Source organism: Pseudomonas sp. 5.2 (assembly GCF_059025405.1).
Window position 1 is genome coordinate 57459 of record NZ_JBYBHH010000009.1, and the last position, 57671, is coordinate 115129.

Genomic DNA, 57671 nt, shown 5'->3' on the forward strand with positions numbered 1-57671 from the left:
TGAACCCGCTCCCACAGGCTCACATGATCCCTTTTCGTCCGAGCAGAACCATGAGACTGTCCCGCTTCTTCATCGACGCCCCCCTGAGCCTTGGCGAGCATGACCTGCCCGAAGCCCAGGCCCATTACATCGGCCGCGTGCTGCGCATGGCCCCCGGTGATGCCGTGCAACTGTTCGACGGCAGCGGCCAGGAATACCGTGGCCAGTTGCTCGAAGTCGGCAAGAAAACCGTGCGCGTGACACTGGACCAGGCCCTGGCTGGCCAAGCCGAATCGACGCTGCACATCCACCTCGGCCAGGGCCTGTCCCGTGGCGAGCGCATGGATTGGGCCATTCAAAAGGCCACCGAACTGGGCGCCAATGAAATCACCCCGATCGTCAGCGAGCGCTGTGAAGTGCGCCTCAAGGACGAACGCGCCGACAAGCGCCTGGCCCACTGGCGCCAGGTGGCTATCAGTGCCTGTGAACAGTGCGGCCGGTCGAGCCTGCCCGTGATCCATCCGCCGGTGACACTGGCCGAATGGATCAAAACCACCGAAGCCGACCTGAAACTGGTCCTGCACCCGGTGGCCGAACCACTGACCAGCCACGACACACCGTCACGCCTGGCCTTCCTGATCGGCCCCGAAGGCGGCCTTAACGACGCGGAAGTCGACCAGGCCAAGGCCGCCGGCTTCCACGCCGCGCGCCTCGGCCCACGCGTGCTGCGGACCGAAACCGCGCCAGTGGTGGCGCTGTCGGTGGCACAGCAGTTGTGGGGCGATTTTTAACCCTGCGCCTAAAGTACGTAGAACGACACGGCGATGAAGTGCAGCAGGCTGCCGGCGATCACGAACAGGTGCCAGATGCCGTGCCAGTGGCGAAAGCGGCTGTCGAAGGCAAAGAAAATGATGCCCACCGTGTAGAACACCCCGCCGGCCGCCAACCAGGCGAAACCGGCGGTACCGAGGCTGCGCAGCAGCGGGTTGACCGCCACCAGGACAATCCAGCCCATCACCGCATAGATGATGATCGACAGCACCCGCGCCTCGGAGCGGGGCTTGATCTCCTGCAGCATGCCGATCACCGCCAGCCCCCAGACCACCCCGAACAAACTCCAGCCCCAAGGCCCGCGCAAGCTGACCAGGCAGAACGGGGTGTAGCTGCCGGCAATCAGCAGGTAGATCGACAGGTGATCGAGCTTGCGCATGATCACCTTCGCCCGCCCACGCGTGCTGTGGTAGAGGGTGGAAATGCTGTAGAGCAGCAACAGCGTGCCGCCGTAGATGGAGAAACTGACGATCTTCCAGGGGTCGCCCTGCAGGCCCGCGACGACGATCAGCCAGATGGCACCGATGCAGGCCAGGATGGCGCCGACCAAGTGGGTCCAGGCGTTGAAGCGTTCACCGTAATACATGCAAACACAGACCTCCTGTGAGGGGCTGGGTTCCAAAAACCTGCGCGATCCTCTGGTAATTCAACCCTTTGTAGGAGCAGCCTTGTGCTGCGAAGAGGCCAGTGATTACACAGTAGATCTGCGCAGCGTTTTGCGGCCTCTTCGCAGCGCAAGGCTGCTCCTACAGGGACCGCGCTATCCGCAGCCTATCCTGCGAGAGGTTGCAGATCCGCGTCACGCACCAGCCGTTCCAAGGCCACCAGGTCCGGCACCCGCGCCACCTGCTCGCCCACCTGCACCGCCGCCAGCTCCAGGCTGCCCAGCGCCACATCCACATAATTGAGCTGGCTGTCGAGCTTGCACGAGCGTGGGATGTCCTGCAGCAGCACCGCCAGGTAACGCAGCCCGGTATCGCCCAGGGCATTGAGCACCACGATGCGCGCGCGCTCGCCACACGGGGTTTCGCCGCCGCATGCGGCCTCGAACCCGATCAGTGGCAAACGCTGCTTGCGCCAGTCGATCCAGCCCAGGTGCCAGGCGGGCTCGCCACGCTGGCACACCAGGTTGCGCTGGCCGAACAGTTCGGCCACGGCGACATTGGGCAAGACCAAGGTACGGTCGCCCAAGGGCAACAACAGGCCGGTAAGGCTGCTACGCTGGCCCGAGATCAGCTCAAGCATGGGTTTGGCTCCAGTGGGCGATGCTCTGCAGCAACACAGACTCCTGGTAAGGCTTGCCCAGGTATTCATTGACACCAATGGCCATGGCCCGGTCGCGGTGCTTCTGCCCGGTGCGCGAGGTGATCATGATGATTGGCAAATCCTTCAGGCGCTCGTCGCGTCGAATGCGCGTGGCCACCTCGAAACCGTCCATGCGGGGCATCTCGATGTCCAGCAGCAACACATCCGGCCGATGCTCTTCCAACTGCGCCATGGCATCGACCCCGTCCTTGGCAGTGAGCACGCTCATGCCATGACGCTCCAGCAGCCGGCTGGTGACCTTGCGCACGGTGACCGAATCGTCCACTACCATCACCAGCAGTGACCGGCGCGGCGCCGGGCCGAACAATTGCCGCTGGGCATCGCCGCCGCCCGGCAAGCGCGCCAGGCGCCGTTGCTGGCCACGCAATTGGCCCAGCAGGTCGAGAATCAACACGACCCGGCCGTCGCCCAACAAGGTCGCGCCCGACAACCCAGCGACCGCAGCGAATTGCGGGCCGAGGCTCTTCACCACGATCTCCCGGCTGGGTGACAGGCTGTCAGCCTGGATGGCGAACGACTGCTCCTGGGAATGCACCAGCAGCACCGGCAGCGGCACGCTTTGCCCAAGCAGGCTGGGCCGTGGCTGGCCTTGCAGCAATTCACCCAGGTAACGCAGGTCGTAGGTGTGGCCTGCGTAGACGTAACGCGGGGCATCCAGTTGGTAGCACGCCGCCAGCTCCGCAGGCGGCACGCGGACAATGCCTTCGATGGTATTGAGCGGGATCGCGTATTGGTCCTCGCCCAGGTGCACCATCAGCGCGCGGTTGATCGACACCGTGAACGGCAGGCGGATCAGAAAGCGTGCGCCCTTGCCCTGGGCCGACTCGATGGTCATCGAGCCCCCCAGTTGCTTGACCTCTTCGTGCACCACGTCCATGCCCAGGCCACGCCCGGAAATCTGGGTGATCTTCTCGGCGGTGGAGAAACCGGGGCGCAGAATGAACTGCAAGACCTCGTGATCGCTCAAGTGGGCCTGCGGGTCCAGCAGGCCACGCTTGATCGCCTTGCGCCGCACGGCCTCCAAGGGTACGCCGGCGCCATCGTCGGTCATCTCGATGACGATGTCGGCGCCTTCGTGCAACAGGTTCAGGTGAATCGTGCCGTGCTCCGGTTTGCCGGCAGCCAGGCGTGCTTCGCGGCTTTCCAGGCCATGGTCGACGGCGTTGCGCAGCATGTGCTCCAAGGGCGCCACCATGCGCTCGAGCACGCTGCGGTCCAACTCACCTTCGGCATTGCCGACCACCAGTTCAACCTGCTTGCCCAGCTCGCTGGCCACCTGCCGCACCACGCGCTGCAAGCGCGGCACCAAGCGTTCGAAGGGCACCATCAGGGTCGCGGTCAGGCCTTCCTGCAACTGGCTGTTCACCCGCGCCTGCTGCTGCAACAGGCCGTAGGCTTCCTGGGCACGCTGGGCCAGGGTTTCCTTCAGGTCGAGCAGGTCGGAGGCCGACTCGAACAGGGCCCGCGACAGCTGCTGCAGCTGCGAGTGGCGGTCCATTTCAAGGGGGTCGAAATCGTCGTAGGCGTCGCTCTCGAACGGCTGCCGGCTGGAAATCCGCCCCTGGGTCTCGACATCCAGGCGCAGCAGCTGGTCACGCATGCGCTCCAGGGTGGTTTCCATTTCGTTGAGGGTGAACTGGGCGTCGTTGACCTGCTGCTCGATGCGGCCACGGATCACCGAATGCTCACCGGCCAGGTTGCCCAGGTCGTCGAGCAGTTCGGCATCGACCTTGACCATGTCGCCGGCTGCCCGCTCCGGCGCGGCAGCAGGCACTTCGAGGGCCGAAGCCTCGACAGCACCTTGGCCCGCCGCGCTGTCGGTCAGGGCCGCACTGCTGAAGTTGCGGATGTAGTCGATCAGCGCCGTGGCGGCATGCAGCGGCTGCCCCAGGCGCACCGCATCGAGCATGTGCGCCAGGCGGTCATGGCAATTCTGCAGCAAAGCGAACAACGGCGGGCTCGGCGGCAGGCGGCCGGCAGCGAGCAGTTCGTAAAGAAATTCCAGCTCGTGGGCCAGGTCGCCGATGGCGGCGATCTCGACCATGCGGGCACCGCCTTTAAGGGTATGCAGGTCACGCAGCAGGTTATCCACCTCGACACTGCTGCGCGGGTCGGCCTGCCAGCGCGCCAGGGCCGCAGCGGCGCTTTCGACGATGTCCGAGCTTTCTTCCAGGAAGACTTCCAGCAGCTCCTTGTCGCCTGGGCTCTCAGGCTCTTCAGTCAACGGCTCGCTCGCTGGCGGCAGTGCCAGGTTGCGCGACAGCCCCAGGCCAAGGTCCATGTCGGGGTGCAACGGGGTGACCGTATCGATGCCCACAAGGCCCGTGGCCTCAGGTGCCAAGGCCTGCGCCAAGAGGCTGCGCAAGCTGTCGATCAGCGCCGGCCTGGGCGAAATCTCCTGCCCGGCGGCCACCTCGTCGAGCATGTCCAGCAGCGCTTCATGGCCTGCCTGTGCCTGGGCGAAAAAGCGTGCGTCGGCGGCCAGGCTGCCCTCTTCCACGGCACCATAGACGTCGAGCAGGGCCTCGCAGACATCGTCCATCTGCCACAGGTCAGCCAGGTGCGCCGCGTGGCCCAGGCTGGTCAGCTCATCGAGCAGGGTGTCCAGCGCCTGGCGCTGCCCCGGCTGCTCTTGCCAGCGCGACAGCAACGACTCGGCGTCGAGCAAAATGTCCATGGCCTGGGCCAGGAAGCTGGCGGTCAATTGCGGGTCGCGCTTGTTGCGGCGCGCATGCTGCGGGTCTTCATGCAGGGTGGCCAGGCGCACATCCACCGCCTGGCCCACTTGTTCGATCAATTCGGCGGCACCCGGGATGGCCGCCAGCGGCGTGCTGTCCAGCTGTGCCAGGCCCAAGTGGAACAATGAACGCCCGGCCTCCAGCCATTCGATTTCAGCCACTTGCAGGGGCAACTGGTGGCCCTTGTACTCACGCGCCAGGCGGTCGAAGGCGGTGGCCAGCTCGGCGACGGGCATCACGCCCGCCATGGCGGCGCTGCCCTTGAGCGTGTGCAAGGCGCGTTGCAGGCTGTCGCTGACCGGGGTGTCGTGGCCGTCGGCGCCCTGCAAGAATGCCTCGAGGCTGGCCAGGTGGCCGTGCGCCTCGCTGCGGAAGATGTCCAGCAAGTGCGGATCGAGGCCATCCACCTCAGCAGCAGGTGGCGCATCGTTTTCGGCCAGGGCATGCAGATGCCCGGCCAGTTGCTCGATTTCGGTCAGCTGCGGTAACTGCCCGGCGGCAAAGTCGGCCAACAGGTCAGGCAGGTGGACGAACACTTGCTGCAAGGCGACCACCCCTTCCGGGGTGAGCACGCTTCGGCCTTCGAGCATTCGATTGAGCAGGTGCTCCGCGCCCCAGGCCAGCTCGGCCACCGCCTCGGCATGCACCATGCGCCCGCTGCCCTTGAGCGTATGCAGCGCACGGCGCACTTCCAGCAGTGCCTCACGCTGCTGGTTGTCGGCGCGCCAGCGCAGCCAGTGGCGCTCGATTTCCGGCAGCAGTTCACCGGCCTCGTCGAGGAACACATCGCGCAGCTCGTCGTCGATGCCATCGCCGTAGTCTTGTTGGCCGAAGCCGGTTTCGCTGACCGCGCAGGCCACGCCCAGTGCCGCCAGGCTGGCGCGCGCCATTTCGATGAAGGGCTGAGCATCGGCAAGCGGGTCGGCCACCCGCCATTGCAGGTAGCATTCGGCTGCGCTCAGGGCATCGGCCAGGTGCGCCAGCTCATCGGCTGGCGGCTCGACGTCCAGGTGCTGCAACCAGCGTTGCACGTAGCTGGCGCAGCCGGCAAACACGTCGGCAGGGCCCGGCAGCATCAGCATCGCCAGCGCCCCGCGCACTTGCTGCAGCAGCCCCGGCAGCGGCTGCAGGCGCTGCCGGGGCCAGTCGGACTCCAGGCAATCACCAATCAAGTCCTTGGCCTGCTGCAGTACGGCCAGCGACTCGCTCAGCACCAACTGTCGGATCTCGGTGAGGTCCGAGCCCGGCATCCCGCCCTGCCCGCTTTCTTCCAGCGGGCCGACCATGCCATTGAGGGTCGCCTCTACATACAACAGGGCGCCCGCCACATCCATCAAGACCGCGTCATCCACCGAGCCCTCGCCGGGGGCCAAGGCCTGCAGCGCCAGCACCTGGTCGATAATCACCCGCCGCGGCTGCTGGAAGCCCAGCACCGCCAGGGTGTCGGCGACATGGCGCAACGGTGCGAGCAGGGCTTCGGACTGTTCGCTGTGCTGGCGGTCGCCGCGCACGAACTGGTCCAGGCGTTCCTTGATGCGCATCAGGTCGTCGCACAGCGCGCTCACCACCGAGCGCAGGGCATCGCGGCCGGGCCCGGCCTGCATCTGTTCCCGCCAGTTGCCCAGCGACAGGTCAAGGTTGGCCAGGTCATCGGAGCCGGCAAAGCGCTGGGCAGTGCCACTGATGAGGCTGGCCTGGGCCAGGGGCTCCACGCCGCGGCAGGCGCGCAGCTGGTTGAGCAACGGCAGCATCACCAAGGGCAGGTCGTGGCGCGCGCCGCGCAGCCGTTCCAGGTACGACGGCAGTTGCTCCAGGCCACGGAACAGCGCCCCCAGGCAGTCGCCGCGTGGGCTGACCTGGCCGTCGGCCAAGGCCCGGGCGAACAGCTCCAGCTCTTCAGCCAGGCGCGTCGCACCGCGCAACTCGAGCATGCGCAGGCAACCGTGCACCTGGTGCAGGTTGTCGACCACGAACGCCAGCATGGACAGATCGCCCGGCTCGCCAGCAAAACGCTCCAGGGCCTGTCGCGCCTGGCCCAGGCAGTCGAGGATGGCGGCCTTGGTCCAGGCCAGCGCTACCGTTTCGTGGCGCTCGGGGCTTACAGCGGCAGAAGCCATTGGCATTCCTCAGCGCGGCTCGGCAGGTGCCGGCAGGGTGAAACCAGAAACAGACCGGCGCATCTCGCTGGCCATGCGTGCCAGGTGGCGGATGCTGTCGGCAGTGGCGCCGGACCCGGCAGACGTCTGCGCGGTGATCTGCTGGATAACGGCCATGGTGTGGGAGATCTGCCCGGCAGAAGACGTCTGCAACTGGGCCGCGTCGGAAATACTGTGGATCAGCTCAGCCAGGTTTTGCGACACCCCTTCGATCTCCGCCAGCGCCACCCCGGCATCCTGGGCCAGGCGCGCGCCGCGTACCACTTCGGCGGTGGTCTGCTCCATGGAGATCACCGCCTCGTTGGTATCGGCCTGAATGGTGCGCACCAGCGCCTCGATCTGCCGCGTGGCCGACGACGAACGCTCGGCCAGGCGCTGCACTTCGTCGGCAACCACCGCGAAACCACGCCCGGCTTCACCGGCCAGCGAGGCCTGGATCGCGGCGTTGAGGGCCAGGATGTTGGTCTGGTCGGCAATGTCGTCGATCAAGCTCACGATGTCGCCGATCTCCTGTGACGACTCACCCAGGCGCTTGATCCGCTTGGCGGTGTCCTGAATCTGTTCGCGAATGTTGTCCATGCCGTTGATGGTGTTGTGCACCACCTCGTTGCCCTTGTTGGCGATCGCCACTGAGCGCTCGGCCACCTTGGCCGACTCATAGGCATGCGCCGACACCCGGTCGATCGATTCGACCATGTCGCCCACCGCCTCGGACGCCTCGCTGATTTGCGCGGCCTGGTGCTCGGACGCTTTGGCCAGCTGACGCGCGGTGTTCTGCGTGTCCTGCACGGCAGCGGCCACTTGCACGGCGCTGTGGTTGATGGTGGCGACCAGGTCACGCAGTTGGTCGACGGAGTAGTTGATCGAGTCGGCGATGGCGCCGGTAAAGTCTTCGGTAACCGACACGGTGACGGTCAGGTCGCCATCGGCCAGCTCTTCGATCTCGTCGAGCAGGCGCATGATCGCCTGCTGGTTGCGTTCGTTCTTCTCTGCGGTCTCGCGCAGTTGCCGGTTGGTGGTGCGCACCATGACCAGGCCAATGAGGATGATCGAGGCCAGCGCCAGCAGGCCCAGGACGTAGCCGCCGACCGTGTCCAGGGTACGCCCGCCGGCCAGGTTCTCGAAGCCGTTGGCCAGGTGCGAGGCCTCGTCGAGCAGGGTTTGCGACAGGCTGAAGATGTTGCCTGCGGCTTCACGCACGCGGAACAGTTCGGGCGATGTTTCGAGGATTTCGTCCACCGAGCCGGCCACGAACTGGAACAGCTCGGCGATTTCAGCCAACCGCGCCCGGGCATCGGCGTCCTCGACGCGGGTCACCTGCAGCGCGGGGTTGCCGTTGAGCATGCCCTCCAGCACCTGGCCAAAACGGCCGGCATCGCGGCCGAAGGCATCGGCGGCCTGGGCCGCGGTGTCGTCACCGGCCAGCACCGTGTTGACCGAACCGAGGATGCGCTCAGCCAGCAGCAACTGGCGCTGGGCGACGACCACCTGGTTGGCCGGGGCACCGCTCTGCAGCAGGATTTCGACCACCTTTTCGTATTCGACCTGCAACTGCGGCACGGTCTCGGCAAGCGTTGCCGCCACCTGGTGCAGCGACAACACCGTCTGCTCGCTGGCCAGGATGGTATCGGTGTTCTTGCGCAGGTTCTCCCAGTCCTGGCGGACGGCTTCCATCTCATCGCGCACCGTGGCCGGTGCCGCTGGCAGGCCGGTGGACGTGTCACCTTCGCGCAGGTAGCTCCAGCGCCGCTCGAAATCGTTGCGCGCATCCGACAGCAGCTTGAACGCCAAGGCCTTGCCCGTCGCCGCCTCGGTGGCGTTCTTGGCAATCCGCTGGGACAGCACGCGAAGCTCACCGGCATGGCCGATGTACTGTTTGTCGTAGTTGGACTGGGTGCTCAGGTAGGCGAAATTGGCGAACAACAGGATGATCGACAAGATCAGCACCAAAAACAGCACGGTGATCTGCGCGATGCTGCGCGTTCGCGGAGCCATGGGCGTTGCAGTAGCGCTGGTGGCAGGCTTGTTCACGTTCGCAGGTCCTATAACGCCACATCAAGAAAGCCCGGCGCCTGGGCCAGGGCGAAGGGGCTGAAAATTGCCCAATTGCGTTCACGCGGGAAGTGCCCCTGCACAAAGCGGGCGGCCGCGCGGATCAATGGCTGCGGGGGCGAAAGCTCCAGGCTGCTCAGGGCAAAGTGCTGCAGCCCCAGTACTTCGTCCACCAGCAGGCCGACGAACAGGTCCTCATGGTCCAGCACCAGCACCCGCCGCTGCTTGCCGGGGGCGGCCGGGCCAAGCCCGAAGAAGCTGCTCAGGTCCATTACCGGCAGCAACCGCCCGCGCAAGTTGGCAACCCCGCAGACCCAGGGCTGAACCCCAGGAACACGGCTGCTGCGCGGTTCGCGCAGCACTTCGGCCACCTCGCCCATGGGCGCGACGAACCACTGCCCGGCAATCCGAAAGCCGATCCCGCTCCACTGTTGCAGGCGGGTGTCCTGCGGTGGCTGGTCCGCCACCAGCAGGCGGCAGCGCCGGTCGATGTCCAACAGCAACTCGAAGGCGGTCAGCGACGCGCCATGAGGGCGGGTGGTCAAGTCCCCAGCACTTCTTTGAGCTTGGCGATCAGTGCGTCTTCTTCGACCGGTTTGGTCAGGAAGTCGCGGGCGCCCTGGCGCGTCGCCCAGATACGGTCGGTTTCCTGGTCCTTGGTGGTTACCACGATCACCGGAATGGCGCTGGTTTCCTCGTCCTTGCTCAGCTGGCGAGTGGCCTGGAAGCCGTTCATGCCGGGCATGACGATGTCCATCAGCACCGCGTCGGGCTTTTCCTGACGGGCCAGGGCCACGCCATCGCCACCGTTGTTGGCCTTGAGCACCTCGTAGCCGTGCTTTTCCAGCCATTCGGTCAATCTGTACATCTCTGTCGGCGAGTCGTCGACAATCAGAACTCGGGCCATGCTGTTTCCCCATCAGGAAAGTAAGACCGCGCCATGGCGGACGCGGTCAGGGTGCGTGTTGTTGGTGTTCGGCAAAACCAGGCACATGGGCCCGGATCGCTTCGAGCAGTTCTTCTTTGCTGAACGGCTTGGTGAGGAACTGGTCGGAGCCCACCACCCGCCCGCGGGCCTTGTCGAACAGGCCGTCGCGCGACGACAGGAGGATCACCGGTATGTCCTTGAAAGCGCTGTTGTGCTTGATCACGGCGCAGGTCTGGTAACCGTCCAGGCGCGGCATCAACACATCGACGAAGATGATGCGTGGCTGGTGATCGACGATCTTGGCCAGGGCATCGAAACCATCGCTGGCGGTAATCACCTCGCAACCCGCTTCGCCGAGCAACATCTGCGCGGTACGGCGGATCGTGCGTGAGTCGTCGATCACCATGACCTTCAGGGGTTGTTCAATCACTTGGGCTACCGTCGCTGCTCAGGCCAGAATTGCTGGGGCCGCGTTGCGACCCTTTCGCGACACAAGGCCGCTCCTACAGGTTTGCGCAGCATTGTGCCTCGCATTTTTAGCACACTCCGGGTAGCCATTCCATCTGCTGCGCCCCTTGACCATCGGCGCTCCCGGCGCCACCCTGAGCCACTTTTCTTTCGATCCATCGCGGCTGCGCGCCGCCAAGAGGAACCACCCCATGAGCGTTCGCCTCGGCATTGTCATGGACCCCATCGCGTCCATCTCCTACAAGAAGGACAGCTCGCTGGCCATGCTGCTGGCCGCCCAGGCACGCGGCTGGAGCCTGTTCTACATGGAACAGCGCGACCTGTACCAGGGCGAAGGCAAGGCCCGTGCACGCATGCGCCCGCTAAACGTGTTCGCCGACCCGGCGCGCTGGTTCGAGCTGGGCGACGAGCAGGACAGCCCCCTGGCCGAGCTGGACGTGATCCTGATGCGCAAGGACCCGCCGTTCGACATGGAATTCGTCTACAGCACCTACCTGCTGGAGCAGGCCGAGGCCGAAGGCGTGCTGGTGGTCAACCGCCCGCAGAGCCTGCGCGACTGCAACGAAAAACTGTTCGCCACGTTGTTCCCGCAGTGCACGCCACCGACCCTGGTCAGCCGCCGCCCGGACATCATTCGCGAATTCGCGGCCAAGCATGGCGACGTGATCCTCAAGCCGCTGGACGGCATGGGCGGCACTTCGATCTTCCGCCACCGGGTCGGCGACCCCAACCTGTCGGTGATCCTCGAAACCCTGACCGCCCTGGGCGCGCAGCAGATCATGGCGCAGGCCTACTTGCCAGCGATCAAGGACGGCGACAAGCGCATCCTGATGATCGACGGCGAGCCGGTCGACTACTGCCTGGCGCGCATCCCGGCCAGTGGCGAAACCCGCGGCAACCTGGCCGCCGGTGGCCGTGGCGAAGCGCGCCCGCTGACCGAACGTGACCGCTGGATCGCCGCCCAGGTCGGCCCGACCCTGCGCGCGAAAGGGCTGCTGTTCGTTGGCCTGGACGTGATTGGCGAGCACCTCACCGAAATCAACGTCACCAGCCCGACCTGTATTCGCGAGATCGACAACGCCTTCAACACCGACATCGGCGGGCGATTGATGGACGCCATTGATCGCCAGCTGAAGGCGCGCTGACCGGCAACGCGCGGCACAATCGCGGAGTGGGGTATGATACGGGTCCTTTTTACTTGGCCTGCTGCCCCGCCCCGCGGTTGCTGGATACCTGATGACGCTGCCCGCTGACATCCCCTCCGACCTGCTGCCACCGCGCGTTCGCCCGGTGGACCGGCTCGGCTTTACCCTGTTCCTGGCTGCCCTGGTGCACCTGGCGCTGATCCTTGGCGTCGGTTTTACCGTGGTCAAGCCGGCTGAAATCCGCCATACCATGGACATCACCCTCGCCACTTTCAAAAGCGAGAAAGCGCCCGAGAAGGCCGATTTCCAGGCTCAGGACAACCAGCAAGGCAGCGGCACACTGGAGAAGAAGGCGGTGCCCAAGACCACCGAACTCGCCCCCTTCCAGGACAGCAAGATCAACAAGGTCACGCCCCCGCCTGCGGCCAAGCCCGAGGTCGCACCGCCGCCCACGCCTGAGAAGTCGGCCGTGGTGACCAAGGCCGCCAAGCCTCACAAAGTCGAGCCCAAGCCCAAGGAAAGCAAGGCGCAACCAAAGCCTGCAACGCCCACGCCTGATTTTGACAGCTCGCAGCTGTCCAGCCAGATCGCCAGCCTTGAGGCAGAGCTGTCCAATGAACAGCAGCTGTATGCCAAACGCCCGCGCATCCACCGCCTCAACGCCGCCTCGACCATGCGCGACAAGGGCGCCTGGTACAAGGAAGAATGGCGCAAGAAGGTCGAGCGGGTGGGCAACCTCAATTACCCTGACGAAGCGCGGCGCCAGCAGATCTACGGCAACTTGCGCATGATGGTCTCGATCAACCGCGATGGTTCGCTGTACGAAGTGCTGGTGCTGGAATCGTCCGGGCAACCGGTGCTGGACCAGGCGGCGCAACGTATTGTGAGGCTGGCGGCGCCGTTTGCGCCGTTTACCGGGGACTTGGCGGAATTCGACCGGCTGGAGATCATCCGGACCTGGCGCTTTGCCCGTGGGGACCGGTTGTCCAGTAACTGATTTGCTGGCTGTACTGGCCCTTTCGCGGGCAAGCCCGCTCCCACCCGAACTGTGTAGCCTCCAAGTCTAGCGTCGCACCTGTGGGAGCGGGCTTGCCCGCGAAAGGGCCGGTACAGGCGACACATAAACCACCTTGTCAGCCTCGCCACCTGGCGCCACACTATCCCCCATGAAAACCCTCGCCCCGAGCTACCTCAAGCATCAGTTCCTGATCGCCATGCCGCACATGGCCGATCCGAACTTTGCCCAGACCCTCACGTACATCGTCGAGCACAACGCCAATGGCGCCATGGGCCTGGTGGTCAACCGACCGCAGGAGCTCAGCCTGGCCGACATCCTCGAACAGTTGCGCCCGGACGATGAACCCCCGGCCAGTACGCTGCACGTGCCGATCTACCAGGGCGGCCCGGTGCAAACCGACCGCGGCTTCGTGCTGCACTCCAGCGAGTGCACCTACCAGGCCACCGTCGAACTGCAGGGCCTGTCGCTGTCCACCTCGCAGGACGTGTTGTTTGCCATTGCCGAGGGCGTGGGGCCGCAAAACAGCCTGATTACCCTGGGCTACGCGGGCTGGGAAGCCGGCCAGCTGGAAGCCGAACTGGCCGACAATGCCTGGCTCAACTGCCCGTTCGACCCCGAGATCATCTTCGGCCTCGCCAGCGACCAGCGCCTGAACGCCGCCGCCGCCAGCCTGGGCATCAACCTCAGCCTGCTGACCAGCCAGGCGGGCCACGCCTGATGGCCGAGCTACGCCTGCTGCTGGGCTTTGACTACGGCACCAAACAGATCGGGGTGGCGGTTGGCCAGGTCATCACTGGCCAGGCCCGCGAGCTGTGCACCCTGAAAGCGCAGAACGGCGTGCCGGACTGGGCCCAGGTGGAAAAACTGGTCGCTGAATGGAAACCCGACGCCATCGTCGTCGGCCTGCCGCTGAACATGGACGGCACCCCCAGCGAGATGAGCGCGCGCGCCGAGAAATTCGCCCGGCGCCTGAACGGCCGCTTCAACCTGCCCGTGCACACCCACGACGAACGCCTGACCACCTTCGAGGCTAAAGGCGAACGCCTGACCCGCGGTGGCCAGCGCGGCAGCTACCGCGACAACCCGGTCGACGCCATTGCCGCCGCCCTGCTGCTGCAAGGCTGGCTGGAGGCCAATACCTGATCATCTTTGCCGCCGGGCAGAGCCGGCGGCCCCCGAGGAGCACGCAATGAGCCTACCCAATCCCGCCGATCTGATCCGGCAGATGGCTGTCGACCTTCGCGCCCACCTGGCCCGCCGTGCTATCACCGAGCCGCGCTTCATCGGCATCCGCACGGGCGGCGTCTGGGTCGCCCAGGCCCTGCAGGAAGAAATGGGCGATACCAGCCCCATGGGCACCCTGGACGTGTCGTTCTACCGCGATGACTTCAGCCAGAACGGCCTGCACCCGCAAGTACGCCCGTCCGAGCTGCCGTTCGAAATCGAAGGCCAGCACCTGGTCCTGATCGACGACGTCCTGATGAGCGGTCGCACTATCCGTGCCGCGCTCAACGAGCTGTTCGATTACGGCCGCCCGGCCAGCGTCACCCTGGTCTGCCTGCTCGACCTGGATGCCGGCGAGCTGCCAATTCGCCCCAATGTGCTGGGTGCCACCCTGTCGCTGGCAGCCCATGAACGGGTAAAATTGACCGGACCCGCACCGCTCGCCCTCGAGCGCCAGGACCTCGCCTCCGCTTCCGCCCTTTAAGAGTCCCCCGCGATGACGCCAATCGACGCCAAGCGCCCGCTGCAGCTCAATGATCAGGGCCAGCTGCGCCACTTTCTCTCGCTCGACGGTTTGCCCCGTGAACTGCTGACCGAGATCCTCGACACCGCCGACTCCTTCCTGGAAGTCGGTGCCCGGGCCGTGAAAAAAGTCCCGTTGCTGCGCGGCAAGACCGTCTGCAACGTGTTCTTCGAGAACTCGACCCGTACCCGCACCACTTTCGAACTGGCCGCGCAGCGCCTGTCTGCCGACGTGATCAGCCTCAACGTGTCGACTTCCTCGACCAGCAAGGGCGAAACCCTGTTCGACACCCTGCGCAACCTGGAAGCCATGGCTGCCGACATGTTCGTCGTGCGCCACTCCGATTCGGGCGCCGCGCACTTCATCGCTGAACACGTGTGCCCGGATGTGGCCGTGATCAACGGTGGCGATGGCCGCCATGCGCACCCGACCCAAGGCATGCTCGACATGCTGACCATCCGTCGGCACAAGGGCAGCTTCGAGAACCTGTCTGTCGCCATCGTCGGCGATATCCTGCATTCGCGCGTGGCGCGTTCCGACATGCTCGCGCTCAAGGCGCTGGGCTGCCCGGACATCCGCGTGATCGGCCCGAAAACCCTGATCCCGATCGGCATCGAGCAATACGGCGTAAAGGTCTACACCGACCTCGCCGAAGGCCTGAAAGACGTCGACGTGGTAATCATGCTGCGCCTGCAGCGTGAGCGCATGGCCGGTGGCCTGCTGCCGAGCGAGGGCGAGTTCTACCGCCTGTTCGGCCTGACCACCGCACGCCTGGCCGGTGCCAAGCCCGATGCCATCGTCATGCACCCTGGCCCGATCAACCGCGGTGTAGAGATCGAATCGGCAGTGGCCGACGGCAAGCACTCGGTGATCCTCAACCAGGTGACGTACGGCATCGCCGTGCGCATGGCCGTGCTGTCCATGGCCATGAGCGGGCAAAACGCGCAACGCCAACTCGACCAGGAGAACGCCCTGTGAGCATCAGTATTCTTGGCGCCCGGGTTATCGACCCCAACAGCGGCCTGGACCAGATCACCGACCTGCACCTGGACGGCGGCCGCATTGCCGCCATCGGCGCAGCACCGGCCGGCTTCAGCGCCAGCCGCACGATCCAGGCCGATGGCCTGATTGCAGCGCCTGGCTTGGTCGACCTCGACGTCGCCCTGCGCGAGCCGGGCTACAGCCGCAAAGGCAACATCGCCAGCGAAACCCGCGCCGCCGTGGCCGGCGGTGTGACCAGCCTGTGCTGCCCGCCGCAGACCAAGCCGGTGCTGGACACCTCGGCCGTGGCCGAGCTGATCCTCGACCGGGCCCGCGAAGCCGGCAACAGCAAGGTCTACCCGATCGGCGCCCTGACCAAGGGCCTGGAAGGCGAGCAACTGGCCGAGCTGGTGGCCCTGCGCGACACCGGTTGCGTGGCCTTCGGCAATGGCCTGCAGCAAATCCCCAACAACCGTACCCTGGCCCGTGCCCTGGAGTACGCCGCCACCTTCGACCTGACCGTGGTGTTCCACTCCCAGGACCGCGACCTGTCCCAGGGTGGCCTGGCCCATGAAGGCGCCATGGCCAGCTTCCTCGGCCTGCCGGGCATCCCGGAAACTGCCGAAACCGTGGCCTTGGCGCGCAACCTGCTGCTGGTCGAACAGAGCGGCGTGCGGGCGCACTTCACCCAGATCACCAGCGCCCGCGGCGCGCGCTTGATCGCCCAGGCCCAGGAACTGGGCCTGCCAGTGACCGCCGACGTGGCGCTGTACCAGCTGATTCTCACCGATGAGTCGCTGCGCGAGTTTTCCAGCCTGTACCACGTGCAGCCACCGCTGCGCACCGCCGCCGACCGCGACGGCCTGCGCGCGGCCGTCAAGTCGGGGGTGATCCAGGCGATCTCCAGCCATCACCAGCCGCACGAGCGCGATGCCAAGCTGGCGCCGTTCGGTGCCACGGAGCCTGGTATCAGCAGTGTCGAAGTGCTGCTGCCACTGGCCATGACCCTGGTCGAAGACGGCCTGCTCGACCTGCCGACCTTGCTGGCACGCTTGACCAGCGGCCCGGCTACCGCCATGCGCCTGCCGGCGGGTGAGTTGAAGGTGGGTGGCGCGGCGGACCTGGTGCTGTTCGACCCGAAAGCCTCGACCGTTGCCGGCGAGCAGTGGCTGTCCCGTGGCGAGAACTGCCCGTTCATCGGCCACTGCCTGCCTGGCGCTGTGCGTTATACCTTGGTCGATGGGCACGTCTGCCACGAGGCCTGAGTAACCCCAGGGGCCGCTCTGCGGCCCATTCGCGGGGCAAGCCCGCTCCCACAGGACCTTCGCAATCATCAAAGCAAGCGGAGAACCTGTGGGAGCGGGCTTGCCCCGCGAATGAGCCAGCACAAATGTGCCCGCCAAGCTCAACCATTCATCCCCCCAGGTTGAAATCCTTCCCCCCACCCCCATATGAGTCTGCATCAGGCACTTTCGCCCCGCTGCGTGGAGACTCTCCCCTTGACCACCATCGTTTCTGTCCGCCGTAACGGCAAAGTCGTCATGGGCGGCGACGGCCAGGTTTCCCTCGGCAACACCGTGATGAAAGGCAACGCCAAAAAGGTCCGTCGCCTGTACCACGGCCAGGTCATTGCAGGCTTCGCCGGTGCCACCGCCGATGCCTTCACCCTGTTCGAACGCTTTGAAGGCCAACTGGAGAAACACCAGGGCCACCTTGTCCGTGCCGCCGTCGAGCTGGCCAAGGAATGGCGTACCGACCGCTCCCTGAGCCGCCTGGAGGCCATGCTGGCCGTGGCCAACAAGGATGCATCCTTGATCATTACCGGTAACGGCGATGTGGTCGAACCCGAAGACGGCCTGATCGCCATGGGTTCCGGTGGCGCCTACGCCCAGGCCGCCGCCCGCGCCCTGCTGAACAAGACCGACCTCTCGGCCCGCGAAATTGCCGAGACCGCGCTGAACATCGCCGGTGACATCTGCGTATTCACCAACCACAACCTGACCATCGAGGAGCAGGACCTGGCCGACTGATCAGTTGTTTTGGCGTCCCGCCCAGGGCGGGACTTTCCCACACTGATTGCTCTGCTTGAGGACCATTTTCATCATGTCCATGACCCCCCGCGAAATCGTTCACGAACTCAACCGCCACATCATCGGCCAGGACGACGCCAAGCGCGCCGTGGCCATCGCCCTGCGCAACCGCTGGCGGCGCATGCAGCTGCCGACCGAGCTGCGCGCCGAGGTGACCCCGAAAAACATCCTGATGATCGGCCCGACCGGTGTCGGCAAGACCGAAATCGCTCGTCGCCTGGCCAAGCTGGCCAACGCGCCGTTCATCAAGGTCGAAGCGACCAAGTTCACCGAAGTCGGCTACGTCGGCCGTGATGTCGAATCGATCATCCGCGACCTGGCCGATGCCGCGCTGAAGATGCTCCGCGAGCAGGAAATCATCCGTGTGCGCCACCGCGCCGAAGACGCCGCCGAAGACCGCATCCTCGATGCCCTGCTGCCGCAGGCGCGGGTCACCAGCTTCAGCGAAGAAGCCGCGCAGACCAGCAGCGATTCCAACACCCGCCAGCTGTTCCGCAAGCGCCTGCGCGAAGGCCAGCTGGACGACAAGGAAATCGAGATCGAAGTGGCTGACGCCGTAGGTGTCGAAATCGCCGCGCCGCCTGGCATGGAAGAGATGACCAACCAGCTGCAGAGCCTGTTCGCCAACATGGGCAAGGGCAAGCGCAAGGCGCGCAAGCTCAAGGTCAAAGAAGCGCTGAAGATGGTCCGCGAAGAAGAAGCGGGCCGCCTGGTCAACGAAGAAGAACTCAAGGCCAAGGCCCTGGAAGCTGTTGAACAGCACGGTATCGTCTTCATCGACGAAATCGACAAAGTGGCCAAGCGTGGCAATGTCGGCGGCGCCGATGTGTCCCGCGAAGGTGTCCAGCGCGACCTGCTGCCGTTGATCGAAGGCTGCACCGTCAACACCAAGCTGGGCATGGTCAAAACCGACCACATCCTGTTCATTGCCTCGGGTGCGTTCCACCTGAGCAAGCCAAGCGACCTGGTGCCTGAGCTGCAGGGCCGCCTGCCGATCCGTGTCGAACTCAAGGCACTGACCCCAGAAGACTTCGAGCGCATCCTGCAGGAGCCGCACGCTTCGCTGACCGAGCAGTACCAGGCACTGCTGAAAACCGAAGGGCTGAACATCGAGTTCCTCACCGACGGTATCAAGCGCTTGGCCGAGATCGCCTACCAGGTCAACGAGAAAACCGAGAACATCGGTGCCCGCCGCCTGCACACCCTGCTCGAGCGCCTGCTCGAAGAGGTGTCGTTCAGTGCCGGTGACCTGGCCAGCACCCACGATGAAACGCCGATCCAGATCGATGCGGGTTATGTGAACAGCCACCTGGGTGAGCTGGCGCAGAACGAAGACCTGTCGCGCTATATCCTGTAAGACCGTATGGGGCCGCTTTGCGGCCCATTCGCGGCACAAGGCCGCTCCTACACTGAATGCAGCGGTGTACCTGTAGGAGCGGCCTTGTGCCGCGAATGGGCTGCAACGCAGCCCCAATCAAGCTTGAATCCCTCACGCAGAAGCTGGAAGCTTGCAGCATCAGCTCCCGAGAGATTCAGCCCATGGCCCGCCTGCCCACCGCCATCAACCTGCACAAAGCCTCCAAGACCTTGAGCCTTACCTACGGCCCCAACGAGGTCTACCACCTGCCCGCCGAATTCCTGCGCGTGCACTCCCCTTCCGCCGAGGTCCAGGGCCACGGCAACCCCATCCTGCAAGTTGGCAAGGTCAACGTCGGCCTCGCTGGCCTCGAACCCGCCGGCCAATATGCACTGAAATTGACCTTCGACGACGGCCATGACAGCGGCCTGTTCACCTGGGAGTACCTCGAGCAACTGTGCCTGCGCCAGGAACAGCTGTGGGCCGAGTACCTCGACGAGCTGCACAAGGCCGGAAAATCCCGCGATCCGGCCGAATCGGTCGTGAAACTCATGCTCTAGCGCAAGCCCTCGAACGTTTAGAGCGCATTTTCTAATCTCATCTGCTTGAATGCCCCTACAGGCAGCTCAGTGACGGGCTGTCTTGCGCATTACATGAAAGTCGGGTAACCAATGGAGCTGGCAAGTTCCCTGCATCGCCTTGAAGGCAATCAGGGCCTGGCCGGTATGTAGAGGTCGCGAGCGAAAGCAGGCTGTCTTCACACGCAGAATTCCCCGCAGCTCATCGCCGAATGCATCCGGCCCGCAGCACCGCTGTTCCTTATCACTGGTCACCCGAGTAGCAGTACCGGGCTCTGGACTGTGCAAGCGCCACAGGCAACCGGTACTCGTCTCTGGACAACGGAGCGTCGCAGATGAGTAACAAGAACAACGATGAGTTGCAGCGGCAGGCCTCGGAGAACACCCTGGGGCTGAACCCGGTCATCGGCATCCGCCGCAAGGACCTGTTGAGCTCGGCACGCACCGTGCTGCGCCAGGCCGTGCGCCAACCTTTGCACAGCGCCAAGCACGTGGCGCACTTCGGCCTGGAGCTGAAGAACGTGCTGCTGGGCAAATCCAGCCTCACCCCCGAAAGCGACGACCGCCGCTTCAACGATCCGGCCTGGAGCAACAACCCCCTTTACCGCCGCTACCTGCAAACCTACCTGGCCTGGCGCAAGGAGCTGCAGGAGTGGATCGGCAACAGCGACCTGTCACCCCAGGACATCAGCCGCGGGCAGTTCGTCATCAACCTGATGACCGAAGCCATGGCGCCGACCAACACCTTGTCCAACCCGGCCGCGGTCAAGCGCTTCTTCGAAACCGGTGGCAAAAGCCTGCTCGATGGCCTGTCCAACCTGGCCAAGGACGTGGTCAACAACGGTGGCATGCCCAGCCAGGTGAACATGGACGCCTTCGAAGTGGGCAAGAACCTGGGCACCAGCGACGGCGCCGTGGTGTTCCGCAACGACGTGCTGGAGCTGATCCAGTACAGCCCCATCACCGAACAGGTGCATGCGCGGCCACTGCTGGTGGTGCCGCCGCAGATCAACAAGTTCTACGTGTTCGACCTGAGCCCGGAAAAAAGCCTGGCGCGCTTCTGCCTGCGCTCACAACAGCAGACCTTCATCATCAGTTGGCGCAACCCGACCAAGGCCCAGCGCGAGTGGGGCCTGTCGACCTACATCGATGCGCTCAAGGAAGCGGTCGATGCCGTGCTGGCGATTACCGGCAGCAAAGACCTGAACATGCTCGGCGCCTGCTCTGGCGGCATCACCTGCACCGCGCTGGTGGGCCATTACGCCGCCCTGGGCGAAAACAAGGTCAATGCCCTGACCCTGCTGGTCAGCGTGCTGGACACCACCATGGACACCCAGGTCGCGCTGTTCGTCGATGAACAGACCCTCGAAGCCGCCAAGCGCCACTCCTACCAGGCCGGCGTGCTCGAAGGCAGCGAGATGGCCAAGGTGTTCGCCTGGATGCGCCCCAATGACCTGATCTGGAACTACTGGGTCAACAACTACCTGCTCGGCAACGAGCCGCCGGTGTTCGACATCCTGTTCTGGAACAACGACACCACGCGCCTGCCGGCTGGTTTCCATGGCGACCTGATCGAGATGTTCAAAAGCAACCCACTGACCCGCCCCGGTGCACTGGAAGTGTGCGGCACGCCGATCGACCTGAAGCAGGTCACCTGCGACATCTACAGCCTCGCCGGCACCAACGACCACATCACTCCGTGGCCGTCCTGCTACCGCTCGGCGCACCTGTTTGGCGGCAAGATCGAGTTCGTGCTGTCCAACAGCGGCCACATCCAGAGCATCCTCAACCCACCGGGCAACCCCAAGGCGCGCTTCATGACCGGCGCCGATCGCCCGGGCGACCCCGTGGCCTGGCAGGAGAACGCGACCAAGCATGCCGACTCCTGGTGGCTGCATTGGCAAAACTGGCTGGGCGAACGTGCCGGCGACCTGAAAAAAGCGCCAACCCGGCTGGGCAACCGCGCCTATGCCGCTGGCGAGGCATCTCCGGGCACTTACGTTCACGAACGTTGAGTTGCAGCGCCGTGGCCACCTGCGGGTGGGCCACGGTGTTCACTTCACCACAGAGCCACGCGCATGCCGTCACCCTATATCTTCAGGACCGTCGAACTGGACAACCAGTCCATCCGCACTGCCGTGCGCCCGGGCAAGCCGCACCTGACGCCGCTGCTGATCTTCAACGGCATCGGCGCCAACCTGGAGCTGGTGTTTCCGTTCATCGAAGCGCTGGACCCGGACCTGGAAGTCATCGCCTTCGACGTACCGGGCGTAGGCGGCTCGTCGACGCCACGCCAGCCCTATCGTTTTCCGGGGCTGGCCAAGCTCACGGCACGCATGCTCGATTACCTCGACTACGGCCAGGTGAATGTGATCGGCGTGTCGTGGGGCGGCGCCCTGGCGCAGCAGTTTGCCCACGACTACCCCGAGCGCTGCAAGAAGCTGGTGCTGGCGGCCACGGCTGCCGGCGCGGTGATGGTGCCGGGCAAGCCCAAGGTGCTGTGGATGATGGCCAGCCCCCGGCGCTATATCCAGCCTTCGCATGTCATCCGCATCGCCCCGCTGATCTACGGCGGTGGCTTTCGCCGCGACCCGGACCTGGCCATGCGACACGCAGCCAAGGTGCGCTCCGGCGGCAAGCTGGGCTATTACTGGCAACTGTTCGCCGGGCTTGGCTGGACCAGCATTCACTGGCTGCACAAGATCCAGCAGCCCACCCTGGTACTGGCTGGCGATGACGACCCGTTGATCCCGCTGATCAACATGCGCCTGCTGGCCTGGCGGATTCCCAATGCCCAGCTACACATTATCGACGACGGCCATCTGTTTCTGATCACCCGGGCCGAGGCCGTCGCCCCGATCATCATGAAGTTCCTCCAGCAAGAGCGTCAGCGCGCGGTCATGCATCCGCGCCCGGCTTCGGGCGTGTAGGGGCGGGTTCGCCCGCGACGGGGCCAGCAGGCGCCAAGGGTCAAGACGAGGGAGTGTTGCCATGAAAGACAAACCGGCCAAAGGAACGCCAACGCTTCCCGCCACCAGCATGAACGTGCAGAACGCCATCCTCGGCCTGCGCGGTCGCGACCTGATTTCCACATTGCGCAGTGTCGGCCGTCATGGCTTGCGCAACCCGCTGCATACCGCCCGCCACCTGCTGGCCCTGAGCGGCCAGCTGGGCCGCGTGATGCTCGGCGATACCCCTTACCAGCCGAGCCCGCGAGACACCCGCTTCAGCGACCCGACCTGGAGCCAGAACCCGTTCTACCGGCGCGGCCTGCAAGCCTACCTGGCCTGGCAAAAGCAGACCCGCCTGTGGATCGATGAAAGCCACCTGGACGACGATGACCGCGCCCGCGCGCAGTTTCTGTTCACGCTGATCAACGATGCCCTGGCGCCCAGCAATTCGCTGCTCAACCCACTGGCCGTGAAGGAGCTGCTCAACACCGGCGGGCAAAGCCTGGTGCGTGGCGTGGCGCACTTGCTTGACGACTTGCGCCACAACGATGGCTTGCCTCGCCAGGTAGACGAACGCGCCTTCGAGGTGGGTGGCAACGTCGCGGCAACCCCCGGCGCCGTGGTGTTTCGCAACGAACTGCTGGAGTTGATCCAGTACCAGCCGATGAGCGAGAAACAGCACGCCCGCCCACTGCTGGTGGTGCCGCCGCAGATCAACAAGTTCTATATCTTCGACCTCAGCTCGACCAACAGCTTTGTCCAGTACATGCTCAAGAACGGCCTGCAGGTGTTCATGGTCAGTTGGCGCAACCCCGACCCACGGCACCGCGAGTGGGGGCTGTCGAGCTACGTTCAGGCCCTGGAAGAAGCGCTTAACGCGTGCCGCAGCATCAGTGGCAACCGCGACCCCAACCTGATGGGCGCCTGCGCTGGCGGCCTGACCATGGCAGCGCTGCAAGGCCACCTGCAAGCCAAGCACCAGTTGCGCCGAGTGCGCAGCGCCACGTACCTGGTCAGCCTGCTGGACAGCAAGTTCGAAAGCCCCGCCAGCCTGTTCGCCGACGAGCAGACGATCGAGGCGGCCAAGCGCCGCTCGTACCAGCGCGGCGTGCTGGACGGCGCCGAGGTGGCGCGGATCTTCGCCTGGATGCGGCCCAATGACTTGATCTGGAACTACTGGGTCAACAACTACCTGCTCGGCAAGACCCCGCCCGCCTTCGACATCCTCTACTGGAACGCCGACAGCACACGCCTGCCGGCGGCGCTGCATGGCGACCTGCTGGACTTCTTCAAGCACAACCCGCTGACCCACCCGGCAGGCCTTGAAGTGTGTGGCACGCCCATCGACCTTAAGCAGGTCGACCTCGACAGTTTCACCGTGGCCGGCAGCAACGACCACATTACCCCGTGGGATGCCGTGTACCGCTCAGCCATGCTGCTGGGCGGCGACCGACGCTTCGTGCTGGCCAACAGCGGGCATATCCAGAGCATCATCAACCCACCTGGCAACCCCAAGGCCTACTACCTGGCCAACCCGAAGCTGTCCAGCGACCCGCGTGCCTGGTTCCACGACGCGCAGCGCAGCGAAGGCAGTTGGTGGCCGTTGTGGCTGGAGTGGGTCACCCCGCGCTCCGGCCCGCTGAAAGCGCCACGCACCACGCTTGGCAATGCCACCTATCCGCCGCTGGGCCCTGCGCCAGGCACCTATGTCCTGACCCGATGAGCACACCGCCCGGATGAAGACCCGCGACCGTATCCTTGAATGCGCCCTGCAGCTGTTCAACCAGCAAGGCGAACCGAATGTCTCGACCTTGGAGATCGCCAACGAACTGGGCATCAGCCCTGGCAACCTGTACTACCACTTCCATGGCAAGGAACCGGTGGTACTGGGCCTGTTCGAGCGTTTCGAAGAAGCGCTGATGCCGCTGCTCGACCCACCGCTTGAAGTGCGCCTGGAGGCCGAGGACTACTGGTTGTTCCTGCACTTGATCGTCGAGCGCATGGCGCAGTACCGCTTCCTGTTCCAGGACCTGTCCAACCTGACCGGGCGCCTGCCGAAGCTGGCCCGCGGCATGCGCAGCCTGATCAACGCACTGAAGCGAACCCTTGCCGCGTTGCTGGCCAGCCTCAAGGGCCAGGGGCAGGTGGTGAGCGAAACTCAGGCGCTGGGGCAGTTGGTGGAGCAGATCACCCTGACACTGATGTTCTCGCTGGATTACCAGCGCGTGCTGGGGCGGGAGGGGGATGTGGGGATCGTGGTGTACCAGGTGATGATGCTGGTGGCGCCGCATCTGCAGGCCCAGGCCCGGGCGGCGGCGGAGCAGTTGGCGGTGCGGTATCTGGAGGGGTAGTTTGCTGGACTGGTGGGAGCAACTGTCGTGTGGTGCTTGTTCCGGCCTCATCGCTGGCAAGCCAGCTCCCACAGGTACGGCGCTAGCCTTGGAGGCTGCACAGTTCGGGTGGGAGCGGGCTTGCCCGCGAAGAAGGCGACGCGGTTAGATCAGGGTACCGGTACCGGTCGCTGCCGACGGTGTGCTGCTGGCCGGTGCCGCACTTGGCGCTGGCGCTGCAGCTGTAGCAGTCGGAGCCGGTGCCGCACTGGCCGCAGGTGCTGCCGGTTTGGCGGCGGCCGGTTTGGCCGGGGCCTTCTTCACTGCCGGTTTCTTCGCCGCTGCAGGCTTGGCCGCAACAGGCTTGGCAGCAGGTTTGGCCGCAGGCTTGGCAGCAGCGGTTTTTGCAGCAGGTTTAGCCGCAGGTTTTGCCGCAGCCGCTTTGGCCGCCGGCTTGGCTGCTGCGGTTTTCGCAGCAGGTTTGGCAGGCGCCTTGGCCAGTGGTTTGGCAGCGGCTTTGCTCGCAGCCGCCTTGGAGATCGGTGTGACCGAGGCACCGGTCAGTTTCTCGATCTGCTTGGTCAGGCTGTCCACTTGCTGGTGCAGCGCCTTGATCTCATTGCGGCTTGGTACGCCCAGGCGCGAGATGGCGCTGTTCAGGCGCTTGTCGAAGGCTTCTTCAAGCTCGCTCCACTTGCCCAGCGCGCGATCTTTCACGCCGGACACGCGCGACGTGGTCGACGCCTTGGCGCTATCAGCCACGTCTTCAGCGGTCTTCTTCGCCTGCTTCTCGGCCTTCTCGCCGTCCTTCACCAGCGTATCGAACAGCTTCGGGCCGTCCTGGTCGATCTTCGAATAGATCCCCAGGCCCGCCAGCCAGATCTTGCGGGAGTACTTCTCGATCCCGCCGACCCAGGAGCTGCTTTCTTTGTCGGAATTCTTTTTGCCAGCCATCCTGCTCTCCTTATGGTTTGTGCGCGACGCGCTCAAGCAGCTCGTGCAGCTGTTCAAGCTTGATGGACAACGCCTCAACGTCATGTTTAGACGGAATGCCAAGGCGATTCAAGGCGCGACCAACCCGTGCGTCGAAAGCTTTTTCGATCTTGTCGAGTTGAACTTCGACCTTGCCGCGTACGCGGCTGACTTCCTGGGTCGCTTCATCCAGCTGGTTGTTGGCCGCATCGAGCTCTTTGTCGATGCGCTTCTTGCCACGTTTTTCAACGCCTTCGCCGGCTTTGACCAGCTCGTTGAAATACTCGGAACCTTCCTGGCCGACGCGGGCATAGGCACCGATACCTGCCAGCCAGATCTTGCGCGCATAACCGCGCACTTCGCCCAGGGTGCCTGGAGCGTCGTCCTTTTTCTTCACATTCACTTTGGCCATGCTCTGTACCTCATGCTCATGAGTGGAGAGGAACTGCCCATGGAGGTTGGGCTTGAGCATAAGGTAGGGAAGAAAATTAGAAACCTCACCCTAAGCTCACGCGGCATAGGGGGCCAAACATGTACCGCCGCCGCCGCAGGCATCGGCGCTAGCGTGCGAGCATTCCCGCCACCGGAGCTCACACCTCATGCCTGCGTCCCCACCCTTGCAGCCCACCACGTTCAAGCAACGGGTAGCCAGCCAATTCGCCCAACGCCCCACGCTGCGCGAGGTGGTTGCCAAGGCCGGTTTGACGATCCTGGCCAACCGCTACCCCTGGATCACCCGCAACCACCCGCAGTTGCAGTCCCTCGAGCCCTTCACGCTCATCCACGGCGCAGGCAAGCAACCGGCACAGGTCCCCCTGGTAAATACGCTGCTCGACCATTTTCTGTCGGGCAAAGGCATGGCCCTCACGCGCACAGACGTGCTCAGCATCGCGCCGCCCCTGCCCTTTCTGCCGCAGGCGGCAGGTGTCGGCCCGAACGCTCAGCCCGAAGTCAGCCTGAACATGGACAACCTCAACCGCGACTTCGACGAACTGCTGGCGGCCCTGACCGAAGCCTTTCAGCAGGCACAGATTGGTTTCTGGGCTGCAAGCGACGCCACATCGGGCCTGTCCCATGTGCACAGTTTGGCGCAGACCTTGAAAGCCGCCCTGCTGCTAGGCGTGGAACGGCAGGGCTTGTCCGAACCGGCGAAAGCCGTGCTGTATGGTGTGATCAACGGCACGGCCAGCGCGCTGGCGATCAACCGGCTGCAGGTCACCCTCGATGAGCATCCACCCCTGGTCTTACCGGACCTGTTGATCATCGCCGAAGCCGGGATGGTGCTGTGGTGTAAACCTTCAGGCGCGGTACGCAGCTACGTTGACCTTGCGGCCTTCGCCGAGGCCCTTCGCGACACACTGGCGCAGCAGTATCAATTCGACACGCTGCGCTGGGCACAGCAACCACTGAACACAGACCCGTTCGCGTTCCAGTCCACTGAACTACTCAATGGCATCCTCGACAGGGTCGGCCGCCTGCGGTTGTCCACGCTCACCAGCGTCCACGCGCTTGAGAAGGCCTTCAGCACCTTGAGCGACCCTTCGTCCAACTTCCTGGGCCTGCCCCTGCCAAGCACCGAGCAGCCACTGCTAAGCCTGCCCACCTGGCTTAATCAAGCAGACAGCACCGGCCACCTGCTGTACGCCGAAGCCCTGCTGGAGCTCGCCGCCAGCCAGGCGCACGCCCAGGGCAGGACGTCGTTCGACGCAATAGAAACCCTGGGCCGCTATGCCGCTCGCCGGCTGCGCGAACAGATGCATGCGGACTTCCCAGCCGAAACACCGCAAGACCCCGACCAGCTGCTTGTGCAGATCTCGGTGGTGGTACCGCTGTCGTCGTCCGGCCCCGCGCAATTGAACTACCTGAAAAGCATGACCCTGACGGAACTGGCCATTGCACGCCTGCACACGGGCAGCGACGAAGTGGCGTCCGGCCTGCTCGACACCCACGCACGGCCTCTGGGCAGCTGGCTGAACCTGGATTACGTCAACCGCTTGATCTCGACTGTGGATGTCGGCGGGCGTTACCCCGCTTATGTCGCCCACCAACTGCAAGACGCCACGCTCAAGTCCAGCCGCCTCCAGCGCCATGCCACGGAATGGCGCAGCACCCTGCAGTTCGCCGCGCTCAGGGCCAGGATCGAAGCCAAGCTCAGCGCACAGGCCTGCCAGGCAATCGTCGATTTCTGCCGTGCCAATCAAGCGTCACCTGATGCGCTCAGCATTGCGCCACTGGCGTTTCTGCCTGCACCGGGTGCCTCTGAAGGCAACACGGTGCACGGCATGTTCCTGATCAAGGTAAAGGCCAACCAGCGCTGGGTCCTGTATCGCCCCCTGTTCGCGGATGACGCCGTGGCGGAGTTTGCCAGCCTGGACAGCCTGATGGCGCAGATACGGGCTGATCAGGCGTTGCAGCAACAGCTGCTGGCCTGGATGGATGACGACGCCAGGGGCATCTACCAGCACGGCGGATTCGAACGTCCGCACCTGCATAGCCGCCTGTCGGCCCTGGCGCACTTGATTGGCACGCAGTCGGCGTTGGTAGACACCCTGGTGGAACGCCTCAGGGTCCCTGTTACAGCCGTTCACACACCTTGGCTGGAAGATTTGGACAACCACCTCTACAACGCACGCATTCAGACAATGCTACTGCTGGCCTCCCGGCAGAGCCGCTCGAATGCGCAACAGCGCTGGGCCTTGATCGTGCAGTGCGGCTGGGTCGTGTTCAACACGGTCACGCCCCTGCTGCGTGGCCCTGCGGCCATGCTGGCCTGGCTGGTCGCCGCCGTGGCAACGCTCAAGGATGACCTGCCCGCCCTGTCCGATGGCAGCGCGGAAGAACAGGCCTTGGCAGCGGCAGATGTGCTGACCAACCTGGCCCTGTTGTTGATGCAGGGCCCCACAGCCGCAACGCATGCGGGGGTCAGCTCGGCAGCGGCGGACGCCATGGCCCTGGAGGGCCCCGCCCGCAGAACGCCCTCCACGCCGGTTACCGTTGAGGTACCCAAGACAGCGGACTGGGTCGCCCCCCACCAGGCGCAACGCCCCGGCCACGTCAGTGTGAGCCGTTGGCACAACAGCCAGCGGGTGGGCAATTTGCCCTCCCACGCCCGCCAGCGCCTGGGTGAACTGCGCGCAGGCGTTTCCCTGCAAGGCCATGCCGCTGAAACACAAGGCCGCCTACGCGGGTTGTACACGGTGCAAGAGCGGCTCTACGTGAACCTGCAGGACGTGGCCTACGAGGTGCAGGAAACCTGGGGCGGAATCCAGATCATCGGCCCGGACACCAGCCAGGGCGAATGGCACACACGTTGGGGCGGCGCGCCCGACGGCTACTACATTGTCGGGCGCGAACGCAGCAAAGGCCCTTGGCTGCGGCGCTGGAATGACGAATGGGTCCTGGACTTGCACTTGGCCGGCGGCATGCCAAAAACCCGAGAAGCCGTCACCGCGCAGAATCGCCAGCACTACGATGCACTGCAAGCGACCGGTCAAGCCAACCAGGACAAACTGACCCAGCTCGAGCCCTTCATGGAGCGTAACCGCATCGAGCTTGAAGCCTTTGACGACGAGGCGGCCGCGTTCAGCCTGGCGTTCAATGCGTTGCCCAAACCCGACGTCAAGGCACTTCCACCGGCACTCCGAGTGCAGCGCCAGGCAGTGCTGGAAATGCGCAGGCAGCACGTGCCGCAGATCGCCGCGGGGTCGCTGTACCTGGAGAAGCAGGCCAGCTTGCTGCATGCCAACGCCGACCTCTACCGGCAGATGCTCGAGCCTCGCTACCTGAAGTACGACCGTTCGGGCGCCACTGCACGCCGGCTCAGCAACTGGACAGAAGCCGCCATCGACAATGACATGCTGCTGGTGCGGCGCCTGCTCGAACTGGTCGACCACGAACACTTGCAGGAGCAATCAGTGGGCTTGCGTGGGGTGCCTGACAGTGATGAGCAGAGGGGCCGACACGCTGCATTTCGCGAATCGACCCGAGACGCGCTGAAGGTCAGCCGCCGCCTGCTCGTGGTCAGCGAGCGGCTGGATAAAACGCTTTCCGACGTGCTCAGCGATACCCGCGTCGCCTATCCAGACAAGAAAGCCAAAATCGAACGCGCCATCAAGCTGCGCCCTTACTCGTCGTTGATCGTCCGCGCACAGATTGTCAGCGACCTGGCTTACCTGACACTGGACAAGACCCTGCTCACTGCCGAAGCGGCCATTGACCTGCTGCCCTTGCAAAACAGCCTGAGCGACACGGACCTGTCAGCAGCGCTGTGGAGCCACGATGGCGTTGCCTCTGCCAGCCTGCCTGCCGACCAACAAGCGGAGGTGCTGGGCAACGCCCTGCGCGTTTACCGGGCAGTCATTGGCAGGGCCAGGTACATGCAATCGTTCACTGCACCCGCCGTGGATACAACGATGCTGCAGGCCTACATCGAGGCGATGACGGGCCTGGAACGCCTGGCAGAAACCGACTTGAGCACCGCCTTGATGAATGCCGAACAGGGCTCATCGCCCCCTGCGCGACAGCTGACCCACCGTGTAAGGGCCGGCAAACGCACCCTGATCCGAACCTCCCGAGGGCGCTCGGTGCTGGTCGAGCGGGACCTGGAAGGCGATCATGCCGTTCAGCGCAACCCGGCCACCGAGCAACCTGGGGGCGCCTATGAGCGGCGCAATGGCCAATGGTTCGAAGTCCCAGGCGAGGAGCGCCCCGCCGCGCAAGACACCGCCCAGCTGCGCAGTCGCGCGCAACACCTGCTGGCGCAAGTGAGTGACCGGGTCGCGCTGGCAGCGCGCTACGCGAACGAGCCGAACAGCCTGGCCGACCTCATGGATTGGCAGATCGAGGACATGCGCAAGGTCGAGCAGCACGTAAGCGCCGCCGATGACCGGGCGTCCGAAGGCCTGGCCAGCCAACTGCGCGATGCCATCGCCTCGCTGAACACCGAAAAACGCCGACTGCTCACCGACGCCTACCTCAACACCCGCCACCCGGACAGCAATGCGTTACGTTACCTGTATCAGCAACAGCGGATCGAGATCGCCCTGAGCACATCGCGTAAGCCGCTGCGCACCGCCAACGACTACCTGGACGTCTACCAGATCAAGGACGTGCAGGTGCCCAATGCGGTGCTGTGGGAAGCTCACTTCCACTACCGCAGCGCCGACGCGGCGCCCCGCACCTTCGTCAAAGGCCACCTGAAGCACTGGGAGCCGCGCCCCGCGCGTGCCAGCAGGGCCGAAAAGGCGCGCGAGGTCAGGCTAGAGCACGCCCATACAGCGGCTGAACGGATCGACATCTACCGCGGCGACCTGCGCCTGGACCAGATAGAGGGCATCATCCCCTTTCCGGCCCACTGACGGGCCGGTCAACAGCACAGCCCTGGTGTCAGGCCAGGGCTTTGTCCAGTGCCCGCTCGATTTCGCTCTTGATGCTAGCGCCCATGATCGACAGCATCATGCCGAGCTTAAGCTCGACGCGGATGGTGTCTTCGCCAATCTGCACGCTGCCGTTGGCGCCGCTGCGCGCGACGTCGACGCGGTCGCCGTTCCAGGTGGCCTTGAGGTCATATTCGCGGCTGAGCTTTTCTACCAGCGCCTCGGCCTTGGCGCGGGCAGCCTCGCGGCCGAGGGAATGTTTGCGTTCGACGCTGATCTGGGTCATGCGGGTGATCCTGGGTATGAAGACATAATCAGCATTATGCCCGCCCCTGCCCCCTGGCACACCCCGCCAAGACAAATCCGCCCATTCGCCCTAGAATGGCGGTAATTTTTTCCGGTGAAGCGATATGAACGACCAGCGCAAAGGCGAACACGCCGAACCCACCACCCATTTTGGCTACACGGACGTACCGGAGAGCCAGAAAGCGAAGAAAGTCGCCGAGGTGTTCCACTCCGTGGCCGCCAAGTACGACCTGATGAACGACGTGCTTTCCGGCGGCATGCACCGCCTGTGGAAGCGCTTCACCATCGAGCTGTCGGGCGTGCGCAGCGGCAACCGCGTGCTGGACATCGCCGGCGGTACCGGGGACCTGGCCGCCAAGTTCTCGCGCCTTGTTGGCCCGACCGGGCAGGTAGTGCTCGCCGACATCAACGATTCGATGCTCAAGGTAGGCCGTGACCGCCTGCTCGACCGTGGCGTGGCCGGCAACATCGAGTTCGTCCAGGCCGACGCCGAAAAGCTGCCGTTCCCGGACAACCACTTCGACTGCGTGACCATCGCCTTCGGCCTGCGCAACGTCACCCACAAAGACGAAGCCATTCGCTCGATGCTGCGCGTGCTCAAGCCCGGCGGCCGCCTGTTGATCCTGGAATTCTCCAAGCCGACCAACAAGCTGATGTCCAAGGCCTATGACGCCTACTCGTTCGCCTTCATGCCACTGGCCGGCAAGCTGATCACCAACGACTCGGAAAGCTACCGCTACCTGGCCGAATCGATCCGCATGCACCCCGACCAGGAAACCCTCAAGGCCATGATGGTCGACGCCGGCTTCGACCGCGTCACCTACCACAACATGACCAGCGGTATCGTCGCCGTGCACCGGGGAATCAAGCCCTGATGCTGCTGGCCGGGCTGCTCGCCAGCGTCGAACATGGCCTGAACCGCGTCCTGCGCATGGACAGCACGGCGCTGCCGCGGCTGGCCGCGCTCGAAGGCAAGGTCATCGAGATCGATTGCCGTCAGCCGGCCCTGCAGGTGTTCATCCTGCCCGATGAAGACGGCCTGATGCTGGCCGCGCACTGGGAGGGCGAGGTCGACTGCAGCCTGCGCGCCCCTGCCGGCAGCCTGGCGCAACTGGCCCTGGCCAAGGACAAGACCGCCGTGCTGCACAGCCCGCAGGTCGAACTGCATGGCGACAGCGCTGTGTTGCTCGACCTGTTCGGCGTGCTGCAAGACCTCGAACTGGACTGGGAGCACGAGCTGCAGCGCTGGCTCGGCCCGGTGGCCACGGCGTTGCTGGCCGGCCACATTCGCCTGCGCGCGCGCTGGACCCGCCAAGGCCTGACGCGCTTCAGCCAGAACCTCTCCGAGTACCTGGCCGAAGAGTCGCGCACCCTGGTGGGCAAACGCGAAGCCGAAGCCGCCTTCAGCGAGCTCGATGCCCTGAAGGTCGATATAGAACGCCTCGAGGCGCGCCTGCAGCGCCTCTCCCGATCCCTTGATACCAGCGATAACGCATGAAGCTGCTCGCCGTCCGCCGTCTCTTTCGCATCCAGCGTGTGGTGATCCGCTACCGTCTCGATGACCTGTTGTTCGACCTGCCCCTGCCCTGGTGGCTGATGAGCCTGCGCCTGCTGATGCCTTGGCGCTGGCTGCCGCGCAAGCCCTCCGCGCTCAGCCGCGGTGCGCGCCTGCGCCTGGCGCTGCAGGACCTGGGGCCGATTTTCATCAAGTTCGGTCAACTGCTGTCCACCCGCCGCGACCTGCTGCCCACCGACATCGCCGACGAACTGATGGGGCTGCAAGACCGCGTGCCGCCGTTCGACCCGAAACAGGCCGTGGCGTTGATCGAAGAACAGCTCGGCGCCAAGGTTGGCGAGGTGTTCAGCCGCTTCGACGTCGAGCCACTGGCCTCGGCCTCGGTGGCCCAGGTACACGCCGCCCGCCTGAAAAGCGGCGAAGAAGTCGTGGTCAAGGTGGTCCGCCCGGGCCTCAAGCCGGTCATCGCTCAAGACCTGGCCTGGTTGTTCCTGATCGCCAAGGGCGCCGAGCGGGTGTCTGCCGACGCCCGCCGCCTGCACCCGGTGGAGGTGGTCAACGACTACGAAAAGACCATCTACGACGAACTCGACCTGCTTCGCGAGGCGGCCAACGCCAGCCAACTGCGGCGCAACTTCGAAGGCTCCGAGCTGATGTACGTGCCCCAGGTGTACTGGGACCTGTGCCGGCCCAAGGTGCTGGTGATGGAGCGTATCTACGGCGTGCCGGTCACCGACATGGCGACCCTGGCCGACCAGCGCACCGACATGAAGCTGCTGGCCGAACGGGGTGTGGAGGTGTTCTTCACCCAGGTATTCCGCGACAGCTTCTTCCATGCCGACATGCACCCCGGCAACATCTTCGTCAGCACGGTCAAGCCGTGGAGCCCGCAGTACATCGCCATCGACTGCGGCATCGTCGGCAGCCTCACGTCGGAAGACCAGGACTACCTGGCGCGCAACCTGTTTGCCTTCTTCAAGCGTGACTACCGCCGCGTTGCGCAACTGCACATCGATTCGGGTTGGGTGCCGGCGCACACCAAGGTCAACGAATTCGAGGCGGCGATCCGTACGGTGTGCGAGCCGATCTTCGAAAAACCGTTGAAAGATATTTCCTTCGGCCAGGTGCTGATGCGCCTGTTCCAGACCGCCCGGCGCTTCAACATGGAAGTCCAGCCTCAGCTGGTGCTGCTGCAGAAGACCTTGCTCAACATCGAAGGCCTCGGCCGTCAGCTCTACCCGGACCTGGACCTGTGGAGCACCGCCAAGCCATTCCTGGAACGCTGGATGCGCGAGCGCTACAGCCCCAAGGCCATGGTCGGCAACCTGTACAGCCAGGCCGAGCAGTTGCCGCACCTGGCCGGCATGACCCGCGACCTGCTCGAACGCCTGTCGCAACCGCACCTGCACGACCCGCAGATGCCCGAGCGCCGCCGCCAAGGTGACCGCTGGGCGCTGCGCCTGCTGGGCGCCGGCTTGCTGGGGGGTGGCGCGGTGCTGGCCGCCGGCGCCGCCGAGGCCGCCAGCCTGGCCGCTCCGGCCGCTTGGCCAGCTTGGCTGATGCTGGCCGCCGGCCTTTACCTGATCGTGCGCCAATAGCCAGCCGGCCCGCTGGCTGGCACACTAGCGCAAAGGGCCCGGCACAGGAGCGGGCCCGTTTTGGAGTGGACGATGAAAGACTGGCTGGACGAGATCAAGTGGAACAGCGATGGCCTGGTACCGGCCATTGCCCAGGACCACAAGACCGGACGCGTGCTGATGATGGCCTGGATGAACCGCGAGTCCCTGGCCCTGACCGCCGCCGAGCAACGCGCCATCTACTGGTCGCGCTCGCGTGGCAAGCTGTGGCGCAAGGGCGAGGAATCTGGCCATGTGCAAAAACTGCACGAAATGCGCCTGGACTGTGATGCCGACGTGATCATCCTGATGGTCGAGCAACTGGGCCATATCGCCTGCCATACCGGCCGCGAAAGCTGCTTCTACCGCGTCTTCGAAGACGGCCAGTGGAAAACCGTCGACCCGGTCCTGAAAGACCCGGACGCCATTTATAGCGCAGGACACTGACATGAGCGACACCCTCAACCGCCTGGCCGAAGTGCTGGAACAACGCAAGCACGCGGCACCCGACAGCTCCTACGTGGCAAGCCTGCATCACAAGGGCTTGAACAAGATCCTCGAAAAGCTCGGCGAAGAGTCTATCGAAACGATCATCGCCGCCAAGGACGCCGCTGTCAGCAAGGATTACAGCGATGTCATCTATGAAACCGCCGACCTGTGGTTTCATAGCTTGGTCATGCTCAGCGCGTTGGGGCAACACCCACAGGCCGTGCTCGATGAACTGGAGCGCCGTTTCGGGCTTTCCGGGCATGACGAGAAGGCTGCGCGTCAACCTTCCGCCTGACTGTATAGAATTCTAGGAGAGCAACATGGGTATCTTTGACTGGAAACATTGGATTGTCCTGCTGGTCGTCGTCGTTTTGGTGTTCGGCACCAAGAAGCTGAAAAACCTCGGCAGCGACCTCGGCGAGTCGATCAAAGGCTTCCGCAAGGCCATGAACGACGAAGAAAACAAGCCGGCCGAGCAGACCCCGCCGCCTGCCCAGCCCGTGCCACCAGTGCAGAACACTGCACAACAGCCTCAGGGCCACACCATCGAAGGCCAGGCCCAGCCGGTCCAAGAGCCGCAGCGGAAAGACTGACCCATGTTCGGCATCAGTTTCAGTGAGTTGCTGCTGGTAGGCCTCGTCGCCTTGCTGGTGCTCGGCCCCGAGCGCCTGCCCGGCGCCGCGCGCACGGCAGGGCTGTGGATCGGCCGCCTCAAGCGCAGCTTCAACAGCATCAAGATGGAAGTCGAGCGCGAGATCGGCGCCGACGATATCCGTCGCCAGCTGCACAACGAGCACATCCTGCAAATGGAAGAGCAAGCCCGGCGCATCCTCAACCCGCAGACGCCACCGGTGCAGCCCCCTGTCACCACGGCCACGGTGCAGCCGCCTGCTGGGCTCGAAGCCACGCCAGACGCTACGCCGGCCGCCCCAACAGCGCCGGCTGCCCCCTCTGAACCGCCACAACCGCCGCGAGCCCCATGAGCGAAAATCCGGAACACGACCAGCCCATGCCGCTGGTCTCGCACCTGACTGAACTGCGCACCCGCCTGTTGCGCTGTGTCGCCGTCATCTTCCTGATCTTTGCCGGGTTGTTCTCTTTCGCCCAGCAGATCTACACCCTGGTGTCCGCGCCGCTGCGCGACCACCTGCCGGCCAATGCAACGATGATCGCCACCGACGTGGCCTCGCCGTTCCTCACGCCGTTCAAGCTGACCATGATCGTTTCGCTGTTCCTGGCGATCCCGTTCATCCTTCAGCAGATCTGGGGCTTTATCGCACCTGGGCTGTATCGCCACGAAAAACGCATCGCCATACCGCTGCTGGTGTCGAGCATCTTCCTGTTCTACGCCGGCATGGCCTTCGCCTATTTCCTGGTGTTCCCGCTGATTTTCGGCTTCTTCGCCAGCGCCACGCCCGAGGGTGTGTCGATGATGACCGACATCGCCAGCTACCTCGACTTCGTCATGACCCTGTTCTTCGCCTTTGGCGTCGCCTTCGAGATCCCGGTCGCCGTGGTGCTGCTGGTGTGGATCGGCGTGGTCGACGTGAAGTACCTGAAGAAGGTCCGCCCCTACGTGATCATCGGCTGCTTCGTGGTCGGCATGGTCCTGACCCCGCCAGACATCTTCTCGCAGACCCTGCTGGCCGTGCCCATGTGGCTGTTGTTCGAGGTCGGCGTGCTGTGTGGCAGCCTGATCCGCAAGCGCGGTGCGCACGATGAAGCGGCCAACGACCACAACGACCAGCCGCCAGCGACGCAACCGTGAACCTGCTGCTACTCGAAGAAGCCGATTTCATCGCGGCCGACCGCGTGGTGCTGGCCGACCGGCGTTTCACCCACATGCAGGAGATCCACAAGGTCGCGGTGGGCGATAGCCTGCGCGTCGGCCAGGTCAACGGCTTGATGGGCCGCGCCACCGTGGTGCGCCTGGAAGGCCATGAGGCAGAACTGCAGGTCGGCTTCGACCAGCCACCGCCCGCCAAGCTGCCGCTGACCCTGGTGCTGGCCGTGCCACGGCCAAAAATGCTGCGCAGGCTGTTCCAGACCATCGCCACACTGGGTGTACCACGCCTGATCCTGGTGAACAGCTACAAGGTCGAGAAGAGCTTCTGGCAAACGCCATTTCTGAACCCGGACAGCATTCGTGAAAACCTCATCCTGGGCCTGGAGCAGGCACGCGACACCGTGCTGCCCGAGGTGATCATCGAGAAGCGCTTCAAGCCCTTCGTCGAAGACCGCCTGCCCGCCATTGCCGAAGGCACGTTGGGCCTGGTGGGCCACCCGGGCCCCTACCCCGCCTGCCCGCGCGCCGTCGAACAAACGGTGACCCTGGCCATTGGCCCCGAGGGCGGCTGGATCCCCTACGAGGTCGAGCTGCTGGGCAAGGCTGGCCTGGCACCGGTGCAACTGGGCGAACGCATCCTGCGCGTGGAGACTGCCGTTACCGCGCTGCTGTCGCGCATTTTCTGACGCATCAGTCAGTCTTTTCCCCCCATCAAGTTTCTCTCTCCCAGGCCGATGCCTTGGCAACACAATAATTATCCGTGCTGCCAAGTTACCGGAGAGTCGAACATGTACCGATGGTTAGCCCACTCGCTGGGGAACGTAAGCGTCAATCGCAAGCTAGGGCTGGGCTTTGGCCTGGTATTGCTCCTGACCCTGGCCATTACCCTGACCGGCTGGCACGGCCTGGACAGCGTCATCGACCGCGGTGACAAGCTGGGCAATATTTCGGTGATCCAGCAGTACACCCAGGAACTGCGCATCGCGCGCCAGCATTACCAGCGCAACCGCGATGACGCCGCTGTCGCCGAGCTGGAAAAGGCCCTGGTCAACCTCGATCGCCAGGTGACGTTGATGCTGGGCCAGATCGACCACCCTGCCGACCGTCAGCACCTCGAACAACAACGCGAGGCGGTGCGCATCTACCAACAAGCGTTCAACGACCTGAAGCAGGCCGGCCAGCGCCGCGAGGCCAGCCGCAGTGTGCTCGGCGACAGTGCCGACAAGGCCGTCGAGCTGGTCGGCCGCGTGCAGCAGGGCCTGCTGAAGGGGGGCGATATTGCCCAATACCAGCATGCGGTCGAGGTAAGCGCGCTGCTGCAACAGGCGCGCTTCCAGGTCCGCGGTTACACCTACAGCGGCAACGCCGAGTTCCAGCAGACCGCACTGAAGGCCATCGACGCAGCCCTGGCCGAACTCAAGGCACTGCCCGCCAAGGTGCCGGCAGAGCATGCCGCCAGCCTCGACGACGCCGCTACCGCCATGGCCGGCTACCGTGATGCGGTCAACCAGTTCAGCAACGCGCAGACGGCCAGCGAGCAAGCGCTGCAACACATGGCCGACCAAGGCACGGTGTTGCTGCAAGCCAGCCAGGCGATGACCACGTCGCAAACCGCAGTGCGCGACGCTAGCGCTACCCAGGCCAAAACCCTGCTCGCCGCCGCCACCGCCTTGGCCTTGGCCCTGGGCCTGCTGGCGGCCTGGGCGATCACCCGGCAGATCATCATCCCGCTGCGCCAGACCCTCAGCGCTGCCGAGCGCGTGGCCAATGGCGACCTGAGCCAAGACCTGCAGGTGCAGCGCCGCGACGAGCTGGGCCAACTGCAGGCCAGCATGCAGCGCATGACCCAAGGCTTGCGCGAACTGATCGGCGGCATCGGCGACGGCGTCACGCAGATCGCCAGCGCTGCCGAAGAGCTGTCGGCGGTAACCGAGCAGACCAGCGCCGGGGTCAACAACCAGAAGGTCGAGACCGACCAGGTGGCGACGGCCATGAACCAAATGACCGCCACCGTGCACGAGGTGGCGCGTAGCGCCGAGCAGGCCTCGGAAGCGGCCCTGATGGCCGACCAGCAGGCCCGCGAGGGCGACCGGGTGGTGGGCGAAGCGGTGGCGCAGATCGAACGCCTGGCCTGCGAAGTGGCCAACTCCAGCGAAGCGATGAACCAGCTCAAGGCTGAGAGCGACAAGATCGGCAGCGTCCTCGATGTGATCAAGTCGGTGGCCCAGCAAACCAACCTGCTGGCCCTTAACGCGGCAATCGAAGCGGCACGCGCAGGTGAAGCCGGGCGGGGCTTTGCCGTGGTGGCCGACGAAGTGCGCAGCCTGGCCCAGCGCACGCAACAGTCGACCGAAGAAATCGAAGAGTTGATTGCCGGCCTGCAAAGCGGTACCCAGCGCGTGACCAGCGTGATGGATAACAGCCGCCAGCTGACCGACAGCAGCGTAGAACTGACCCGCCGCGCAGGCGGCTCGCTAGAGACCATCACCCGGACCGTGTCGTCGATCCAGGCGATGAACCAGCAAATTGCCACGGCGGCAGAGGAACAGACGGCCGTGGCCGAGGAGATCAACCGCAGCGTGATGAATGTGCGGGACATCTCTGACCAGACGTCGGCGGCCAGTGAAGAGACGGCCAGTTCCAGTGTCGAGTTGGCGCGGTTGGGTACGCACCTGCAAGGGTTGGTCGGACGGTTCCGGCTCTGATCAGGGATTTTCGGCGCGTGTGCCGGCCTCTTCGCGGGTAAACCCGCTCCTACAGGTAAAGCGCTACCCCTGTGGGAGCGGGTTCACCCGCGAAGAGGCCGCCACAGGCAGAGCCTTCCTACCAGTTACAGCGAAATTTCCTACCTGATTTTCAGGTCAAGTCCTACACCTCCGCTGCCGATGGGCAGGAGTGTCATGCCGGCATTGTGCCCGCACGACCTCTCTCAAATGGACGGAGAATCACCATGCTCGGTTACCTTAACCGCAGGCTCGGCAACATCGGTGTCGGCGCCAAGCTCGCCCTCGGCTTCGCCGTGGTCTTGCTGCTTACCCTGGCCACCACCCTCAGCGGTTGGCGCGCGCTGGATGGCGCCATCAGCCGTTCGGAGCAACTCAGCGAAATCGGCCTGATCAACGACCTGGTCAAAGACCTTCGCGCAGAGCGCATCACCTACCGCGTGCTCAGTGATGACGCCAGCAAGTCGCGTATCGTGCGCATCCTCGATCAGCTGGAAGGCATGCTGACTACCCTGCAGCAGCGCAGCAACGTCGATGACTCACGCCAGATGCTCACCCAGAAACTGCAGTTGCTGCAGCGTGTGCGCGACGACTTCGCTGAACTGCAACGCCTGGTCGGCCAACGCCAAGCGCGGCGCGACGCGATGCAGGCACAGGAACAGAAACTCAACGACGTCATCGATGAGCTGCAGACCCAGGCTTTGCTGAAGATGCCCGACGATAGCCGGCAAAGCGGCCTATTGGGCCTGATGGACACCCTTAGCCGTCACGTCGACGTTGCCAACCAGCAGAGCCTGGTGCCGGCGTATACCTTCTCGCCCGTCGAAGACTTCGCCAAGGTCGGTGATGCTGCCTTGAATGCCGCCGACAGCAGCCTGGGGCAGTTGCTCAAGGACCTTGCGCCCTTGGGCCTGTCGCGCACATTGACCGAACAACCCGGCACCGAACTGGCCAACTACCGCGCCAGCCTGGACCAGTACCGCAGCGTCGCCATACGGGTCGAGCAGTTGCAAGGCAACATGGAAAAGATGGGCGATGAACTCAGCGCCGTGAGCGTGGAGCTGGGCGAGCGCAAAGTCGAACAACGCGACAGCGAGGCCCTGGCCGCCCGCTCGTTGCTGACCAGCGTGGCCGTACTGGCGCTGCTGGTCGGCGTGCTCGCCGCCTGGCTGATCACCTTGCAGATCACCCAACCGCTGCGCCAGACGCTGACCTTGGCCGCCCGTATCGCCAAGGGCGACCTGAGCCAGGTCGAGCCGGTGCTGCGCCGCGATGAGATGGGCCAGTTGCAGTCCAGCATGCGCGACATGACCGTAAGCCTGCGCGAGCTGATCGGCGGCATCGACCAGGGCGTCGGCCACCTGTCACAGGCGGCCTCACAGCTGGCGGCCAGCAGCGAGGACACCAAGCTGCGCATCAGCCAGCAACGCGAAGAAACCGACCAGGTCGCCACCGCCATGAACCAGATGAGCGCGACCGTGCAGGAAGTCGCGCAAAATGCCGAGCAGGCCTCCATGGCCGCGACCAACGCCGACCAGCAGGCGCAGATGGGCGATCAGGTGGTGGCCGAAGCCATTGGCCGCATCGAGCAACTGGCCGGGCAGATGGACCATTGCCTGGCGGCCATGCAGCACCTGGCGGGCGAGAGCCAACGCATTGGCAGCATCCTCGATGTGATCAAGTCGGTGTCCGAACAAACCAACCTGCTTGCCTTGAACGCGGCGATCGAAGCCGCACGGGCTGGTGAAGCCGGGCGTGGCTTTGCCGTGGTGGCCGATGAGGTGCGGGGTTTGGCCCAGCGTACCTCTACGGCAACCGAAGAGATTGGGCAGCTGATCGACAGCCTGCACAGCGGTACTGACGAAGTGAACCGATTACTGGACAGCAGCAAGAGCCTGACCGAGCAGAGCGTGGAGCTGAGCCGCAAGGCCGGGCATGCGCTGGGGCAGATCACCGACACGGTGTCGAGTATTCAGGGCATGAACCAGCAGATCGCCACGGCCAGTGAAGAGCAAAGCGTGGTGGCCGAACAGATCAACCGCAGTGTGCTGAATGTGCGCGATGTGTCGGACCAGACCAGCGCGGCCAGTGAACAGACAGCGGCGTCGAGCGGGGAGCTGGAGCAGTTGGGGCGGCAATTGCGGGGGATGGTGGGGCGGTTCAGCCTTTGAGCTTGCCGGGGCCGCTTTGCGGCCCCTTGCGCGCTACAGGCCTTGCTCAAGTGATAAAGAACACCTTCACGCTCATGGGCTGAACTGTTAATTCTGCCAGTTGTGCTTTCGCAGGCGGAGCCTATGGTTGATTGCACCCTATCAAAGTGAGCGAATCGATGAATGCTAAAAAACTATACTTCCGCAACGAAGTTACGCTTGCAAACATAAGCGCGATCGACAGCCAAATTCGCCTATTCGGGGCCACGTGGACCCCACTGGGTCAATTAAGCTCAGCGCCCGAGAAATCCTGCCTCCTTGCAACCGATGAAGCGCACTCCATTCTGGGCGCGAAGAACCCGCTCGATTTTCAAGCCATTCAGTACAGTGCCTATGGCCACAGCGCTGCCGAAAAACAGGCTACGGCATTAGGCTATAATGGTGAGCTGTTGGAAACCTTTGGTTTCTACTTGCTGGGCAATGGCAACCGAGCGTACAGCACTCGCCTGATGCGTTTTCTATCCCCAGATAAAATCGGCGTATTTTCTGGCACCAACTTCAATGAATATGCCTATACGGCGGGCGACCCGATCAATCGCAATGACCCTTCTGGCAATATTTGGAAATATATAAGATCCAAACTCAGAAGCTTCGACATGATAGCACCCGAGGGAACAAAAACTTACAAAGACAATCTCTCAGAACGACAGAAATTAATCCTCAAACAGTTTGACTTAAAAGCAGACAAAAACACTACCAAAAGAGAGATAAAGCACGCTGAAGATGTAAAAAATATAATTGAAAGTTACCCTGACGAACCTCCCCCCGGCCCACTATACCCTTACCCTCTCGACCACCGTGAGTTTTCCGAGCTGTATAAAGATCCCCGCCAGTCAGCACGCATGCTTGTTAAGCACCTCGATGACAAAAGACAAAGGCTAAGTCTTCTGAATGCAATAGCCCAATCTGAAGTCCGCGCAATATCAAATATCAATAACTCGATTAGACGGTACGAACATGAGCATCCTAAATGGAAAATACAACATTAGCCGATTGATTATTTATTTCTAACTGCAGTTGTTTAAGTAAAAGAAAGTATCGCTATACCTCACTTCTAGAACTCAAGAAGTATTAGCGACCTTATTTTACAAGACTTATCGCAGGAACTCCTGCGCCCGCGTGCCTTTCGAAGCATCGAATCGAATATTCAGGGCATGAACCAGCAGATCGCCACGGCCAGTGAAGAGCAAAGCGTGGTGGCCGAGCAGATCAACCGCAGTGTGCTGAATGTGCGCGATGTGTCGGACCAGACCAGCGCGGCCAGTGAACAGACGGCGGCGTCGAGCGGGGAGCTGGAGCAGTTGGGGCGGCAGTTGCGGGGGATGGTGGGGCGGTTCAGCCTTTAATACTGCTTGTGTTCATGCGCCTCCCTGTAGGAGCAGCCTTGTGCTGCGAAGAGGCCGTTAAGCGCTGCGAAGATCACGGGTAGTCTACCGGCCTCTTCGCAGCACAAGGCTGCTCCTACAGGGCTGTCGTTACAGCACCTGACGCAGAAATGCCTGTGCGCGCGGGTCCTTCGGTGCATCGAAGAACTGCGCCGGCGAGGCATCTTCCAGCAACTTGCCGTGATCGAAGAACAGCACCCGGTCCGCCACTTCACGGGCAAAGCCCATTTCGTGGGTGACGCAAACCATGGTCATGCCTTCCTGGGCCAGGGTCTTCATCACGTCCAGCACTTCACCGACCATTTCCGGGTCGAGTGCCGAGGTCGGCTCGTCGAACAGCATCACCTTCGGCTCCATCGCCAGGGCGCGGGCGATTGCCACCCGCTGCTGCTGGCCGCCAGAGAGGCGCGACGGGTACTCGTTGGCTTTCTGCGAAATACCCACTTTCTCCAGCAGCGCACGGGCCTTGGCCTCGCGCTCAGCCTTGCCGCGCTTGCGCACGACTTTTTGCGCCAGGCACAGGTTTTCCAGCACGGTCATGTGCGGGAACAGGTTGAAATGCTGGAACACCATGCCGACTTCGCGGCGGTAGGCGTTGATGTCGGTCTTCGGGTCGGCCAGTTGCAAGCCGTCGATGGCGACAACGCCTTCGTCGAAATGCTCCAGGCCGTTGAGGCAGCGCAGGAAGGTCGACTTGCCCGACCCCGAGGGGCCAAGCACCACCACCACTTCGGCCTTGGCCACGCGCGTGGTGACGTTGTCCACCGCACGCACGACGTGGCCGCGGGTGTCGAAGACTTTTACCAGATCACGGACTTCAATCACTTTGCGCAAGCCTCCGCTCGAGCCGGCTGGCCAAATGCGACAGCGGCAGGTTGATCAGCAGGTACAAGCCTGCCACGCAGAACCAGATCTCGAACGTCGAGAACGAGGTGGTGATGGCCTCGCGGCCGCTCTTGGTCAGTTCGGTAATGGCAATTACCGACACCAGCGAGGTGTCCTTGACCAGGCTGATGAACTGGCCAGCCAAGGGCGGCAGCACACGCTTGAAGGCCTGGGGCAGGATCACGTGGCGCATCGACTGGCTGGCATTCAAGCCCAGCGAACGGGCCGCCTCGTTCTGGCCGCGGGCAATGGACTGCACGCCGGCACGCACGATCTCGGCGACATAGGCGCCGGTGAACAGCGCCAGCGCAGCCACCCCGGCGAACTCGCGGGACAGGTTGAGCACAGTGCCGATGAAGAAGTAGAAGATGAAGATCTGTACCAGCAGCGGTGTGCCGCGCACCAGTTCGACGTAGACGGTCGACAGGTCACGCAGGGTCGGGTTGTTCGACAGCCGGCACAGGCCCGCGAACAGGCCGATCACCAGGCCCAGGGCACCGGACACCACCGACAGCCACAACGTGGTCCACAGGCCCCACGCCAACGGGCCTGCCGCCCAGTGGCGGGTTACGCCGATCTGGTCGCCCTCGGCAACATCATCGCCACGGCTCAGCAGCAGGCTATTGCTGTCGACGTCGAGCACCTGCTCGGCGCCCCCTTCTTCCTTCAGCGTTACGCGGGCAGTGTCACCGGAAACGACGATGTCCTGCACGGTGCCATAGCCGGCCGCGCGCTGGGCTTCTTCCGCCTGGTAGGCAAAGTACTGCGGGACGCGGTTCCAGCGCCACTCGTAAGACATCATCGAGGTGGCCAGGTACAGGCTGACCGCCAGGCCCACCAACACCAGCGCGGTCAGCGCGTGCCAGGGCCACTGGGCTTTCTTGTGTTTGATCACGTGGGGTACTTCCGTAAATGCGAACGCGCAGGGTTTGCCTGCGCGTTGGGGTCAAAGGCTGGGCTTGTGGCCTGGGCCTTATTCCATTTCCTTCAGCCAGTCCTTGTTCTTGAACCACTTGTCGTGGATACGATCGTAGGTCCCGTCATGCTTGATCTGGTGCAGGAAGTTGTTGATGAAGTTGATGCTGTCGTAATCGCCCTTTTTCAGGCCGAACGCCAGTGGCTCGTAGGTGAAGGGTTCTTCGAGGAACAGCAGCTTGCCAGCGCCGGCCTTTTCCACCGCCACCACGTTGTACGGGGCATCGTAGACGAAGGCATCGGCCTTGCCGTTGACCACGTCCATCACCGCTTCCTGCTCGTTGTCATAGCCGTGGTACTTGGCTTTGCCGATCAGCTTCTTGGAAACCATCTCGCCGGTGGTGCCGAGCTTGGAGGTGATGCGGTACTTCTCGTTGTTCAGGTCTTTGTAGGTCTTGATCTCGCCTGCCAGCTCCTTGCGGATCAGCAGGGTCTGGCCGACCACGATGAAGGGTTCGCTGAAGTTCAGGCGCAGGTTGCGTTCCTGGGTCAGGGTCATGCCGCTGCCGATCATGTCGAACTTGTTGGTCAGCAGGGCTGGGATGATGCCGTCATAGGCGGTGGAGACCGTCTCCAGCTTGACGCCCATGGACTTGGCCATGGCCTTGAGGATATCGACTTCGAAGCCGATGATCTCGCCACGCTTGTTGGTCATCTGGAACGGCATGTAGGTAGGGTCCATGCCCACTTTCAGGGTGCCGCGCTTGACCGCGTCTTCGATGGCGCCAGCCTGGGCTGCCGAGACCGCGACCAGGGCGGTGACACCGACCAGCAGTCGCGAAAGGTATTTCTTGATCATCACCAAGTCCCCTAGCAAGAAAAGAAGCAAATCTTATTGTTGGCACGGCCGTACGGCCGAAGCGTTCTATCGGAGAGGGATGCTAACGCATGGCGGCCCGGGGACCTAGAGCTGGGGGGGACTTTGTTGGCCAAAATCGAGTAGCGGGGGATATTGCTGGCGAGGGCTTCGCCCTCGTTTCGCGGCACAAGGCCGCTCCTACAGGATATGCATGCCTCTGTAGGAGCGGCCTTGTGCCGCGAAACGAGGGCCGCAAAGCGGCCCCGTGGTCTATCAGGCGCCGACGAGTGCCGGTTGGCCTTCATTCTCTGGATGCAACGGCAACAACGGCGAGTGCGGGTCGTTGTCGATCGACGCACGCCACACATCGATCCACGCCGCGTTGTGCCCGGCCCAGACCTGCTCATGCAGGCGCGACAAGGCAACCGGGTCGCTGAGCAAGGCCAGGCGGGTGCTGAGGTCGAGCCCTTGCGGCCCCACTTCCAGCGCCTTGGCCACACGCTCGGCACGCAGCGCTTCGATTGGCGCTGCGTGGCCATGGCGAGCCGTCGCCATGGCACAGGCCAGGGCGTTCTGCCGTGGGTCAACCACCGCCCGCACGAAGCCGTCATGCAGGGCATGCCAGCGGTTTTCGTGGGTGTACTGGTCGGTTGCCAGCAGCTCTTGCGGCGTGGCGTATTCCTCAGGGATCAGGAACAGCTTCTCGTCCTTGGCCGCCAGGCCCAGGCGGGTACGGCTGGAAATCACCGACACCGGGATCGACAGCACCAGCGAACCCACGATCGGCGCCAGCCACCACAGGAAGCTCGGGTTCAGCCAGGCCACCAGCGCTGCCCAGGCAAAGCCCAGCAGGGTTTGCGGGCCATGGCGGCGCACGGCTTCGCTCCACGGCGTAGAGTCGTCGTCACGCTGCGGCGAGTTCCAGGTCGCGGCCCAGCCGAGGAACGCGGCCAGCACGAAGCGGGTGTGGAAGATCATGCGCACCGGCGCCAGCAGCATGGAGAACAGCATCTCCATCAGCATCGACAGGGTGACCTTGATGCGCCCGCCAAACTCGACCGCGCCCTTGGCCCAGATCAGGATGATGCTGAGCAGCTTGGGCAGGAACAGCAGCACGATGGTGGTGGAGAACAGCGCGACGGCCTTCTCCGGGTGCCATTGCGGCCACAGCGGGTAAAGCTGGTACGGCTCGATGAAGTACTGCGGCTCCATCAAGGTGTTGGTCGCCAGCAGCGCCGTCGACAGCACCAGGAAGAAGAACCACAACGGCGCCGACAGGTACGACATCACGCCGGTGAGGAACACCGCACGGTGCACCGGGTGCATGCCCTTGACCAGGAACAGGCGGAAGTTCATCAGGTTGCCGTGGCACCAGCGGCGGTCGCGCTTGAGCTCGTCGAGCAGGTTCGGCGGCAGCTCTTCGTAACTGCCCGGCAGGTCGTAGGCAATCCACACGCCCCAGCCGGCACGGCGCATCAGCGCGGCTTCGACGAAGTCGTGGGAGAGGATCGCACCGGCGAACGCACCCTTGCCCGGCAACGGCGCCAAGGCGCAGTGCTCGATGAACGGCTTCATGCGGATGATCGCGTTGTGGCCCCAGTAGTGCGACTCGCCCAGCTGCCAGAAGTGCAGGCCGGCGGTGAACAGCGGGCCATACACGCGGGTGGCGAACTGCTGCATGCGCGCATACAGGGTGTCCATGCCCGACGCCTTGGGCGCGGTCTGGATGATGCCGGCGTCCGGGTTGGCCTCCATCAGGCGCACCAGGCTGCTCAGGCACTCGCCGCTCATGACGCTGTCGGCGTCGAGCACGACCATGTATTTGTACTCGCCACCCCAGCGACGGCAGAAGTCGTCGAGGTTGCCGCTCTTGCGCTTCACCCGGCGCCGACGGCGGCGGTAGAAGATGCGGCCAAAGCCTTTGGTCTCACGGCACACGTCCAGCCAGGCCTGTTGCTCGGCCACCGCAATGTCGGTGTCGTTGGTGTCGCTGAGCACGAAAAAGTCGAAACGGTCGAGGTTGCCGCTGGCGGCCACCGACTCGAACGTTGCCCGCAGGCCGGCGAACACGCGCGGCACATCTTCGTTGCAAATAGGCATGACCAGCGCGGTGCGGGCCTCGGGTGCGATCGGCTCATTGCCGGCACTGCTGCCGGAAATGCGGTATTTGTCGCGCCCGGTGAGCAGCTCGAGGAAGCCCATCAACGCGGTCCAGAAGCCCGCCGACACCCAGCAGAACAGGATGCCGAACAGAATCAGGATGGACGTCTGCAAGGCATACGGCCAGACCTGCACGACGGTATCCCACAGCGGCTGGTTGACCACCTCGTCGAGGTCGACGAACGACCAGCCCTGGTACGGCAGGATGCCCTTCATGTACCAGCCGGCAACGATGGTCTGGCCGATCATCAGGGTCAGCAGGATATAACGGCGGATCGAGCCGACCGTGCGCCAGCGGGCCTTGGGCAGCTCACGCTGCTCTGGCTGCGGCGCGTTGGTGCGCCCGGTCATGCGGCGCCACATGCGGATCAGCACGTTGGTGCGCCAAGGCTCGGGCACGACACGGGTGCGCTTGATCGGCGGTGCGATTTTCAGGCACAGCCGGCCGCTGCCGTCGACGCCGAGCATTTCGGCGTCTTCGAGTTCGGCGGCGCTGCCCACGGTCAACCGCGGGCCCACCGAGGCCTGCACGGCCTCGGCGGCGTTGGCGGCCGGGTTGGCCGCCAGGCGTTGGTGCAGCTCACTGAACGAGGTGCAGCTGGCGAGTTCCGCGCGCTGCTCATCGCTCAGTGGGAGGTGGGCCAGGTATTCGCCAAGCGATACCGGCCTTGCGCTTGAGTTACTCATCGGCAGGCAACTGATAGGTCCAGGTCTCGGTCAGCACTTTTTCGGTGGTGGCCGGGGTACCGTTGGTGGACGCCGCATCGGCGGCAGGTTGTTCGGCCTTGGCGTCTTTCTCGGCCTTGGCGTGCTTGGCAGCGGCCTTGTCCTGCTTGGCGTCCTTGGCAGCAGGCTTGGCAGGCTCGACAGGCACGTCGCGCACCAGCGCAGCGCGCATTTCCGTCGATTTGTTGGCTTCCTTGACCTTCAACCGCAGGGTCAGGCGCCAGCCTTTGCTCTCTGGGTTATAGCGCAGGTTGTTCTCGACCACCTCGGCGTTGTCGCCGACGCTGACCTGGCTACGTACCGCGGCGTCTTCCGGCAGGGCTGCCAGGTTGGCACCGGCGAAGTCGACGATGAACGCCACGCTGCCGTCAGGCTGACGGATCAGGTTGGACTGTTTGACGTCGCCCGTGGAACGCAGGGTCTGGGTGACCGAGGCCAGGTCCTGGGCCTGGAACTGCGCTTCCTGGATGGTCCAGTGCAGGCGGTAGTCGTACTCGAACGGCTTGCCTGGCTCCGGCAGGGTCTCTGGGCTCCAGAAGGCCACGATGTTGTCGTTGGTCTCGTCGGCAGTCGGGATTTCGACCAGGTCGACGGTGCCCTTGCCCCAGTCACCTTTTGGCTCGATCCAGGCGCTTGGGCGCTTCTGGTAGTTGTCATCGAGGTCTTCATAGTCCTTGAAGTCGCGATGACGCTGCATCAGGCCGAAACCACGCGGGTTCTCGACACTGAAGTTGCTCACGGCCAGGTGTTTCGGGTTGTTCAGCGGGCGCCACAGCCACTCGCCGTTGCCGGCATGGATCGACAGGCCTTCGGAGTCGTGCAGCGCCGGGCGGTAGTTCATGACCCGGGAAGGCTGGTTAGGGCCGAACAGGTACATGCTGGTGAGCGGCGCGATGCCCAGGCGGCTGACGTGGTCACGCAGGTAGACCCGCGACTTGACGTCGACCACGGTGTCGCTGCCCGGACGCAGGGTCAGCTTGTAGGCACCGGTGGAGCGCGGCGAGTCCAGCAGGGCGTAGATCACCAGGTGCTTGTCGGTAGCCTTCGGCTTCTCGACCCAGAACTCGGTGAACCGCGGGAACTCCTCGCCCGACGGCAGCGCGGTGTCGATGGCCAGGCCACGGGCCGACAGGCCGTACACATGGCCCTTGCCGACCACGCGGAAATAGCTGGCGCCAAGCAGGGTCATGATCTCGTCCTGCTTGTCGGCCTTGTTGATCGGGTAAAGCACGCGGAAACCGGCATAGCCCAGGTTCTTGGTGGTTTCCGGGTCGTGCGGCACGTCACCGAACTCGAAGCGGCTCGGGTCGTACTTGATTTCTTCGACCTTGGTGGCGGTGACTTCGTTGATTTTCACCGGGGTGTCGAAGTGCATGCCCTGGTGGTAGAACGACAGCTTGAAGGGGGTCTTGTCCTTGGCCCACTCGGCCTTTTCCTGCAGGAAGTGAATCTTCTGGTAGTCGGCGAACTTCATGTCGCGGAACACCGCAGGCAGATTGCTCTTCGGTGCTTCGTACTTCTGGCCGGCCAGATCCTTTGCCTTGGCTGCAACATCGTCAAGATTGAATGCCCACAGCTGGCCCGCGTTCATCAGGCCGACCAGTGCCACACTGGCCATCAGGGCCTTACGTAGCCGAATGCCGGGGATTCTTGATGCTTTATGGGGACTAACAATCACGAGCAACCCTCGCCGAAAACAGATCATGAAACCAACGGCCAGCGACTAATGCCGGGTTGGCGAGCACTGTTCGGACCCCGTGAGGGCGTAATGATTCCCCAAACGGATCCAGACAATGCTCGAGTCAGAGTGAAACGAACCTGCGAACGCAGGTCCATGCAGCGCGCGATTATCCAGCAGGTCGCGTGACAACGCATCAGGCTGGACTAACTATTTATCGTACAAAACCCCTTGTTCTCCTACAAACAAGGGGTTTTTGACCTCATATTTGTAACATAAATGTTACAGGGCCATCATTGACCAGGTGCACCTGCATGTCCGCACCGAAGCGCCCACTCGCCACCTCGGCGTGCTGGCCCTTCGCTTGCGCTAAAAGATAGTCGAACAACTCGGCACCGAGGGCAGGCGGTGCTGCCGTCGAGAAGCCCGGCCGCATGCCGCTGCGCGTGTCCGCCGCCAAGGTGAACTGCGACACCAGCAGCAAACCGCCCCCGACATCCTTGAGCGACAGGTTCATCTTGCCCTGCTCGTCGCTGAACACGCGATAGTTAAGCAGCTTGTGCAACAGCTTATCGGCATGTTCCCGGGTATCTTCAGGTTCGACGGCCACCAGCACCAGCAGGCCCTGGTCGACGGCGCCGACGATCTCGCCGGCCACCTCTACCCGCGCGCCACGCACGCGTTGCAACAGCCCCTTCATGCTTCTTCCAGGGGCAGGTCGAGCAAACGCCGGGCCATCTGGTCGGCGGCGCGCACCAGGGCATCGGTGATGCCGGGTTCGGAGGCCGCATGGCCGGCATCGCGAATGACTTTCAGCTCACTGTTGGGCCAGGCCTGGTGCAGGGCCCAGGCGTTGTCCAGCGGGCAGATCACGTCGTAGCGGCCGTGCACGATCACCGCCGGCAGGTGGGCGATCTTGGGCATGTCGCGGATCAACTGGTCCGGCTTGAGGAAGGCATTGTTCATGAAATAGTGGCATTCGATGCGGGCAATCGACAGCGCCCGCTGCGGCTCGGAGAAGCGGTCGACCACCAACGGGTTGGGGCGCAGCGTGGCCGTACGGCCTTCCCAGGTGGACCAGGCCTTGGCGGCGTGCATCTGGGCGATCTGGTCGTTGCCGGTCAGGCGCTTGTGGAAGGCCTTGACCAGGTCGCCGCGCTCTTCTGGCGGGATCGGCGCAATGTAGTCCTGCCAGTAGTCGGGGAACAGGCGGCTGGCGCCTTCCTGGTAGAACCATTGGATTTCCTGCGGGCGGCACAGGAAGATGCCGCGCAGGATCAGGCCGTGCACCCGCTCGGGGTGGGTCTGGGCGTAGGCCAGGGCCAGGGTCGAGCCCCACGAGCCGCCAAACAGCACCCACTTGTCGATGCCCAGGTGCTTGCGAATGCGTTCCAGGTCTTCGACCAGGTGCCAGGTGGTGTTGTTCTCCAGGCTCGCGTGGGGCGTGGAGCGGCCACAGCCGCGCTGGTCGAAGGTGATGATGCGGTACAGGTTGGGGTCGAAGTAGCAACGGCTCTGCGCGTCGCAACCGGCGCCCGGGCCACCGTGGATGAATACCACGGGCAAACCTTCCGGCGAGCCACTTTCGTCGACATACAGCACATGCGGCGCTTCCACGGCCAGATCGTGCCGGGCGTAGGGTTTGATCTGCGGGTAGAGGGTCTGCATTGCGCACTCCGTGTGAGGATTAAGTCTGCCGTTGGGCATCATAAACCTGAATTGCGCTTTGAGCATGTCCTGTTGCCATCCTTGGCCCTATCACGCTTGCGAGGCGGATGGCGGCGCCCGTCAGCCCGGCAAAAACACATAACTACCTCAGTGGCCCCGGCCTGCTGAACATACTTGCGAGCCCACCCAAGCTTGGAGGCTCTTGTATGAACCCGTCTTCCCCTACCCCCTCGCGCAACACGCCTTTGCACGCCGCACGGATAGGCCACGCCACCCCACAATGGCTGAAGGCTGCCTCCAGCGAGGCATACCAGTCGCTACGCGACGCGCAGGGCAAGGTACCGCCGTGGTTTGCAGCAGCGCTGCAGGATCAACCAGACACCGCACGCGCGCTGGCTCAAGAACATGCCCAGCACCGCAGCCACGCAGCGCAGGTCCAGGCGCTGTTCGCCTCGCTGCCAGACCTGCACACCTTTGCCAGCGAGCAACTCACGCAGGCCATCAAGGCACGCTTCGACCTGGATGTTGAGGTGTCCAGCACCTACCTGGTCGATGCCAGGCTGATCCAGACCGAACACGCAATCGATGCCCGACAAGCCGTCGACCGGGCAACCCGGTCGCTCCTGCAATGGGCATTGCACAACTTTGATGCTGACGCGTGCGCAGCGGATGGCATGGATGCGCCGCAGGCCTTGCTGAAAAAGTCGGTGGTGCTGGACCACCGGCGCTTCATGGGCACCGTGCCCTTGACCAATACCGTGGCGATTCCCCCCCACGCGTTCGCCGAGCTTTGCCGTACCTTGGATATCGGCGGGCGCTATCACCAGCAGGTCTATGACATTTACTACCCGGCCCCAACCGGCGACCAAGGGCCCCATGAGGCGGCCCTGCAGGTGTACGAAACACTCGCCCGTGCCGAGCAATCCGCGTTCAGGCAAAGCCTGCACAGTGCCTGGTTGCAGGGGCATATCAGCCAGGGCTTTTATGACGCGGCGCTGGCCGCCCCGCTGGACGCGCCGCTGCCGCACACCGGCAGCTCACTCACGTTCAGCCTGCTGACATTGTGGGAGGTCGAAATTGTCGGCATGGCAGTGCTGCAGTTGCAGCCCGACAGTGGCTCACAAAACGCCAGGGTCGCACTGTACAACCCCGACGCCCCGCACACCCCGCTGAAGGAATACGCCTCTTTCGACGCACTGGAAGCCGCGCTGCGCGACGCGCTCCGACTGGACATCCATTACCTGGACAACTGCCTGGCGGCCCGAGACAAACCGTCGATCCAGCAAAAGCTCCAGGACCGGTTGACCCCCATGGGCTGGAGCACCCGCGGCCTGCATGAGCGGGGCACAGACCCGCAGGCAACGCTCGAGCCGATACCGCACAAGGCCAGGTACTCGTTTCTAGGCACCTTGGTGACACAAAAGGTGGCCCGTCATGAAAAGGACGCCCTCTTCCATGCCGTCCCCACCTGGGCTGTCGACCTACTGTCTGCCAAGCGTCACCGAGAGGCCATCGCCGGGAAAGTACTGACCACGCTGAACATCGCGGGCTTTTTCGTCCCCGGCCTTGGCGAAGCGATGCTCGCGGTGTGCATCGCGCAGCTGGGTTACGAAGTCTATGAGGGCATCGAAAGCTGGAGCAACGACGACAGGGAGCAAGCCCACCGCTACCTGATCGATGTGATGGAAAACACCGCTACCCTGGCTGCCTGGGCGGCGGCGGGCTATGTCGTGAAGGAAGGGATCGGTGCTGTGCTGGCAGGTAAGCCAGAGGCCCCCGTGCTTGAAATCCCCGAAGTGGATACCCCTTCTTACATCGAGGAACTCGAAGAAGTCGATTTGCCGAATGGCGACACCCGGTTGTGGAAACCCGACCTTGCGCCCTTCGCCCACGATACGCCCTTGCCAGCGGGCCTTGAGCCGGATGAAACCGGGCTGTACAGCCATGCCGGCAAGCGTTGGCTGATGCTGGAGGGCCAGCTGTATGCCGTGAAGCAAACCCCGCCGAGCAATGCATATCGGATTGACCACCCGCGCAGGCCCCAGGCCTACACACCTGCCTTGCAGCACAACGGCGCCGGCGCCTGGCTGCATGAGCTGGACAGGCCCCTGGCGTGGCAAGGCATGGCGCTGTTCCGGCGGGCCGGGCACCTTTCTGCGGCGTTCGATGAAGCAACAGCGACACGAATCCTGCAGGCCTGCGGTATTGACGAAGCGGTGTTGCGCCGGTCGGTCGCTGACAGCCAGCGCCTGCCCGCGCTGCTGGAAGATACCTTGACCCGCTTCAACCTGGACCAGCAGATCGGGCAATTGCCTGCGGACGCTGAGCCTGGCCTGCCAGGCGCCGAGTTCGAAAGCCGCTATCGCCAGCTACCTGCCACCCAGGCCCCTGGCGCCAGTGTGATCCAGCACATTTATCCACAGCTTCCCGACACCATCACCCAGGAGTTGTTGCGCAACGCCAACCCGCTTGAGCTGCAACAGTTGGTGGCCGGGCGAGTGCCCCTGCGCATTGGGCAAGAGATCCACCTTTATCAGGCGAACGTCCGGCTAACGCGTGCGTATGAAGGGGTGTATCTGCAGAGCCTACGCAACTGGGACACCGATCAACTGGTCGTGCAGACGCTCGGGCAACTGCCCGCCTGGCCAGCCGATACCACCCTCGTGCTTGAACAGCGCCAGCACTCACCCATCCAGCTCACGCGTCTCGGGCCGCCGGACGGGCCAGGCCGCACCACGATCGTCAGCGCCAGAGCAGGCTATCTCGTGCTGGGCAATGACCACCCGGATGCACGGGTTGTCACGCACAATTCCCTGTACGGCGCGCTGTTCGAGGTGCTGACTGCCGCTCAACGCGAAGCACTGGGTATCGTCGACGAGCAAGGCCTCAGGCACTTGGTTCAACAGGTGCCGCCGATGCCACGTTCGGCCCTGCGCAAGGTGCTCGGCATGCAACCCGTGCGCCCAGGCTTTCGCTCGCCACTGCGCTTGGCCGATGGCCGCCTTGGCTATCCCCTTGGCGGCATGCGCCACCGCGCCGCAAGCATTTCACGGCACACCTTGCTCAGCTCGATTCGGCAGATAGGCCAACACGCCCCCAACCCCCGGCCTGCCGAGCAGATTCTCACCGCGCTGGAGCACAGGGCCCTCACCCGCGCCGACATCGAAGAAAGGCTCAGCACCTTGCTGGAACAACGTGATGAACTGCACAGCCGGCTGGACGACTGGCGACAGATAGCGGCGCTGGCGCCCAGTCAATCCCCGGATGACTTCGAGCGGGTGTTGAATGCAATCGCTCAGCATTGGTACGAACGTGCATTTATGACGCCCACCGACATCGCGCCCCCCCTTCGCCTGGAACGCCTGTCGCTGCACGATTTCCCGCTCAACCTGCCGGAATTCTTCACGGCCAACGTCACTGACCTGCAATTGATCGAAACAGCGCCCGAAGATTTCGCCGGCTGGAGCCATCACGCCCCCCACCTCAATGGCCTGCTGCGACAGTTCGCAAACCTGCGGTCGCTGGAGATCAGCCGCGCCTACCGGCCTGGGGCCTTGCCTTCGCCGTTTCAGTTCAGCCTGCCGGTGATTGCCCAGCACCTGCCCGCGCTCGAATCGCTGAGCCTGACCCATCAAAACCTCTCGCTGTCCTCGACCGACATCGACAGCCTGGCGGGGCTCACTCACCTGCGCCGGCTGGACCTGAGCGGCAACCGCTTGTCCGAGCAGTACCCCCCGCGTTTCAACGAACTGTCACTCGACTACCTGGGCCTGGACAACCTGGCGCTGGACCACTGGCCAGAGGGGGTTGGGTTCAACGCCGTGACCCAAATACGTCACATTGGGCTGCGCAATAATCAGATCACGATGCTGCCACGCTTCCTGCTGGACAACCGAATCAACCTTACTGATCACGCCGTGCTCTCATTGCAGGGCAATCACCTGTTCGAGGACGACCTGCTGCGCGTGATGATGAGCGAAGATGGCCGCGCCTCCCGCTTCGAGGTAGACCGCAGCGAAGCCTTCAGCGCCCGCCTGGCCCTGCAGCTGCAACGTCGCCAGCAGCTACGCAACGCCATCGACGACTATGTGAACGCCTCCAGCTCCAACGCGCCGGTCAGCCAGGCCGTGATGGCCACCAGGACCCGTGTGGCAACGGCGTTGAACGAGTTCTGGCATTACCAGGAGATCGGGCTGACGCGTGCAGCCCTGCGCCTGAACGACATTGCGCTCGAGCATTTCCCCAGGCTGTTGCCGGCATTTTTCACCGAACAGGTGCATAACCTTGCACTTGAGCGGGTAAGTGGCTCTACCGCCCAGCTCGACGGGCTGTTCCGCCAGTTCCCGCAGGTGACGCGCCTGTCTGTCGATGCTTATCAGCAGGCAGAGCAGACACTGCCTTCGGCCCTGCTGCGCCTGCCCGGGCTGACCGACATTGCCTTGCGCAACGCTGGCCTGGTGATCGACCAGCAGGTGATCAATACGCTCGGTCGCCTGCCCACGCTTAATTCGTTGGACCTCACAGGCAACCGCATGGGGCTGATCACACAGGCGCCTGAAGCGCTGCAAACGCTGCGCCGCCTCGACCTGAACGCCATGGGCCTGGAACAGTGGCCAAGCTGGGTGGACAGCCTGCTGCCGCTGGAGCTTTTGGACCTCAGCGAGAACCGCCTCACCGAATTGCCTGCGCACATCCTGGCCAACCTCGACAACAACTTCCCCATCAGCTCGATCTTGCTGTTCAGCAACCCGCTCAGCGACGAAGCCGTCATGCGCGCTCGCGCGTCCTCGGATAGCCAGCACAGCTTTACCTTTGGCATCGACCTCTCGGACAGCATGAGTGAGTCCTCGACAGAAGGCGCGATGGCCGGCCACTTCCACTTACCCTTCCTGGACCCCGCTGCCGATGCGCCCAACCTGCAGGACTGGCTGCTCGCCTCGGACGTCGAAAACGAAGCCCTGAAAGATTGCTGGGACGCCCTCCAAGCATCGGGCAATGCCGGGAACCTTCTGGCGCTGGTAGGCCGCCTGCGCAATGCCGCCCCTTACCAGAATGGCAAAAGCCGTGTGGCGTTCTGCGCACGGGTGCGCAAGGTGTTGGTGAGTGCGGTGGTCAACCCGGACGACCTTGTGCTGTTCAACCATCAGGCCAGTGAGGCATTGCTGCAGGAAAACGGCGACCAGACCTGCCACGACGGCGCCTTGCTGGTGTTCCAGAATATTGAGCTGTACATCGCCAACCAGCGTTTGCAGTTCGATACGGCAGATACCGAAGGCAACCTCTATCGGGAACTGCGCCGTTTGTATCGCCTGCAGGCACTGGATGAAATCGCCAAAAGCGAGACTGCCCGCCGGGATGAAGCAGAGGTGCGCCTCACCTACCGACGCGAGCTGAACACCCCGCTTGACCTGGGCCAACCCGAAGACACGCTGCGTTACGCGATCAGTGCCAGCATCGATGAGTTGGCGCATGCCGAGCTGCAGGTCCAGCGCGGTGAGCTTGGCGAGGATTTCCTGAATTTTGCGGCCGCCAACGCTCGGTGGGTCCAACATTTGCGCCAGGCCTACGCCGGTCGTTTTGCTGAAATCGAGCAAAGCTACCAGGCTCAGGTAGCGGACCTGCCGGATCAGTTTCCGGACAGGCCCCTCGATACCCTTACCGAGGAATTCACGGCCCTGGAGCGAAGCAAGCAAGCGCGCGAGGCACGCCTGATTCGCGAACTCACGT

At 63.9% G+C, this 57671-nt stretch carries 46 protein-coding genes and 3 pseudogenes (1 of these 49 only partly in view); 32 read left to right on the forward strand and 17 right to left on the reverse strand.

Translation table 11 applies throughout. From position 1 onward, the window contains the following. The first annotated feature begins 50 nt into the window (after positions 1 to 50). Positions 51 to 770, forward strand: coding sequence for a 16S rRNA (uracil(1498)-N(3))-methyltransferase (locus AC5PZ0_RS15395; RefSeq protein ID WP_493855291.1), 720 nt, complete (start codon positions 51 to 53; stop codon positions 768 to 770). 8 nt (positions 771 to 778) lie between these two features. Here the strand turns inward: AC5PZ0_RS15395 and trhA are convergent, their stop codons facing one another. The 7 genes from trhA to AC5PZ0_RS15430 form a co-directional block, all read right to left on the reverse strand. Beyond that, entirely contained in the window at positions 779 to 1396 is a 618-nt protein-coding gene (gene trhA, locus AC5PZ0_RS15400) for a PAQR family membrane homeostasis protein TrhA (RefSeq protein ID WP_027592440.1), read from the reverse strand. A 185-nt stretch (positions 1397 to 1581) separates the two neighbouring features. Beyond that, positions 1582 to 2055, reverse strand: coding sequence for a chemotaxis protein CheW (locus tag AC5PZ0_RS15405; RefSeq protein WP_027592439.1), 474 nt, complete (start codon positions 2053 to 2055; stop codon positions 1582 to 1584). Further along, positions 2048 to 6991, reverse strand: a complete 4944-nt coding sequence (locus AC5PZ0_RS15410) for a hybrid sensor histidine kinase/response regulator (RefSeq protein ID WP_265968815.1) — start codon at positions 6989 to 6991, stop codon at positions 2048 to 2050. The genes AC5PZ0_RS15405 and AC5PZ0_RS15410 overlap by 8 nt, the downstream gene beginning before the upstream one ends. Before the next feature lie 9 nt (positions 6992 to 7000). Next, the gene (locus AC5PZ0_RS15415; RefSeq protein ID WP_189662490.1) at positions 7001 to 9025 is read right to left on the reverse strand and encodes a methyl-accepting chemotaxis protein; all 2025 of its coding nucleotides are present in this window, start codon (positions 9023 to 9025) and stop codon (positions 7001 to 7003) included. A 47-nt stretch (positions 9026 to 9072) separates the two neighbouring features. After that, positions 9073 to 9627: a chemotaxis protein CheW gene (locus AC5PZ0_RS15420; RefSeq protein WP_027592436.1), complete on the reverse strand. Its 555-nt coding sequence runs from the start codon at positions 9625 to 9627 to the stop codon at positions 9073 to 9075. Beyond that, complete coding sequence (gene pilH / locus AC5PZ0_RS15425) at positions 9624 to 9989, reverse strand: twitching motility response regulator PilH (protein ID WP_099430634.1); 366 nt, start codon at positions 9987 to 9989, stop codon at positions 9624 to 9626. The genes AC5PZ0_RS15420 and pilH overlap by 4 nt, the downstream gene beginning before the upstream one ends. Before the next feature lie 46 nt (positions 9990 to 10035). After that, positions 10036 to 10416 (reverse strand): response regulator, encoded by a 381-nt coding sequence (locus tag AC5PZ0_RS15430; RefSeq protein WP_493855326.1) that lies wholly within the window; start codon positions 10414 to 10416, stop codon positions 10036 to 10038. A gap of 253 nt (positions 10417 to 10669) precedes the next feature. Between AC5PZ0_RS15430 and gshB the strand changes: the two genes are divergently transcribed. The 14 genes from gshB to AC5PZ0_RS15500 all read left to right on the forward strand — a co-directional run bounded on the left by gshB (position 10670) and on the right by AC5PZ0_RS15500 (position 24696). Further along, positions 10670 to 11623, forward strand: a complete 954-nt coding sequence (gshB, locus tag AC5PZ0_RS15435) for a glutathione synthase (protein WP_493855292.1) — start codon at positions 10670 to 10672, stop codon at positions 11621 to 11623. Positions 11624 to 11714: 91 nt separating this feature from the next. Then, a complete protein-coding gene (locus AC5PZ0_RS15440) occupies positions 11715 to 12620 on the forward strand; it encodes an energy transducer TonB (protein ID WP_027592432.1) in 906 nt (301 codons plus the stop codon). A gap of 169 nt (positions 12621 to 12789) precedes the next feature. Continuing rightward, positions 12790 to 13359 (forward strand): YqgE/AlgH family protein, encoded by a 570-nt coding sequence (locus AC5PZ0_RS15445; protein WP_027592431.1) that lies wholly within the window; start codon positions 12790 to 12792, stop codon positions 13357 to 13359. Next, positions 13359 to 13784, forward strand: coding sequence for a Holliday junction resolvase RuvX (gene ruvX, locus AC5PZ0_RS15450; protein ID WP_027592430.1), 426 nt, complete (start codon positions 13359 to 13361; stop codon positions 13782 to 13784). Before AC5PZ0_RS15445 ends, ruvX begins: the two co-directional genes overlap by 1 nt. A gap of 46 nt (positions 13785 to 13830) precedes the next feature. Further along, positions 13831 to 14349, forward strand: coding sequence for a bifunctional pyr operon transcriptional regulator/uracil phosphoribosyltransferase PyrR (pyrR, locus tag AC5PZ0_RS15455; RefSeq protein ID WP_027592429.1), 519 nt, complete (start codon positions 13831 to 13833; stop codon positions 14347 to 14349). A 12-nt stretch (positions 14350 to 14361) separates the two neighbouring features. Beyond that, positions 14362 to 15366: an aspartate carbamoyltransferase catalytic subunit gene (locus AC5PZ0_RS15460; RefSeq protein WP_027592428.1), complete on the forward strand. Its 1005-nt coding sequence runs from the start codon at positions 14362 to 14364 to the stop codon at positions 15364 to 15366. Next, positions 15363 to 16634, forward strand: a complete 1272-nt coding sequence (locus AC5PZ0_RS15465) for a dihydroorotase (RefSeq protein ID WP_493855293.1) — start codon at positions 15363 to 15365, stop codon at positions 16632 to 16634. Before AC5PZ0_RS15460 ends, AC5PZ0_RS15465 begins: the two co-directional genes overlap by 4 nt. A 234-nt stretch (positions 16635 to 16868) precedes the next feature. After that, the gene (gene hslV, locus AC5PZ0_RS15470; RefSeq protein WP_003249309.1) at positions 16869 to 17399 is read left to right on the forward strand and encodes an ATP-dependent protease subunit HslV; all 531 of its coding nucleotides are present in this window, start codon (positions 16869 to 16871) and stop codon (positions 17397 to 17399) included. A 73-nt stretch (positions 17400 to 17472) separates the two neighbouring features. Next, positions 17473 to 18816, forward strand: coding sequence for an ATP-dependent protease ATPase subunit HslU (hslU, locus tag AC5PZ0_RS15475; RefSeq protein ID WP_099430637.1), 1344 nt, complete (start codon positions 17473 to 17475; stop codon positions 18814 to 18816). 182 nt (positions 18817 to 18998) lie between these two features. Beyond that, positions 18999 to 19376, forward strand: a complete 378-nt coding sequence (locus AC5PZ0_RS15480) for a gamma-butyrobetaine hydroxylase family protein (RefSeq protein ID WP_099430638.1) — start codon at positions 18999 to 19001, stop codon at positions 19374 to 19376. A 353-nt stretch (positions 19377 to 19729) separates the two neighbouring features. After that, positions 19730 to 21409, forward strand: coding sequence for a class II poly(R)-hydroxyalkanoic acid synthase (phaC, locus tag AC5PZ0_RS15485; protein ID WP_099430639.1), 1680 nt, complete (start codon positions 19730 to 19732; stop codon positions 21407 to 21409). Positions 21410 to 21472: 63 nt separating this feature from the next. Beyond that, positions 21473 to 22324, forward strand: coding sequence for a poly(3-hydroxyalkanoate) depolymerase (gene phaZ, locus AC5PZ0_RS15490; RefSeq protein WP_099430640.1), 852 nt, complete (start codon positions 21473 to 21475; stop codon positions 22322 to 22324). Positions 22325 to 22385: 61 nt separating this feature from the next. Then, a complete protein-coding gene (gene phaC / locus AC5PZ0_RS15495; protein WP_099430641.1) occupies positions 22386 to 24068 on the forward strand; it encodes a class II poly(R)-hydroxyalkanoic acid synthase in 1683 nt (560 codons plus the stop codon). Between the two features lie 13 nt (positions 24069 to 24081). Next, the gene (locus AC5PZ0_RS15500; protein ID WP_027592421.1) at positions 24082 to 24696 is read left to right on the forward strand and encodes a TetR/AcrR family transcriptional regulator; all 615 of its coding nucleotides are present in this window, start codon (positions 24082 to 24084) and stop codon (positions 24694 to 24696) included. 144 nt (positions 24697 to 24840) lie between these two features. Here the strand turns inward: AC5PZ0_RS15500 and AC5PZ0_RS15505 are convergent, their stop codons facing one another. Both AC5PZ0_RS15505 and AC5PZ0_RS15510 read right to left on the reverse strand, forming a co-directional pair. After that, on the reverse strand, positions 24841 to 25629 hold the full coding sequence (locus AC5PZ0_RS15505; protein ID WP_099430642.1) for a phasin family protein: 789 nt from the start codon (positions 25627 to 25629) through the stop codon (positions 24841 to 24843). Positions 25630 to 25639: 10 nt separating this feature from the next. Further along, positions 25640 to 26059 carry a phasin family protein gene (locus tag AC5PZ0_RS15510; RefSeq protein ID WP_027592419.1) on the reverse strand — a complete coding sequence of 140 codons (420 nt, stop codon included), beginning with the start codon at positions 26057 to 26059 and terminating at the stop codon, positions 25640 to 25642. A gap of 187 nt (positions 26060 to 26246) precedes the next feature. Here AC5PZ0_RS15510 and AC5PZ0_RS15515 point away from each other — a divergent pair, with 187 nt between their 5' ends. Further along, complete coding sequence (locus tag AC5PZ0_RS15515; protein WP_493855294.1) at positions 26247 to 31004, forward strand: hypothetical protein; 4758 nt, start codon at positions 26247 to 26249, stop codon at positions 31002 to 31004. Positions 31005 to 31032: 28 nt separating this feature from the next. Here the strand turns inward: AC5PZ0_RS15515 and AC5PZ0_RS15520 are convergent, their stop codons facing one another. Then, positions 31033 to 31308 carry a polyhydroxyalkanoic acid system family protein gene (locus AC5PZ0_RS15520; RefSeq protein ID WP_027592417.1) on the reverse strand — a complete coding sequence of 92 codons (276 nt, stop codon included), beginning with the start codon at positions 31306 to 31308 and terminating at the stop codon, positions 31033 to 31035. A 124-nt stretch (positions 31309 to 31432) separates the two neighbouring features. On the opposite strand from AC5PZ0_RS15520, the gene ubiE reads away from it, so the two are divergent. The 15 genes and pseudogenes from ubiE to AC5PZ0_RS15595 all read left to right on the forward strand — a co-directional run. After that, complete coding sequence (gene ubiE / locus AC5PZ0_RS15525) at positions 31433 to 32203, forward strand: bifunctional demethylmenaquinone methyltransferase/2-methoxy-6-polyprenyl-1,4-benzoquinol methylase UbiE (protein WP_274882863.1); 771 nt, start codon at positions 31433 to 31435, stop codon at positions 32201 to 32203. Then, the gene (locus AC5PZ0_RS15530; protein WP_274882862.1) at positions 32203 to 32826 is read left to right on the forward strand and encodes a ubiquinone biosynthesis accessory factor UbiJ; all 624 of its coding nucleotides are present in this window, start codon (positions 32203 to 32205) and stop codon (positions 32824 to 32826) included. Before ubiE ends, AC5PZ0_RS15530 begins: the two co-directional genes overlap by 1 nt. After that, the gene (ubiB, locus tag AC5PZ0_RS15535; RefSeq protein ID WP_099430646.1) at positions 32823 to 34442 is read left to right on the forward strand and encodes a ubiquinone biosynthesis regulatory protein kinase UbiB; all 1620 of its coding nucleotides are present in this window, start codon (positions 32823 to 32825) and stop codon (positions 34440 to 34442) included. The genes AC5PZ0_RS15530 and ubiB overlap by 4 nt, the downstream gene beginning before the upstream one ends. A 72-nt stretch (positions 34443 to 34514) precedes the next feature. Further along, positions 34515 to 34907, forward strand: a complete 393-nt coding sequence (gene hisI / locus AC5PZ0_RS15540) for a phosphoribosyl-AMP cyclohydrolase (RefSeq protein WP_027592414.1) — start codon at positions 34515 to 34517, stop codon at positions 34905 to 34907. A gap of 1 nt (position 34908) precedes the next feature. Next, positions 34909 to 35244 carry a phosphoribosyl-ATP diphosphatase gene (locus tag AC5PZ0_RS15545; RefSeq protein WP_099430647.1) on the forward strand — a complete coding sequence of 112 codons (336 nt, stop codon included), beginning with the start codon at positions 34909 to 34911 and terminating at the stop codon, positions 35242 to 35244. 25 nt (positions 35245 to 35269) lie between these two features. Continuing rightward, positions 35270 to 35542: a twin-arginine translocase TatA/TatE family subunit gene (locus AC5PZ0_RS15550; RefSeq protein WP_099430648.1), complete on the forward strand. Its 273-nt coding sequence runs from the start codon at positions 35270 to 35272 to the stop codon at positions 35540 to 35542. A gap of 3 nt (positions 35543 to 35545) precedes the next feature. Then, positions 35546 to 35932 carry a Sec-independent protein translocase protein TatB gene (gene tatB, locus AC5PZ0_RS15555; RefSeq protein WP_027592412.1) on the forward strand — a complete coding sequence of 129 codons (387 nt, stop codon included), beginning with the start codon at positions 35546 to 35548 and terminating at the stop codon, positions 35930 to 35932. Beyond that, the gene (gene tatC, locus AC5PZ0_RS15560) at positions 35929 to 36717 is read left to right on the forward strand and encodes a twin-arginine translocase subunit TatC (protein ID WP_027592411.1); all 789 of its coding nucleotides are present in this window, start codon (positions 35929 to 35931) and stop codon (positions 36715 to 36717) included. Before tatB ends, tatC begins: the two co-directional genes overlap by 4 nt. Then, on the forward strand, positions 36714 to 37421 hold the full coding sequence (locus tag AC5PZ0_RS15565; RefSeq protein WP_099430649.1) for a 16S rRNA (uracil(1498)-N(3))-methyltransferase: 708 nt from the start codon (positions 36714 to 36716) through the stop codon (positions 37419 to 37421). The genes tatC and AC5PZ0_RS15565 overlap by 4 nt, the downstream gene beginning before the upstream one ends. Positions 37422 to 37523: 102 nt before the next feature. Continuing rightward, positions 37524 to 38585, forward strand: a pseudogene (locus tag AC5PZ0_RS15570) (methyl-accepting chemotaxis protein); the annotation flags it as partial. A gap of 141 nt (positions 38586 to 38726) precedes the next feature. After that, entirely contained in the window at positions 38727 to 39440 is a 714-nt protein-coding gene (locus AC5PZ0_RS15575; protein ID WP_493855327.1) for a methyl-accepting chemotaxis protein, read from the forward strand. Positions 39441 to 39685: 245 nt separating this feature from the next. Then, positions 39686 to 40726 (forward strand): annotated as a pseudogene (locus AC5PZ0_RS15580) (methyl-accepting chemotaxis protein); the annotation flags it as partial. Between the two features lie 198 nt (positions 40727 to 40924). Continuing rightward, positions 40925 to 41629: a methyl-accepting chemotaxis protein gene (locus AC5PZ0_RS15585; RefSeq protein WP_412765962.1), complete on the forward strand. Its 705-nt coding sequence runs from the start codon at positions 40925 to 40927 to the stop codon at positions 41627 to 41629. 158 nt (positions 41630 to 41787) lie between these two features. Next, positions 41788 to 42657 (forward strand): RHS repeat-associated core domain-containing protein, encoded by an 870-nt coding sequence (locus AC5PZ0_RS15590; RefSeq protein WP_493855295.1) that lies wholly within the window; start codon positions 41788 to 41790, stop codon positions 42655 to 42657. Between the two features lie 150 nt (positions 42658 to 42807). After that, positions 42808 to 43014 (forward strand): annotated as a pseudogene (locus AC5PZ0_RS15595) (methyl-accepting chemotaxis protein); the annotation flags it as partial. 129 nt (positions 43015 to 43143) lie between these two features. On the opposite strand, the gene AC5PZ0_RS15600 reads toward AC5PZ0_RS15595, so the two are convergent. From AC5PZ0_RS15600 to pip, 7 genes are all read right to left on the reverse strand, one after another. Beyond that, positions 43144 to 43878 (reverse strand): amino acid ABC transporter ATP-binding protein, encoded by a 735-nt coding sequence (locus AC5PZ0_RS15600; RefSeq protein ID WP_027592407.1) that lies wholly within the window; start codon positions 43876 to 43878, stop codon positions 43144 to 43146. Continuing rightward, positions 43871 to 44833 carry an amino acid ABC transporter permease gene (locus AC5PZ0_RS15605; protein ID WP_027592406.1) on the reverse strand — a complete coding sequence of 321 codons (963 nt, stop codon included), beginning with the start codon at positions 44831 to 44833 and terminating at the stop codon, positions 43871 to 43873. The genes AC5PZ0_RS15600 and AC5PZ0_RS15605 overlap by 8 nt, the downstream gene beginning before the upstream one ends. Before the next feature lie 78 nt (positions 44834 to 44911). Beyond that, on the reverse strand, positions 44912 to 45709 hold the full coding sequence (locus AC5PZ0_RS15610; RefSeq protein WP_027592405.1) for a transporter substrate-binding domain-containing protein: 798 nt from the start codon (positions 45707 to 45709) through the stop codon (positions 44912 to 44914). 276 nt (positions 45710 to 45985) lie between these two features. Further along, positions 45986 to 48559, reverse strand: coding sequence for a glucans biosynthesis glucosyltransferase MdoH (gene mdoH, locus AC5PZ0_RS15615; protein WP_099430653.1), 2574 nt, complete (start codon positions 48557 to 48559; stop codon positions 45986 to 45988). Beyond that, the gene (locus tag AC5PZ0_RS15620) at positions 48552 to 50276 is read right to left on the reverse strand and encodes a glucan biosynthesis protein G (protein ID WP_216642083.1); all 1725 of its coding nucleotides are present in this window, start codon (positions 50274 to 50276) and stop codon (positions 48552 to 48554) included. Before AC5PZ0_RS15620 ends, mdoH begins: the two co-directional genes overlap by 8 nt. Before the next feature lie 262 nt (positions 50277 to 50538). Then, a complete protein-coding gene (dtd, locus tag AC5PZ0_RS15625; RefSeq protein WP_186677192.1) occupies positions 50539 to 50976 on the reverse strand; it encodes a D-aminoacyl-tRNA deacylase in 438 nt (145 codons plus the stop codon). Continuing rightward, a complete protein-coding gene (gene pip / locus AC5PZ0_RS15630; protein ID WP_027592401.1) occupies positions 50973 to 51944 on the reverse strand; it encodes a prolyl aminopeptidase in 972 nt (323 codons plus the stop codon). The genes dtd and pip overlap by 4 nt, the downstream gene beginning before the upstream one ends. Before the next feature lie 206 nt (positions 51945 to 52150). Between pip and AC5PZ0_RS15635 the strand changes: the two genes are divergently transcribed. Then, positions 52151 to 57671 carry the 5' portion of a dermonecrotic toxin domain-containing protein gene (locus tag AC5PZ0_RS15635; protein ID WP_493855296.1) on the forward strand. 44 nt of this gene lie beyond the right edge of the window, so 5521 of the gene's 5565 nt are visible here — the first part of the coding sequence; the start codon lies at positions 52151 to 52153; the stop codon falls past the right edge of the window.

Excerpts from the sequence above, each read along its gene's own strand:
- AC5PZ0_RS15480 (WP_099430638.1), top strand. The coding sequence starts at position 18,999 with ATGGCCCGCCTGCCCACCGCCATCAACCTGCACAAAGCCTCCAAGACC.
- AC5PZ0_RS15440 (WP_027592432.1), top strand. The coding sequence starts at position 11,715 with ATGACGCTGCCCGCTGACATCCCCTCCGACCTGCTGCCACCGCGCGTT.
- ubiE (WP_274882863.1), top strand. The coding sequence starts at position 31,433 with ATGAACGACCAGCGCAAAGGCGAACACGCCGAACCCACCACCCATTTT.
- AC5PZ0_RS15410 (WP_265968815.1), bottom strand. The coding sequence starts at position 6,991 with ATGGCTTCTGCCGCTGTAAGCCCCGAGCGCCACGAAACGGTAGCGCTG.
- AC5PZ0_RS15430 (WP_493855326.1), bottom strand. The coding sequence starts at position 10,416 with ATGGTGATCGACGACTCACGCACGATCCGCCGTACCGCGCAGATGTTG.
- AC5PZ0_RS15590 (WP_493855295.1), top strand. The coding sequence starts at position 41,788 with ATGAATGCTAAAAAACTATACTTCCGCAACGAAGTTACGCTTGCAAAC.
- phaZ (WP_099430640.1), top strand. The coding sequence starts at position 21,473 with ATGCCGTCACCCTATATCTTCAGGACCGTCGAACTGGACAACCAGTCC.
- AC5PZ0_RS15500 (WP_027592421.1), top strand. The coding sequence starts at position 24,082 with ATGAAGACCCGCGACCGTATCCTTGAATGCGCCCTGCAGCTGTTCAAC.
- AC5PZ0_RS15405 (WP_027592439.1), bottom strand. The coding sequence starts at position 2,055 with ATGCTTGAGCTGATCTCGGGCCAGCGTAGCAGCCTTACCGGCCTGTTG.
- hslU (WP_099430637.1), top strand. The coding sequence starts at position 17,473 with ATGTCCATGACCCCCCGCGAAATCGTTCACGAACTCAACCGCCACATC.
- tatC (WP_027592411.1), top strand. The coding sequence starts at position 35,929 with ATGAGCGAAAATCCGGAACACGACCAGCCCATGCCGCTGGTCTCGCAC.
- AC5PZ0_RS15550 (WP_099430648.1), top strand. The coding sequence starts at position 35,270 with ATGGGTATCTTTGACTGGAAACATTGGATTGTCCTGCTGGTCGTCGTC.
- AC5PZ0_RS15415 (WP_189662490.1), bottom strand. The coding sequence starts at position 9,025 with ATGGCTCCGCGAACGCGCAGCATCGCGCAGATCACCGTGCTGTTTTTG.
- AC5PZ0_RS15575 (WP_493855327.1), top strand. The coding sequence starts at position 38,727 with ATGAACCAAATGACCGCCACCGTGCACGAGGTGGCGCGTAGCGCCGAG.
- AC5PZ0_RS15505 (WP_099430642.1), bottom strand. The coding sequence starts at position 25,629 with ATGGCTGGCAAAAAGAATTCCGACAAAGAAAGCAGCTCCTGGGTCGGC.
- gshB (WP_493855292.1), top strand. The coding sequence starts at position 10,670 with ATGAGCGTTCGCCTCGGCATTGTCATGGACCCCATCGCGTCCATCTCC.
- AC5PZ0_RS15545 (WP_099430647.1), top strand. The coding sequence starts at position 34,909 with ATGAGCGACACCCTCAACCGCCTGGCCGAAGTGCTGGAACAACGCAAG.
- hisI (WP_027592414.1), top strand. The coding sequence starts at position 34,515 with ATGAAAGACTGGCTGGACGAGATCAAGTGGAACAGCGATGGCCTGGTA.
- AC5PZ0_RS15585 (WP_412765962.1), top strand. The coding sequence starts at position 40,925 with ATGAGCGCGACCGTGCAGGAAGTCGCGCAAAATGCCGAGCAGGCCTCC.
- AC5PZ0_RS15445 (WP_027592431.1), top strand. The coding sequence starts at position 12,790 with ATGAAAACCCTCGCCCCGAGCTACCTCAAGCATCAGTTCCTGATCGCC.
- AC5PZ0_RS15520 (WP_027592417.1), bottom strand. The coding sequence starts at position 31,308 with ATGACCCAGATCAGCGTCGAACGCAAACATTCCCTCGGCCGCGAGGCT.
- pip (WP_027592401.1), bottom strand. The coding sequence starts at position 51,944 with ATGCAGACCCTCTACCCGCAGATCAAACCCTACGCCCGGCACGATCTG.
- phaC (WP_099430641.1), top strand. The coding sequence starts at position 22,386 with ATGAAAGACAAACCGGCCAAAGGAACGCCAACGCTTCCCGCCACCAGC.
- mdoH (WP_099430653.1), bottom strand. The coding sequence starts at position 48,559 with ATGAGTAACTCAAGCGCAAGGCCGGTATCGCTTGGCGAATACCTGGCC.
- ubiB (WP_099430646.1), top strand. The coding sequence starts at position 32,823 with ATGAAGCTGCTCGCCGTCCGCCGTCTCTTTCGCATCCAGCGTGTGGTG.
- pyrR (WP_027592429.1), top strand. The coding sequence starts at position 13,831 with ATGAGCCTACCCAATCCCGCCGATCTGATCCGGCAGATGGCTGTCGAC.
- AC5PZ0_RS15515 (WP_493855294.1), top strand. The coding sequence starts at position 26,247 with ATGCCTGCGTCCCCACCCTTGCAGCCCACCACGTTCAAGCAACGGGTA.
- trhA (WP_027592440.1), bottom strand. The coding sequence starts at position 1,396 with ATGTATTACGGTGAACGCTTCAACGCCTGGACCCACTTGGTCGGCGCC.
- AC5PZ0_RS15530 (WP_274882862.1), top strand. The coding sequence starts at position 32,203 with ATGCTGCTGGCCGGGCTGCTCGCCAGCGTCGAACATGGCCTGAACCGC.
- dtd (WP_186677192.1), bottom strand. The coding sequence starts at position 50,976 with ATGAAGGGGCTGTTGCAACGCGTGCGTGGCGCGCGGGTAGAGGTGGCC.
- AC5PZ0_RS15395 (WP_493855291.1), top strand. The coding sequence starts at position 51 with ATGAGACTGTCCCGCTTCTTCATCGACGCCCCCCTGAGCCTTGGCGAG.
- pilH (WP_099430634.1), bottom strand. The coding sequence starts at position 9,989 with ATGGCCCGAGTTCTGATTGTCGACGACTCGCCGACAGAGATGTACAGA.
- AC5PZ0_RS15460 (WP_027592428.1), top strand. The coding sequence starts at position 14,362 with ATGACGCCAATCGACGCCAAGCGCCCGCTGCAGCTCAATGATCAGGGC.
- ruvX (WP_027592430.1), top strand. The coding sequence starts at position 13,359 with ATGGCCGAGCTACGCCTGCTGCTGGGCTTTGACTACGGCACCAAACAG.
- tatB (WP_027592412.1), top strand. The coding sequence starts at position 35,546 with ATGTTCGGCATCAGTTTCAGTGAGTTGCTGCTGGTAGGCCTCGTCGCC.
- AC5PZ0_RS15510 (WP_027592419.1), bottom strand. The coding sequence starts at position 26,059 with ATGGCCAAAGTGAATGTGAAGAAAAAGGACGACGCTCCAGGCACCCTG.
- phaC (WP_099430639.1), top strand. The coding sequence starts at position 19,730 with ATGAGTAACAAGAACAACGATGAGTTGCAGCGGCAGGCCTCGGAGAAC.